At 41.8% G+C, this 57671-nt stretch carries 51 protein-coding genes (2 of these 51 cut by a window edge); 15 read left to right on the forward strand and 36 right to left on the reverse strand.

Annotation, left to right across the window (positions count from 1 at the left end; translation table 11 throughout):
- Positions 1–302 carry the final stretch of a nuclear transport factor 2 family protein gene (locus ACHUGF_RS14450; protein ID WP_394132264.1) on the forward strand. It extends 580 nt beyond the left edge of the window, so only the last 302 of its 882 coding nucleotides appear in the window; its start codon lies off the left edge, out of view; its stop codon occupies positions 300–302.
- A gap of 260 nt (positions 303–562) precedes the next feature.
- Here ACHUGF_RS14450 and glmS read toward each other — a convergent pair whose 3' ends face one another.
- The 18 genes from glmS to mioC form a co-directional block, all read right to left on the reverse strand.
- Positions 563–2392: a glutamine--fructose-6-phosphate transaminase (isomerizing) gene (gene glmS, locus ACHUGF_RS14455; protein WP_394132266.1), complete on the reverse strand. Its 1830-nt coding sequence runs from the start codon at positions 2390–2392 to the stop codon at positions 563–565.
- A 38-nt stretch (positions 2393–2430) separates the two neighbouring features.
- Positions 2431–3201: a DeoR/GlpR family DNA-binding transcription regulator gene (locus ACHUGF_RS14460; protein ID WP_394132267.1), complete on the reverse strand. Its 771-nt coding sequence runs from the start codon at positions 3199–3201 to the stop codon at positions 2431–2433.
- 196 nt (positions 3202–3397) lie between these two features.
- Positions 3398–5446 carry a TonB-dependent siderophore receptor gene (locus ACHUGF_RS14465; RefSeq protein WP_394132350.1) on the reverse strand — a complete coding sequence of 683 codons (2049 nt, stop codon included), beginning with the start codon at positions 5444–5446 and terminating at the stop codon, positions 3398–3400.
- A 213-nt stretch (positions 5447–5659) separates the two neighbouring features.
- Entirely contained in the window at positions 5660–7024 is a 1365-nt protein-coding gene (gene glmU / locus ACHUGF_RS14470) for a bifunctional UDP-N-acetylglucosamine diphosphorylase/glucosamine-1-phosphate N-acetyltransferase GlmU (RefSeq protein ID WP_394132268.1), read from the reverse strand.
- A gap of 173 nt (positions 7025–7197) precedes the next feature.
- The gene (locus ACHUGF_RS14475) at positions 7198–7626 is read right to left on the reverse strand and encodes a F0F1 ATP synthase subunit epsilon (protein ID WP_394132269.1); all 429 of its coding nucleotides are present in this window, start codon (positions 7624–7626) and stop codon (positions 7198–7200) included.
- A gap of 36 nt (positions 7627–7662) precedes the next feature.
- Positions 7663–9054, reverse strand: a complete 1392-nt coding sequence (gene atpD, locus ACHUGF_RS14480) for a F0F1 ATP synthase subunit beta (RefSeq protein WP_394132270.1) — start codon at positions 9052–9054, stop codon at positions 7663–7665.
- 34 nt (positions 9055–9088) lie between these two features.
- Positions 9089–9949, reverse strand: coding sequence for a F0F1 ATP synthase subunit gamma (gene atpG / locus ACHUGF_RS14485; RefSeq protein ID WP_394132272.1), 861 nt, complete (start codon positions 9947–9949; stop codon positions 9089–9091).
- Positions 9950–10000: 51 nt separating this feature from the next.
- The gene (gene atpA / locus ACHUGF_RS14490) at positions 10001–11542 is read right to left on the reverse strand and encodes a F0F1 ATP synthase subunit alpha (protein ID WP_394132273.1); all 1542 of its coding nucleotides are present in this window, start codon (positions 11540–11542) and stop codon (positions 10001–10003) included.
- 14 nt (positions 11543–11556) lie between these two features.
- Positions 11557–12090, reverse strand: coding sequence for a F0F1 ATP synthase subunit delta (atpH, locus tag ACHUGF_RS14495; RefSeq protein ID WP_394132275.1), 534 nt, complete (start codon positions 12088–12090; stop codon positions 11557–11559).
- 15 nt (positions 12091–12105) lie between these two features.
- Entirely contained in the window at positions 12106–12576 is a 471-nt protein-coding gene (atpF, locus tag ACHUGF_RS14500; protein WP_394132276.1) for a F0F1 ATP synthase subunit B, read from the reverse strand.
- A 27-nt stretch (positions 12577–12603) separates the two neighbouring features.
- Entirely contained in the window at positions 12604–12861 is a 258-nt protein-coding gene (gene atpE, locus ACHUGF_RS14505) for a F0F1 ATP synthase subunit C (protein WP_394132277.1), read from the reverse strand.
- A gap of 32 nt (positions 12862–12893) precedes the next feature.
- Positions 12894–13715 (reverse strand): F0F1 ATP synthase subunit A, encoded by an 822-nt coding sequence (gene atpB / locus ACHUGF_RS14510; RefSeq protein WP_394132278.1) that lies wholly within the window; start codon positions 13713–13715, stop codon positions 12894–12896.
- Positions 13716–13727: 12 nt separating this feature from the next.
- On the reverse strand, positions 13728–14111 hold the full coding sequence (locus ACHUGF_RS14515) for an ATP synthase subunit I (protein WP_394132279.1): 384 nt from the start codon (positions 14109–14111) through the stop codon (positions 13728–13730).
- A 226-nt stretch (positions 14112–14337) separates the two neighbouring features.
- Positions 14338–15219, reverse strand: coding sequence for a ParB/RepB/Spo0J family partition protein (locus ACHUGF_RS14520; protein ID WP_394132281.1), 882 nt, complete (start codon positions 15217–15219; stop codon positions 14338–14340).
- Between the two features lie 10 nt (positions 15220–15229).
- Positions 15230–16018, reverse strand: a complete 789-nt coding sequence (locus tag ACHUGF_RS14525) for a ParA family protein (RefSeq protein WP_394132282.1) — start codon at positions 16016–16018, stop codon at positions 15230–15232.
- Positions 16019–16063: 45 nt separating this feature from the next.
- On the reverse strand, positions 16064–16687 hold the full coding sequence (gene rsmG / locus ACHUGF_RS14530) for a 16S rRNA (guanine(527)-N(7))-methyltransferase RsmG (protein ID WP_394132284.1): 624 nt from the start codon (positions 16685–16687) through the stop codon (positions 16064–16066).
- A 107-nt stretch (positions 16688–16794) separates the two neighbouring features.
- Positions 16795–18684, reverse strand: a complete 1890-nt coding sequence (gene mnmG, locus ACHUGF_RS14535; protein WP_394132285.1) for a tRNA uridine-5-carboxymethylaminomethyl(34) synthesis enzyme MnmG — start codon at positions 18682–18684, stop codon at positions 16795–16797.
- A gap of 477 nt (positions 18685–19161) precedes the next feature.
- On the reverse strand, positions 19162–19602 hold the full coding sequence (mioC, locus tag ACHUGF_RS14540) for an FMN-binding protein MioC (protein ID WP_394132286.1): 441 nt from the start codon (positions 19600–19602) through the stop codon (positions 19162–19164).
- Between the two features lie 299 nt (positions 19603–19901).
- On the opposite strand from mioC, the gene ACHUGF_RS14545 reads away from it, so the two are divergent.
- Positions 19902–21263, forward strand: coding sequence for an alanine/glycine:cation symporter family protein (locus tag ACHUGF_RS14545; RefSeq protein WP_394132287.1), 1362 nt, complete (start codon positions 19902–19904; stop codon positions 21261–21263).
- A 133-nt stretch (positions 21264–21396) separates the two neighbouring features.
- Here ACHUGF_RS14545 and ACHUGF_RS14550 read toward each other — a convergent pair whose 3' ends face one another.
- Positions 21397–21888: a MarR family winged helix-turn-helix transcriptional regulator gene (locus ACHUGF_RS14550; RefSeq protein ID WP_394132289.1), complete on the reverse strand. Its 492-nt coding sequence runs from the start codon at positions 21886–21888 to the stop codon at positions 21397–21399.
- A gap of 99 nt (positions 21889–21987) precedes the next feature.
- Between ACHUGF_RS14550 and ACHUGF_RS14555 the strand changes: the two genes are divergently transcribed.
- Positions 21988–23190 (forward strand): multidrug effflux MFS transporter, encoded by a 1203-nt coding sequence (locus tag ACHUGF_RS14555; protein ID WP_394132290.1) that lies wholly within the window; start codon positions 21988–21990, stop codon positions 23188–23190.
- Positions 23191–23350: 160 nt separating this feature from the next.
- On the opposite strand, the gene fghA is transcribed toward ACHUGF_RS14555, so the two are convergent.
- Positions 23351–24187 carry an S-formylglutathione hydrolase gene (gene fghA, locus ACHUGF_RS14560; RefSeq protein WP_394132291.1) on the reverse strand — a complete coding sequence of 279 codons (837 nt, stop codon included), beginning with the start codon at positions 24185–24187 and terminating at the stop codon, positions 23351–23353.
- Between the two features lie 86 nt (positions 24188–24273).
- On the reverse strand, positions 24274–25404 hold the full coding sequence (locus tag ACHUGF_RS14565) for an S-(hydroxymethyl)glutathione dehydrogenase/class III alcohol dehydrogenase (RefSeq protein ID WP_394132293.1): 1131 nt from the start codon (positions 25402–25404) through the stop codon (positions 24274–24276).
- A gap of 118 nt (positions 25405–25522) precedes the next feature.
- Between ACHUGF_RS14565 and ACHUGF_RS14570 the strand changes: the two genes are divergently transcribed.
- Positions 25523–26401 carry a LysR substrate-binding domain-containing protein gene (locus ACHUGF_RS14570; protein WP_394132294.1) on the forward strand — a complete coding sequence of 293 codons (879 nt, stop codon included), beginning with the start codon at positions 25523–25525 and terminating at the stop codon, positions 26399–26401.
- 191 nt (positions 26402–26592) lie between these two features.
- A complete protein-coding gene (locus tag ACHUGF_RS14575) occupies positions 26593–27723 on the forward strand; it encodes a hypothetical protein (protein WP_394132296.1) in 1131 nt (376 codons plus the stop codon).
- Positions 27724–27842: 119 nt separating this feature from the next.
- Here the strand turns inward: ACHUGF_RS14575 and ACHUGF_RS14580 are convergent, their stop codons facing one another.
- The 6 genes from ACHUGF_RS14580 to rpmH form a co-directional block, all read right to left on the reverse strand.
- Positions 27843–28454, reverse strand: coding sequence for a 3'-5' exonuclease (locus tag ACHUGF_RS14580; protein ID WP_394132297.1), 612 nt, complete (start codon positions 28452–28454; stop codon positions 27843–27845).
- A gap of 119 nt (positions 28455–28573) precedes the next feature.
- Positions 28574–29935, reverse strand: a complete 1362-nt coding sequence (gene mnmE, locus ACHUGF_RS14585) for a tRNA uridine-5-carboxymethylaminomethyl(34) synthesis GTPase MnmE (protein ID WP_394132298.1) — start codon at positions 29933–29935, stop codon at positions 28574–28576.
- Positions 29936–30011: 76 nt separating this feature from the next.
- The gene (gene yidC / locus ACHUGF_RS14590; protein WP_394132299.1) at positions 30012–31637 is read right to left on the reverse strand and encodes a membrane protein insertase YidC; all 1626 of its coding nucleotides are present in this window, start codon (positions 31635–31637) and stop codon (positions 30012–30014) included.
- A 3-nt stretch (positions 31638–31640) separates the two neighbouring features.
- The gene (gene yidD / locus ACHUGF_RS14595) at positions 31641–31895 is read right to left on the reverse strand and encodes a membrane protein insertion efficiency factor YidD (RefSeq protein WP_394132300.1); all 255 of its coding nucleotides are present in this window, start codon (positions 31893–31895) and stop codon (positions 31641–31643) included.
- Complete coding sequence (gene rnpA / locus ACHUGF_RS14600; RefSeq protein WP_394132301.1) at positions 31862–32218, reverse strand: ribonuclease P protein component; 357 nt, start codon at positions 32216–32218, stop codon at positions 31862–31864. The genes yidD and rnpA overlap by 34 nt, the downstream gene beginning before the upstream one ends.
- Positions 32219–32233: 15 nt before the next feature.
- Complete coding sequence (rpmH, locus tag ACHUGF_RS14605) at positions 32234–32371, reverse strand: 50S ribosomal protein L34 (protein WP_006083827.1); 138 nt, start codon at positions 32369–32371, stop codon at positions 32234–32236.
- 448 nt (positions 32372–32819) lie between these two features.
- On the opposite strand from rpmH, the gene dnaA reads away from it, so the two are divergent.
- The 5 genes from dnaA (at position 32820) to ACHUGF_RS14630 (ending at position 40152) form a co-directional block, all read left to right on the forward strand.
- Positions 32820–34208, forward strand: coding sequence for a chromosomal replication initiator protein DnaA (gene dnaA / locus ACHUGF_RS14610; RefSeq protein WP_394132303.1), 1389 nt, complete (start codon positions 32820–32822; stop codon positions 34206–34208).
- Positions 34209–34227: 19 nt separating this feature from the next.
- Complete coding sequence (dnaN, locus tag ACHUGF_RS14615; RefSeq protein WP_394132304.1) at positions 34228–35328, forward strand: DNA polymerase III subunit beta; 1101 nt, start codon at positions 34228–34230, stop codon at positions 35326–35328.
- Positions 35329–35417: 89 nt separating this feature from the next.
- Positions 35418–36500: a DNA replication/repair protein RecF gene (gene recF, locus ACHUGF_RS14620; RefSeq protein WP_394132306.1), complete on the forward strand. Its 1083-nt coding sequence runs from the start codon at positions 35418–35420 to the stop codon at positions 36498–36500.
- Positions 36501–36515: 15 nt separating this feature from the next.
- On the forward strand, positions 36516–38936 hold the full coding sequence (gene gyrB, locus ACHUGF_RS14625; RefSeq protein ID WP_394132307.1) for a DNA topoisomerase (ATP-hydrolyzing) subunit B: 2421 nt from the start codon (positions 36516–36518) through the stop codon (positions 38934–38936).
- 160 nt (positions 38937–39096) lie between these two features.
- The gene (locus ACHUGF_RS14630; protein WP_394132308.1) at positions 39097–40152 is read left to right on the forward strand and encodes an HDOD domain-containing protein; all 1056 of its coding nucleotides are present in this window, start codon (positions 39097–39099) and stop codon (positions 40150–40152) included.
- 103 nt (positions 40153–40255) lie between these two features.
- On the opposite strand, the gene glyS is transcribed toward ACHUGF_RS14630, so the two are convergent.
- A complete protein-coding gene (glyS, locus tag ACHUGF_RS14635; RefSeq protein WP_394132310.1) occupies positions 40256–42325 on the reverse strand; it encodes a glycine--tRNA ligase subunit beta in 2070 nt (689 codons plus the stop codon).
- 21 nt (positions 42326–42346) lie between these two features.
- Positions 42347–43252 (reverse strand): glycine--tRNA ligase subunit alpha, encoded by a 906-nt coding sequence (gene glyQ, locus ACHUGF_RS14640; RefSeq protein WP_394132312.1) that lies wholly within the window; start codon positions 43250–43252, stop codon positions 42347–42349.
- 118 nt (positions 43253–43370) lie between these two features.
- Here glyQ and ACHUGF_RS14645 point away from each other — a divergent pair, with 118 nt between their 5' ends.
- A complete protein-coding gene (locus tag ACHUGF_RS14645) occupies positions 43371–43931 on the forward strand; it encodes a DNA-3-methyladenine glycosylase I (RefSeq protein WP_394132314.1) in 561 nt (186 codons plus the stop codon).
- A 93-nt stretch (positions 43932–44024) separates the two neighbouring features.
- Here the strand turns inward: ACHUGF_RS14645 and ACHUGF_RS14650 are convergent, their stop codons facing one another.
- From ACHUGF_RS14650 to fadB, 5 genes are all read right to left on the reverse strand, one after another.
- The gene (locus ACHUGF_RS14650; RefSeq protein WP_394132315.1) at positions 44025–47204 is read right to left on the reverse strand and encodes an amidohydrolase family protein; all 3180 of its coding nucleotides are present in this window, start codon (positions 47202–47204) and stop codon (positions 44025–44027) included.
- A gap of 286 nt (positions 47205–47490) precedes the next feature.
- Positions 47491–47937 (reverse strand): MOSC domain-containing protein, encoded by a 447-nt coding sequence (locus ACHUGF_RS14655; protein WP_394132317.1) that lies wholly within the window; start codon positions 47935–47937, stop codon positions 47491–47493.
- Positions 47938–47939: 2 nt separating this feature from the next.
- The gene (tusA, locus tag ACHUGF_RS14660) at positions 47940–48185 is read right to left on the reverse strand and encodes a sulfurtransferase TusA (RefSeq protein WP_394132319.1); all 246 of its coding nucleotides are present in this window, start codon (positions 48183–48185) and stop codon (positions 47940–47942) included.
- A gap of 249 nt (positions 48186–48434) precedes the next feature.
- Complete coding sequence (gene fadA, locus ACHUGF_RS14665; protein WP_394132320.1) at positions 48435–49604, reverse strand: acetyl-CoA C-acyltransferase FadA; 1170 nt, start codon at positions 49602–49604, stop codon at positions 48435–48437.
- 22 nt (positions 49605–49626) lie between these two features.
- Positions 49627–51777, reverse strand: a complete 2151-nt coding sequence (fadB, locus tag ACHUGF_RS14670; RefSeq protein WP_394132322.1) for a fatty acid oxidation complex subunit alpha FadB — start codon at positions 51775–51777, stop codon at positions 49627–49629.
- A gap of 229 nt (positions 51778–52006) precedes the next feature.
- Between fadB and pepQ the strand changes: the two genes are divergently transcribed.
- The 3 genes from pepQ to ACHUGF_RS14685 all read left to right on the forward strand — a co-directional run bounded on the left by pepQ (position 52007) and on the right by ACHUGF_RS14685 (position 55459).
- Positions 52007–53326 carry a Xaa-Pro dipeptidase gene (gene pepQ / locus ACHUGF_RS14675; RefSeq protein WP_394132324.1) on the forward strand — a complete coding sequence of 440 codons (1320 nt, stop codon included), beginning with the start codon at positions 52007–52009 and terminating at the stop codon, positions 53324–53326.
- Positions 53319–53933, forward strand: coding sequence for a YigZ family protein (locus ACHUGF_RS14680; RefSeq protein WP_394132325.1), 615 nt, complete (start codon positions 53319–53321; stop codon positions 53931–53933). The genes pepQ and ACHUGF_RS14680 overlap by 8 nt, the downstream gene beginning before the upstream one ends.
- Before the next feature lie 68 nt (positions 53934–54001).
- Positions 54002–55459 (forward strand): TrkH family potassium uptake protein, encoded by a 1458-nt coding sequence (locus tag ACHUGF_RS14685; RefSeq protein WP_394132326.1) that lies wholly within the window; start codon positions 54002–54004, stop codon positions 55457–55459.
- Positions 55460–55527: 68 nt separating this feature from the next.
- Here ACHUGF_RS14685 and ACHUGF_RS14690 read toward each other — a convergent pair whose 3' ends face one another.
- Positions 55528–55836, reverse strand: a complete 309-nt coding sequence (locus tag ACHUGF_RS14690) for an ArsR/SmtB family transcription factor (RefSeq protein ID WP_394132328.1) — start codon at positions 55834–55836, stop codon at positions 55528–55530.
- A 177-nt stretch (positions 55837–56013) separates the two neighbouring features.
- Between ACHUGF_RS14690 and hemG the strand changes: the two genes are divergently transcribed.
- Complete coding sequence (gene hemG / locus ACHUGF_RS14695; protein ID WP_394132330.1) at positions 56014–56547, forward strand: menaquinone-dependent protoporphyrinogen IX dehydrogenase; 534 nt, start codon at positions 56014–56016, stop codon at positions 56545–56547.
- A gap of 84 nt (positions 56548–56631) precedes the next feature.
- Here the strand turns inward: hemG and trkA are convergent, their stop codons facing one another.
- On the reverse strand, positions 56632–57671 hold the 3' portion of the coding sequence (trkA, locus tag ACHUGF_RS14700) for a Trk system potassium transporter TrkA (protein WP_394132331.1). The gene runs 370 nt beyond the window's last position; 1040 of the gene's 1410 nt are visible here — the last part of the coding sequence; its start codon lies beyond the right edge, outside the window; it ends in the stop codon at positions 56632–56634.

A 57671-nucleotide genomic window follows, 5' to 3' on the forward strand; every position in this document is an offset into this window, starting at 1 on the left:
GTGAAGACAGCGATTATATCCAACACAATCCTGCTATTACAGATGGGCTTAGCGGTTTAGGCAAAGCATTAGGCGAGTTAGCAGCTGCAGATATGCCTATGGTAGTCAGTAAAAATCACGCAATATTGGGTCAAGGTAACTTTGTATTATCAATTAATGAAGGTACCTTTATGAACCAACACGTTGCATTTTATGATCTGTTTCGCCTAAGGAACGGCAAAATTGTTGAACACTGGGATACGATTGAAACCATTCCAGCACCAAGCGAATGGCAAAACCCTAACGGTAAGTTTGGTTTTTAACCTTAGCATCTAAAAGCTTATACCAATCACGATAAGTAAGTGATCAGAAATAGCGTAGAAAAAATGCTTGAGAACAAGGCGGATTTTTTTATAAGTAGTTATTCTACAGTCAAAAAATCTAACGCCGATATCGAGTATTTTCACAAGCTAGGGTGAACAGTTATTTATTACGATCGGTATTATATATTCTTTCCAAAAAAGCCGCTTAATGAATCCATTAAGCGGCTTTTATCAAGCTAAATTATAATTAAATCAAGCGCTTACTCAACCGTTACGCTTTTGGCTAGATTGCGTGGTTGGTCCACATCCGTCCCTTTAATCAATGCCACATGGTATGACAATAATTGTAGTGGAATGGTATAAATCAATGGCGCCATGAACTCATCACAATGCGGTACTGGGATAACCTTCATAGTATCGTCTGACTCAAACTCTGCGTCTTTATCAGCAAATACATACATCAAGCCGCCACGAGCACGCACTTCTTCAACGTTTGACTTCAGCTTTTCAAGTAACTCGTTATTTGGCGCAACCACAATCACGGGCATATCGGCATCAATCAGTGCCAATGGGCCGTGTTTTAGCTCACCAGATGCATAAGCTTCAGCATGAATATACGAAATTTCTTTGAGCTTAAGTGCCCCTTCCATCGCGATTGGATATTGATCGCCGCGGCCTAAGAATAATGCGTGATGCTTATCAGCAAAGTCTTCTGCAAGTTCTGCAATGGCGTCATCTAGACCTAATGCTTGCTCAACTTTCGCTGGCATAGACTGCAGGCTTTGGGTAATCGCAGATTCCATGTCACAGCTCATGCCATTGTGACGACCAATGGCAGTTGTGAGCATTAACAAGCCTGCAAGCTGAACAGTAAAGGCTTTAGTTGACGCAACACCAATCTCTGCACCCGCTTTCATCATATACGCCATATCAGACTCGCGTACTAGCGATGAACCTGGTGAGTTACAAATAGTCAGCGTCGCTTTGTAACCCATTTCTTTGGCTAGACGCAGCGCCGCTAAGGTATCTGCGGTTTCACCTGATTGAGAAATCGTCACTAATAAGCTGTTAGGGAACAAGTGTGATTTGCGGTAACGGAACTCTGATGCAATCTCAACATTACACGATACACCCGCCCAGTCTTCTAACCAGTAGCGTGCTGCCATACCAGCATGATAACTGGTACCACAGGCAATAATCTGTACGTGTTTAATGTCTTTTAAGAATTCAGCGGCGTTTTCTCCAAAGGCGCTATCTAGTACTTTACCAGCCTCAACTCGGCCATTTAATGTGCTGGTAATGGCTGTTGGTTGCTCATAAATTTCTTTGAGCATGTAGTGACGGTATTCACCTTTATCACCCGCATCATGAGTCACTTCAGACTCTTTTACCTCACGCTCAACGGCATTACCATCTACATCAAAAATATTAACGTTCCGGCGAGTGACTTCAGCCACATCACCTTCTTCTAGAAAGGCAAATGAACGTGTTACGGGTAATAATGCTAGCTGATCAGAAGCAACAAAGTTTTCACCTAAACCAAAGCCGATTACTAATGGGCTACCACTACGAGCGACAATCATACGTTCGCTATCGCGACGGTCTATCACCACTGTACCGTAAGCACCTTCTAATTGCTCAACGGCAGCTTGAACTGAGGCTAATAAACTATCATGTGTTTTCAGCTCATGGTGAACAAGGTGACAAATCACCTCAGTGTCTGTGTCAGACTCAAATACGTAGCCTTGTGCTTTTAGCATGTCACGTAATTTATTGTGATTTTCAATAATACCGTTATGTACAACCGCAATATCACCTTGAGACTGATGCGGGTGTGCATTGCGCTCACTAGGTTCACCATGTGTTGCCCAGCGAGTGTGAGCAATACCTGTACCACCAATCAACGGTGCTTGCTCTAATGCACTTGATAATTCCTGCACCTTACCTAAACGGCGTGTACGGCTCAGCTCGCCATTGTTCAGCACAGCTACACCTGCGCTATCATAACCACGATATTCTAAACGCTTTAGTCCTTCGACTAAGATCTCTGCAACATCTCTTTGCGCTACAGCGCCAACAATTCCACACATAGCCACTACCTAAAATAAATGTATTTTTATAAAAAAGTTTAAGCAATATAAGGCGCGAGTATCACTTTTACGCCGTGCTGTTCAATGTTTTCAATGGCTGAGCGAGATAAATTATCATCTGTGACTAATACACTGATGTTATTCCACGGCAGCTCTAAATTTGGAATACGTCGTCCAAACTTTGCTGATTCAAGCATAACAATGACTTCCCTTGATACTTCAGCCATCACCTTACTTAAACCGGTTAATTCATTAAATGTGGTTGTACCACGAGTAAAGTCAACGCCATCTGCACCAATAAATAATTGGTCAAAGTTATATGAGCGTAGTACTTGCTCAGCGATTTGCCCCTGAAATGACTCCGAATGAGGATCCCATGTTCCACCGGTCATCAATAAAGTCGGTTCATTCTCGAGTTCATTAATCGAATTGGCTAACGATAGAGAGTTTGTCATCACCAGCAAACCACATTTTTGATTTAATTGGGCAATAAGCCCAGCCGTTGTGCTGCCGCTATCAATAATGATGCGATTATGATCTTTAATCAGTTGAGCAGCCGCTTTGGCAATGGATAATTTGTTAGGCGCAATCTTGGCACTAAATTGCAGGGTTACCTCTTCTGGCATAGCCACAGCACCGCCATATCGACGTAACAATAACCCTGCTTTTTCAAGCGTTGCCAGATCCTTTCGAATCGTGACTTCAGAAGTTTCGAAACGAAATGATAAATCATCAACACTGACTTCACCCTGCTGATTAATCAGACTAATAATGCTATGTCGGCGCTGTTGAGTGTTACGTTTATTCATAAAACCTTAATTAAGTTTCGTTTCGAAAGGTAATTATATATAAACGAAACTTAAAAGCAATTTGTTGAGCACAAACAGATGTCTAATGATTGAACGGTAATATTCTAAATTTATGCAGCTTTTATGAATTGATGTGTTGCGATTTGTTTAAATAAAAAGGCAGCCTAGTGGCTGCCTTAATGAAAAATTTTACGGATTAAAACTTAGCTTGAAGTGCTAGGCTGAAATGACGACCATCACCAATCGATACATCGTTGTAGTCACCACCTTCTAGGTAATCAACATCAAATAAGTTCTTAATGTTCATTCTTACACTGACATCACTGCCCATGATATCCATTTGATAAGCAGCACCTATATCAAAACGTACATAACTGTCTTTGGTAATAGTGTTGTCAGTACTGGCAAAGCGCTCGCCTACATAAATAGCACCAAAGTTAAATGCAAGATCTTCGGTCATCTCATAACGGGTCCATATGTTGGCAGACCATTCAGGTGCATCAATAGGTGTTTTACCGTTTAAGGCATCTTCTTCTGGACGAATATACTCTGCATTCAAGTACATCATAGAACCTGTCATGAACCACTTGTCACTTAGCTGACCTTGAGCACCCATTTCAAAACCTTTATGACGTTGTTCACCGGATTGAGTAGTGATAGTTTGACCATCTTCAATCGTTTCGGTAACCGTGACATTATCAACAGTAATATCGAATATTGCACCGGTTAACAGCAAACTGCCATTAAGTAGCTCCCACTTAGTACCAATTTCGTACTGAGTGCCATATTCAGGGTCAAGGTTCATACCGTTATTGATGTCATCATCATCATTGACAATGCCTTGTGGTGTGAAACTTTTAGAGTAGTTGACGTAAATACTACCGTAGTCTGTAGGTGAATAAATCACACCAAACTTTGGCGACACAGCATAACTGTTACCACCAGCTTCATCTTTTTTCTGCTCGTCATAACGCACACCAGCAAGCGCTTGCCATTGGTCGTTAATTGTCACTAAGTCTTGGATATAAAAGCCATAATGCTTGTATTCAGACTCAGACTTTGCATCATCATCTCTGTAATCAATATCAGGTCTATCAACTGGCACCCCCGGAGTGACTTCAATTGAGTCACCTTTTACCCGCAATTGGCCGTAGTAGTAATCCAGCATATTGGCACCAATCAACATTTGATGGCTAACACTACCCGTAGTGAATTCACCGGTGAAGTCAACATAGGCCGTTTTATGCTGCCAATCGTCATATCGATCAAAGGGATTAATGGTATAAGTGCCATCTTCAATCACATTGGCATTATAGGTAGGTGATGAATCGAGTCGCTGACGATTAAACTGTTGATCGTTAAAACCGGCTTTCACCTTCCAATCATTAGATATGTAATATGTTAAATCTGCGCCAAAATTAGAGATAGTGTTATCAGTAAAGGCCCAGTGTTGATCCCAGATGATATCTTTGCCACCAATTAACTCGCCATCGCTGTCTAACCAGCCACCACTATCAATACCGGTTTTGTCTTCTGTGTGGTCATATTTAACTGACAGTAACAAATCATCTGTTATATCAAACTCAAGATTTAAATACCCTAACCAGCGGTCACGCTCTTGGTTACTACCATCTTGATACTCACGCCAATATTGCGTGTCTTGCTTAACTAACACTGTACGGTAACGGATACTTTCTGACTCATTTAATGCGCCTCCCGCATCAATTTGATAACGAGTAGAACCATTTTCATCTGTATCAAAGCCAAATTCGAATAGCGACTCGTATGTAGGCTTTTTAGTCACCATGTTAATTAAGCCACCAGGACCTGACTGACCATACAACATGCTTGAAGGGCCTTTTAATACTTCAACTTGCTGTAAGGTTTCGATAGGCTGTACATAGTGAGACCACTGCTGGTGGCCGTTAATGAGATAGCCTGAACCAGACGATAATTCATAACCACGAATATTAAATACTTGGCGATTCCATTTTTCGCTACCACCTGTCACGCTTGAATCATTAACTAATACTTCAGATAAGTTAGTCGCTAACTGTTCATCGGTAACAAAGTCTGGAATGACCGTAACAGATTGTGGCGTATCCATTAGATCAATATCACCACGCATAGCACCTGATGATGAACCAATTTTATAGTCGTTAAAGCTACGACCTGTTACTTCAATTCGCTCAATATTAGTTGTATCTGGCGCTTCGATAACGGGTTGTTCAGCATAGGTTGCCATTGAGGCAATACTGCTAGCAATCGCGACTGATAAACAAGATATCTTTGTTGATAGTTTCATCTCAAACCACTCTCTTATAAATATTGCGGCTAATACTATTTGAGAATGATTATCATTAAAAGTGATTTATCTAAAATTTACCTTTGTAGACAAGGGGTAAACAAAAAGCGGCAAAACTGTAAATTTTTGCCGCTTTTTTATTTTAAAATCAGACTATTTAGATTGTTTAATCGGTCTTTTCCAACCTTGTATATGGCGTTGTTTAACGCGGGTAATCACTAACTCGCCGGCCAATACGTCCTTGGTAATAGTAGAACCAGCAGCTAATGTAGCCCCTTTACCTATCGTTACTGGTGCAACTAATTGAGTGTCACTCCCAACAAAAACATCATCTTCAATTTTGGTTAAATGTTTGTTAGCACCATCATAGTTACACGTAATTGTTCCGCAACCAATGTTAACACCCGCACCAACTTCAGCGTCGCCTAGATAAGCAAGGTGACCTGCTTTAGAGCCTTTGCCTAAACGGGCTTTTTTCATTTCAACAAAATTACCAATATGGCTATCTTCCACCAGCTCAGCACCCGGTCGCATACGTGCAAAAGGTCCAGCGCTACTTGCCGGGCCAACTTTGGCATTTTCGATAATAGTATAGGGTTTGATGGTTGCACCGTCAGCAATCTCTGAGTTTATGATGATGGCGCCTGCACCTATTGACACATTGTTGCCAAGTGTCACTTTCCCCTCGAGAACCACATTAACATCAATCATGACATCCATACCTACGCTAACCTCACCCCGTATATCAATACGTGTTGGATCACGAAGGTTTGCACCATTTATCATTAATTTTTCGGCTTCACGACGTTGATATGCGCGCTCTAGTTGCGCCAGTTGTACACGGTTATTGGCTCCCTCAACCTCGACAGCACTATCAGGTTGCGCCGTCGTAATATCAACACCATCAGCATTGGCCATAGCAATAATATCCGTTAGGTAATATTCACCTTGGGCATTGTTATTAGATAATCTAGCAAGCCAGTGTTTTAGTTGCTTACCAGGTACTGCCATTATTCCCGTATTAACCTCATTGATAAGTAGCTGCTCAGTATTGGCATCTTTTTGTTCAACTATACCGACAACTTTGCCAGATTCTCTGACAATACGACCATAACCTGTTGGGTTTGCTAGATTCACCGTCAAAATAGCTAAACCATTGTCACTACGGGCATTAAGTAATTTATTTAACGTGGATTGCTGAATGAGTGGCACATCACCGTAAAGAATGAGTACAGTATCGTCGTCATCAATATGAGGGCTAGCTTGAGCCACTGCATGTCCTGTGCCGAGTTGTTCTGATTGTAATACCCAGTTTAGTGGCTGTTCAGCTAACGCTGTTTGAAGCTTGTCTGCACCATAACCGTACACAAGTTGTATAGTTTGTGAGCCAAGCGAGTTAGCGGTATCAATCACGTGCTGAACCATGCATTTGTGAGCAATAGGATGAAGGACTTTAGGGAGATCTGAACGCATGCGCGTTCCTTTGCCTGCGGCTAAGATCACAACATTTATCGACATGGTTTTTCCTTTTAAACAACACGATTATCAAAGTGTGTAGTTTAACGGAATTAGGTAGGAAATGAAAAAATCATGCTATAAAGCAAAAAAGATGTCTGTAATTAACTAGAAAACAAGCAATAAAAAAGGCGATGCTTTTGCAAGCATCGCCTAGTATTCAGCAAATAATCAAATTATCTGGTGATGTTCTTTTTGATGGTTTCAACAACACGTAATTGAGCCAAAGACTTGGCTAATTCGATTGTTGCCGCTTCATAATTAAAGTCAGCACCTGCAGAAGCAATATTTTCTTCTGCAAGACGCTTAGCTTCTAGCGCAGCATCTTCATCAATATCATCAGCACGCATTGCAACATCAGCAAGAACAGAGATAGATGCAGGTTGTACTTCCAGGATTCCACCTGAAAGGTACATCACATCTTCACTACCGTCTTGCATGATCATGCGCGCCATGCCAGGTTTGATTTTTGTTAGCAAAGGAGCATGGTTAGGCATAATACCTAACTCACCTTCAACGCCGCTCACTTCAAAGAAGCTAACTTCGCCGTGGAACATGCTGTTTTCTGCACTAACAATATCAAGATTGACTGTCATAGCTGCCATCGAGTTCTCCTTAAAGAACTAAGCTTTACGGCCTAGTTATTTCTTTTTGTTAGCTTTCTCGACAGCTTCGTCGATAGAACCAACCATGTAGAACGCTTGCTCTGGTAGGTGATCGAATTCACCGTCCAAGATACCCTTGAAGCCACGGATGGTGTCTTTAAGAGATACGTACTTACCTGGAGAACCAGTGAATACCTCTGCTACGAAGAAAGGTTGAGATAAGTATTTCTCAATCTTACGTGCGCGGAATACAGTTGTTTTATCTTCATCAGATAATTCATCCATACCCAAGATAGCAATGATATCTTTCAGCTCTTTATAACGCTGTAATACAGTTTGTACACCACTTGCAACGTCATAATGCTCTTGACCAACTACTTGTGGATCCAACTGACGAGAAGTTGAATCCAGTGGGTCAACCGCTGGGTAAATACCTAGCGATGCAATATTACGTGAAAGTACAACTGTCGCATCTAAGTGAGCGAAGGTTGTTGCTGGTGACGGATCCGTTAAATCATCCGCAGGTACATATACCGCTTGTACAGATGTAATAGAACCAGACTTAGTTGAAGTAATACGTTCCTGTAGGACACCCATTTCTTCAGCTAGTGTAGGCTGGTAACCTACTGCAGATGGCATACGACCTAGCAGTGCTGATACTTCAGTACCCGCTAGCGTGTAACGATAGATGTTGTCAACGAACAATAGTACGTCACGACCTTCGTCACGGAACTTCTCTGCCATAGTCAAACCAGTTAACGCTACGCGTAAACGGTTTCCTGGAGGTTCGTTCATCTGACCATATACCATGGCTACTTTATCAAGTACGCCTGAATCTTCCATCTCGTAGTAGAAGTCGTTACCCTCACGAGTACGCTCACCTACACCAGCGAAAACAGAAAGACCCGAGTGAGCTTTAGCGATGTTGTTAATCAGTTCCATCATGTTAACTGTTTTACCAACACCAGCACCACCGAATAGACCAACTTTACCACCTTTAGCGAAAGGACATACAAGGTCGATAACCTTGATACCTGTCTCTAAAAGCTCTGTCGTGCTTGACTGATCTTCGTATGAAGGAGCTTCACGGTGAATTTCATAACGCTCTTCTTCACCAATTTCGCCAGCTTCATCGATAGGTTGACCTAATACGTTCATGATACGGCCAAGGGTCTTAACCCCAACCGGAACTGAAATAGGTGAACCTGAGTTTGCAACCTCTAGACCACGACGCAGACCATCAGAAGAACCCATAGCGATGGTACGTACAACACCACCACCTAGCTGTTGCTGAACTTCCAGCACCAAGCCATTACAGGCGCCTTCACCTGTGATCTTCAGAGCGTCATATACCTGAGGTACAGAATCTTGTGGAAACTCTACGTCCACAACCGCGCCAATTACTTGGACAACAGTACCTGTGCTCATGATTAATCCTCTAAACTTGAATTCGTTACCTAACCTAAACCGCTGCAGCGCCTGAAACAATTTCCGACAGTTCTTGCGTAATCGCAGCCTGACGGGCTTTGTTATAGACTAATTGCAAATCGTCGATCAGTTCGCCAGCGTTATCTGTTGCTGCTTTCATCGCTACCATACGGGCAGCTTGCTCAGATGCAACATTTTCAACAACGCCTTGATAAACTTGAGACTCAACATAACGAGTCAGTAATGTTTCCAAAATTGCTTTTGGATCTGGCTCGTAAATGTAATCCCAAGGATATTGAGCTACTTCTTCTTCCGATTTAGGCAAAGGTAGCAGCTGCTCGATCACAGGAGTCTGAGTCATCGTATTCACAAATCTGTTGTATACGATGAATAGACGATCCAATTTACCTTCGTTGTAAGCTTGCAACATAACTCTTACTGTACCAATGAGGTCAGCAAGTTTAGGCTCATCACCTAAACCAGAGGCATGGGCAGATATTTCACCACCAAAGCTTTTGAAAAATTGAACAGAACGAGCACCGATAGGACAAAACTCCACTTCAGTACCTTGGTCTTTCCAAGTTTTCATGTCTGAAACAACCTTTTTAAATAGGTTGATGTTCAAACCACCACAAAGGCCACGGTCGGTTGCCACAACAATGTAACCAACCCGCTTAGCATCTCGAACTTCCAAATAAGGATGTTTAAATTCAAGAGTACCTTGCGCGACGTGACCGATCACCTTACGCATATTTTCTGCATATGGACGGCTAGCTTCCATGCGATCTTGTGCTTTACGCATTTTACTCGCAGCTACCATTTCCATAGCGGAAGTGATCTTCTGAGTGTTTTTAACACTCGCGATCTTGGTTTTAATCTCTTTTGCGCCGGCCATCTCTACTCTCCAATCTGGGACCGAAGGTGCCTTAAGACACCTCGATAATTATTACCAGGTTTGGGTTTCAATGAACTTGTCCATGCCCGCTTTTAACTCACCTTCGATATCAGCGTTATAATCGCCAGTAGCGTTGATGTTGTTCATAAGCTCAGCATGTTCGCTGTTCATGTATGCAAGCAGAGCGGCTTCAAAGCGACCGATTTCATTTAAAGCAATACCTTTCAGGTAGCCTTTTTCAGCTGCGAAAATAGACACAGACTGGGCAGCAACGCTCATAGGAGCATATTGCTTTTGCTTCATTAATTCAGTTACTCGCTCACCATGCTCAAGCTGAGCACGTGTTGCATCATCTAAATCAGATGCAAACTGTGAGAACGCTGCAAGCTCACGATACTGTGCAAGTGCGGTACGGATACCACCAGACAGTTTCTTGATGATCTTAGTCTGCGCTGCACCACCTACACGAGAAACCGAAATACCAGGGTTAACAGCAGGACGTAAGCCTGAGTTAAATAGGTCAGTTTCAAGGAAGATCTGACCATCTGTAATCGAAATTACGTTAGTCGGTACGAACGCTGATACGTCACCAGCTTGGGTTTCAATAATAGGTAACGCAGTTAAAGAACCGGTTTTACCTTTTACTTCACCGTTAGTGAACTTCTCTACATATTCTTCGTTTACGCGTGAAGCACGCTCTAGTAGACGAGAGTGTAGATAGAATACATCACCTGGGTATGCTTCACGTCCTGGTGGACGCTTCAATAGCAATGAAATCTGACGGTAAGCAACTGCTTGCTTAGAAAGATCATCATATACGATTAAAGAATCTTCACCGCGGTCACGGAAGTATTCACCCATTGAACAACCAGAGTATGGTGCTAAGTATTGTAGTGCCGCAGCTTCAGAAGCTGATGCTACAACAACAATAGTGTTAGCTAATGCACCGTGCTCTTCTAGCTTGCGTACAACGTTAGCGATTGTTGATGCTTTTTGACCAACAGCTACGTATACACACTTAATGCCAGAATCTTTCTGGTTAATGATTGCATCGATAGCCATCGCTGTTTTACCAGTCTGACGGTCACCAATAACAAGCTCACGCTGACCACGACCAATAGGGATCATAGAGTCAACGGCTTTATAACCAGTTTGAATCGGTTGCGATACAGACTTACGTTCAATTACACCTGGAGCAATAACTTCAACAGGAGAGAAACCATCGTTATCGATTGGTCCTTTACCGTCGATTGGCTCACCAAGTGTATTAACAACGCGGCCTAATAAACCATTACCTACTGGTACTTCAAGAATACGACCAGTGGTTTTTACTTTTGCGCCTTCTGCTAGATAAGCATAAGGGCCCATTACTACGGCACCGACAGAATCACGTTCTAAGTTCAACGCGATTGCAAAACGGCCACCAGGCAGTTCGATCATTTCACCTTGCATTACATCGGCAAGGCCGTTAATGCGAATGATGCCGTCACTTACTGCAACGATAGTACCTTCGTTGCGAGCTTCACTAACGACGTCGAACTGCTCGATCCGCTGCTTAATCAGATCGCTGATTTCAGTGGAATTCAGTTGCATGCTCAAACTCCCAATTACGACTGTAACGATTCAGAAAGGCGCGATAACTTACCGCTTACCGAGCCATCAATGACTAGGTCGCCTGACTTGATTACCACACCACCAATCAGTGATGGGTCAATGCTACAGTTCAGCTTAACTTTGCGTGCGAGACGTTTCTCTAAAGAAACACTAATTTGCTGCTGTTGTTCAGCGCTAAGCTCAGAGGCAGAAACGACAGTCGCTTCAACTTCTTTTGCCCACTCATTACGATATTCAACAAACAATTGCGATACTGAAGGTAGTAACGCTAAACGACCATTTTCAGCCATAAGCTTAATCAAGTTATGACCATGTTCGTTTACTTGTTCGCCGCATACTTTAATAAAAAGTGACGCCAATTCTGCACTCGCTAAAGTGCCGTTTAGCAGAGGTTGCATTGATTCGTTTTCACTTACCAATGCAGCAAAAGCTAACATTTCTGTCCAGCTTTCTACTGCTTCTTTTTCAACAGCAAAATCAAAAGCTGCCTTTGCGTAAGGGCGAGCGATGGTGCTTAATTCAGCCATAACTCAAATCCCCTATCAAATTTCAGCAACAAGTTTATTAACAATGTCACTGTGCGCTTCTGGATCAATCGAACGCTCAAGAATTTTCTCTGCGCCTACTACGGCAAGAGTGGCAACTTGCTTACGCAAGTCATCTTTAACACGATTACGTTCGCTTTCTATTTCTGCTTGACCTTGAGCGATAATTTTAGCGCGCTCAGCATCAGCTTCGGCCTTTGCTTCTTCAACGATTTGAGCTTTACGCTTATTAGCTTGCTCAATAATTTCGTTAGCAGTTGCCTTTGCTTCTTTAAGCTGCTCAGTTGCTTTCGCTTGAGCTAGCTCTAGATCTTTTGCAGCACGGCCGGCATCGGCCAGACCATCAGCAATTTTCTTCTGGCGCTCTTCGATAGCATTCATCAGCGGCGGCCATACAAACTTCATGCAGAACCACACAAAGATCGCAAAAGATATCGCTTGGCCTAGCAGGGTAGCGTTAATACTCATAACGACAACTCCTTATAGGGTGCTAAATTAGCCAGCTAGTTGAGCTACGAATGGGTTCGCGAATACGAAGAATAATGCAACACCAACTGCAATCATTGAGATCGCATCAAGTAGACCAGCTACGATGAACATCTTAGTTTGTAATGCTGAAGCAAGTTCTGGTTGACGAGCAGAAGCTTCTAAGAACTTACCACCTAAGATTGCGAAGCCAATACCAGTACCTAGCGCTGCTAAGCCAATCATGATCGCAACAGCTATTGCTGTAAAGCTAATTACAGTTTCCATTTTATCTCCGATAAATAACTAATTTTATTAAATTAATGTTCTTCATGAGCCATGCTTAGATAAACAATCGTAAGCATCATGAAGATAAACGCCTGAAGTACAATTACCAAAATATGGAAAATTGCCCAAGGCACTGATAATGCGAACTGTGCCCACCAAGGCATCAGTGCAATCAGAATAAAGATCAACTCACCTGCATACAGGTTACCAAACAGACGAAGCGCCAATGAAATAGGCTTCGCAATCAAGGTGACTGTTTCCAATACAAGGTTAACTGGAATCAATGCCCAATGATTGAATGGGTTTAAGGTCATTTCTTTAGTGAAACCACCAATTCCTTTCACCTTAATGCTGTAAAATACAATCAGCACAAACACACTAAGAGACAAGCCCAGAGTGACGTTTAAATCTGTTGTAGGAACAATTTTAAGGTAAGGAACACCTAATAATCTGTTTGCGGCTTCAGGTACAAAGTCAACAGGTACCAAGTCCATTAAGTTCATCAGGAAAATCCAGACGAAAATAGTCAGACCAAGCGGAGCGATAAGTGCGTTACGTCCATTGAACGAATCTTTCGCAATTTTATCGACACCTTCCACACACATTTCAACAAAACATTGAAATTTGCCTGGAACACCCGTAGTTGCTTTACGCCCTGCTTTGAGGAATAACCACAAAAACAAGACCCCAAGGCCTACTGAAAACAAAAGTGAGTCAACGTGCCAAGTCCAAAACCCGGCGTCTTGACATGCATAGTTAAAGGCAATTCCGCCGTCGGCAGAACACATTTTAGCATTGGTCAAGTGATGCTGGATGTATCCGGTAGCAGTTAATGCTTCACCAGTTGTCGCCATGATTAATCTCACTTAATTTTGCTTGAAGTATAAAGGGGCTGTCCACGGCACTACTAAGCTCAGAGCATAGGTGAAAAATAAGGGAAGAAATTCCAATTTTAACAACCCAAACGCCAACGCAAATAATACGATGGTTAACAGCAACTTTACCGCTTCCCCAAAAAAGAACGCTAATACGACTTTTTTTGAAGCACTTGCGCCTGCGTGGGCAAATGCAAGGGTAGCGAATACAAAATTGGGTAGAACCGCAATGAATCCACCGGCTAAGGCCGCCCATCCATACGATGCTCCCCACAGAACGAAGAATAAAACTGATGTTCCCCCTGCAACCGCCGCCTGTAACCACACCAATTTATAGGCTGAAAACCGGCCACGCCGCGCTAAAACATTGCTCAATTAAATTCTCCGCATTTACGCTTTTTTACGCCGTGTAGTCTAACTAAAAAATATTAACTTAGACTTAACTAGCAAAAAGCCTGCAAAGTATACCTGCTCGCGCTTTGTTTGCAACTTTGTTCATAGCAAAACAGCGTTTATCAGCGTGATTTGCCTCTAAATTAGTAAAAACAATTTTTTATCAATTGTCACAAAGTTACTAATCAACGGTTGTTGAGTAGAGTTTTTAGTGAATTTTACCTAAAATACCGTCTAATTCAGCTAGATTCTGGTAATTAATTACAATTTTACCTTTACCTTTACTGCCATGATTAATTGTCACTTTGGCACCTAATTTTTCAATTAATTGCTGCTCTAAACGACCGACTTCATGATCTTTTTCGGGTTTTTCAGGGGTTTTAGGAGGGTTTAAGGTCTTATTGACTAATCGTTCAGTTTCCCGAACAGTCATTTCTTTTGAAGCGACGATTTTTGCTAGCTCAGTTTGAACATCACCTTCAATGGCAAGCAATGCTCGCGCATGACCCATATCGATATCACCATGCTCAAGTAATTTTTTAACTGGGTCATTCAAATTATTGAGTCTAAGTAAGTTTGAGACTGTCACTCGAGACTTACCCACCGCTTCAGCAACCTGTTGATGAGTTAATTCAAACTCATTTTGTAATCGCTGAAGCGCAATGGCTTCTTCCATTGCGTTAAGATCTTCACGTTGGATATTTTCAATTAGTGCTATCGCAACAGCCGCTTCATCAGCCACTTGTTTAACAATGCAAGGTACCGAAGCTAATCGGGCTAACTGGGATGCACGCCAGCGACGTTCACCAGCGATAATTTCATATTTAGAATCAGATACTTCACGTACAACAATCGGCTGAATAACCCCTTGTGAACGGATTGAATCGGCTAGCTCTTCCAAAGCTTCTGGTGACATGTCTTTACGTGGTTGATATTTTCCAGGCTGCAACAGTTCTATATCGAGCTCGATTAAATCATGACGCAGATCAACTACATCCGCTTGCTCTAACTGTGTTTTTTTACTAGCCGCATTGCTGTTACTTAATAAGGCATCCAAGCCTTTACCTAAACCACGTTTTTTTAATGACATTTATCTGTTCCTAGGCTTGCTCAGCTTCAGTTTGTTGCTCTGCTCGACGAATAATTTCGCCAGCGAGGGCTAAATAGGCTTTGGCCCCTGCGCTAGTTTTATCATAATACATGGCAGGTGCACCAAAACTAGGGGCTTCAGCAAGACGAATATTTCTTGGGATAACAGTACGGTACACTTTTTCGCCAAAATGCTGTTTCAATTGATCTGATACATCATTTGAAAGCCTGTTACGTGGATCATACATAGTACGTAAAATGCCTTCAATGCTCAGTTCTTTATTCACCATCGCACTCAACTTGGAAATGGTATCGATCAACGCCGTTAATCCTTCAAGAGCATAATACTCACATTGCATTGGCACTAACACTGAATCAGCGGCACTCATGGCATTAACCGTTAGCATATTTAATGAAGGCGGGCAGTCGATAAAAATGAAGTCATAATCATTTTTGACTGACTCTAATGCATTTTTTAACCGAATTTCTCGAGCAAAAAATTCCATTAATTTTATTTCAGCAGCAGTCACATCTCCGTTACCGGCGATCAGGTCATACTTACCAACCGTATCCTTGATAACGACATCTGAAAATGGCTTTTCTTCTACCAATAATTCATATGCCGTATTATCAACGTCATACTTATCGACCCCACTTCCCATTGTGGCATTACCTTGGGGATCTAAATCAATCAACAACACTTTACGTTTAGTGGCCGCCAATGATGCTGCCAAATTAACACATGTAGTTGTTTTTCCTACGCCACCTTTCTGGTTAGCTACGGCAATAATTTTTCCCACAATATCGTCCTGTTTTAAATTATTGATGTCCGGTAATATTTATCGCTATGCTTGTTTGATTATTTTCAATAGATGACGCTGTTCATCTAATGTTGGTATCTGCAAAGCGATGGTTTGCAGCAAACTAAAACCTGCAGGCATATTATCCAGTTCTTGCTCAGATAATTGGCCTTTTAGTGCATAAAATTGCCCATTTTGAGCAGGCAAGTGATGGCACCAAGTTAACATATCTTCGATTGATGCAAAGGCACGACTTAACACAGCATCAAAACCTTGCTCAGGAGTATAGGCTTCAACACGGCTTTCAACTGATTGAATATTGTCAATCTTCAGCTCAAATTTCACCTGTTTTTGAAAGCGAATACGCTTACCTAAACTATCCAATAAAACAAACTCTTTATCTGGGTTCATAATAGCTAATGGAATACCAGGTAAACCAGGTCCAGTCCCTACATCAATAAAGCGTTTACCTTCTAAAAAAGGTGACACAGCTAAACTATCCATCACATGACGAACCAACATTTGTTTTGGATCTCGCACTGAAGTGAGGTTATAAGCTTTATTCCATTTGTTGAGCATTTCAACAAAACCGACAAGTTGTGATTGTTGTTGCTCTGTCGCAGAAATATTCATTTCAGCCAAATAGCCACGCAGAAGTTCAGATAACACAAGTGCCTCACAGATGAAGTTGGATCGAATGGTATTATGATGCGGTAAAAGCATGAAAGGAAGCCTTTAGGCTCCCTTTCGACTTTAACAAGTAAAAAACTTAGATTTTATGCAGTTTTTCTCAACAATCCGCGTTTTTTGAGGTGAACAAGCAAGATAGAAATAGCGGCCGGTGTGATCCCTGAAATCCTTGACGCCTGACCAACAGTTTCAGGTTTATGATTATTCAGCTTTGCGATCACTTCATTTGATAGACCTGGTACTTCTTGATAATCCAGATCCAACGGCAATAATGAGCTTTCATGACGAATAGCTTTATCAATTTCATCTTGCTGACGTTGAATATACCCCGAGTATTTCACTTGAATTTGCACTTGCTCTGCCGCGCGTTGATCTTCAAGAGCAGGACCAAAGCCTTCTAATGACATCAGTTTAGGGTAATCCATTTCAGGACGGCGCAGTAACTCTTCAAATGACGCTTCTCTTGAAATCGGCGTATTTAATTCAGGATTTAACACATCAACTAAAGGCGAGTTAGGGTGAACCCATTGGCTACGTAATCGCTGTAATTCTTGCTCAATTGATTCTTTCTTATCGCAGTACTTTTGCCAACGATCGTCATCAACTAAACCAAGCTCGCGGCCTTTTTCTGTTAAGCGCAAATCAGCGTTATCTTCACGCAATAATAAACGGTATTCAGCACGAGACGTGAACATTCGATAAGGTTCTTTAGTGCCTAAAGTCGATAGATCGTCAACTAACACGCCTAAATAAGCTTGATCGCGGCGAGGACACCATGTTTCTTTACCTTGAACCTGCAAGGATGCATTCATTCCAGCCAATAAACCTTGTGCACCAGCTTCTTCATAACCTGTGGTGCCATTAATCTGGCCAGCAAAAAATAAGCCACTAATAGCTTTCGTTTCTAAAGAGTTCTTTAAATCACGCGGATCAAAATAGTCATATTCAATAGCATAACCAGGACGAATGATCTCAGCGTTTTCTAAACCTTTGATTGAGCGTACTAAATTTAGCTGAACATCAAAAGGTAAGCTGGTTGAAATGCCATTAGGGTAAATTTCATTGGTGGTTAATCCCTCTGGCTCAATGAAGATTTGATGCGAATTTTTGTCTGCAAAACGCATAATTTTATCTTCAATAGAAGGGCAATATCTTGGTCCAACCCCTTCGATCACGCCAGAATACATTGGACTGCGATCTAACCCACTACGAATGATGTCGTGAGTTTGCTCATTGGTATGAGTGATATGACATGAAATTTGTTCTGGATGTTGATCAACTTCACCAATGAATGACATGACAGGCAAAGGTTTATCTCCTTTTTGCTCTGTCATTTGGCTAAAATCAAGCGTGTTGGCGTCTAATCTTGGTGGTGTACCAGTTTTAAGTCGGCCTACTCGAATAGGTAATTCACGTAATCGATGTGCTAAGGCAATTGCTGGCGGATCACCAGCTCGGCCACCACTGTAATTTTCTAACCCTATATGGATTTGGCCACCTAAAAAAGTCCCAGCAGTCAGTACGACACTTGGTGCTTCAAACGCTAATCCCATTTGGGTAACAACACCAATGACTTTTTCATTTTCAACAATGAGATCATCTACACCTTGTTGAAAAATGCGTAAATTAGGTTGGCTTTGTAAAATCTGTTGGATCTTTTGACGGTAAAGTGCGCGATCAGCTTGTGCACGAGTTGCGCGAACTGCTGGCCCTTTACTGGAATTGAGGGTTCTAAATTGTATTCCTGCAAAATCGGTGGCAATAGCCATTGCACCGCCTAATGCATCAATTTCTTTCACTAAATGGCCTTTGCCAATACCGCCAATTGCTGGATTACAAGACATTTGCCCTAATGTATCAATGTTATGAGTCAGCAATAAAGTTTTTGATCCCATACGCGCAGCAGCAAGTGCGGCTTCTGTGCCGGCATGACCTCCGCCGACAACAATGACATCAAACCGTTCGTGAAAATGCATTAGATGACCTTCAATAAAAAAATGAAATTTTGATCGCTTGGATAATTTGAGCAGAGCATTTTACCACTGACTGTACACAAGGTGAAAGATCATTTTTAGGGGTTTGATCTAAGGGGGGTGGACTAATAGATCTTAAGATCTTTTTAAAGAGATCTTTATTATTACTTACTATTAAGATCGCCTTTTCCTGTGGGTAACGCTATAAATTATTTATTATCAAGGGTTTATAAGATAAACAACTTGTGATCTTTAGTTGATCAAACTCAATATAAGTTGGGGATAGATCGCATACTTATCCACAAGGTGGATCATTAACCGGATCGAGGTGTGAATAGTACAAAGTTATGATCGGTTAAAATAATAGTTTATCCACACATTTATCATTTTAGATCATAATATGTGGATAAATAATTCAACCTTGTGGGTAAAAGATCGTGTTATCACAAAATAATGACGATCTTTATATTGAAATTGATCTTATATTTGAGATTGCCATGTTGAAAGCCATGACAAAGCGGTTTCTTCTGGAATTGGAGTATCTTGTACGTCAATTTCGATCTTATCCACACAAGCTTTGGATCCTGCCTGTGTAAATAATTTTTCCAATTTTTTTGGACCTTCACAGAAAGTGTCGTAACTCGAATCGCCGATTGCACATGTGGCAAATTTTACGGCACTAAGATCGGGTTGAAATAGCATTATTTGTTTAAAAAATGGCTGAATATTGTCAGGTAAATCTCCTGCACCGTGAGTTGAACACACTAAAATCCACAGTGAAAACTGGCTTATTTCATCCAGTTTTGGATCGATAAAAACGGCTGCTTCATGTCCTAGTTCAGTTAATTGTGTTGCCATATCGTCGGCAACATACTCTGTACCACCTAATGTGGTTCCTACTAACAATGCAACTTTTGTCATCTTTATTTCCTAAATTTACGTCATTATGGCTAGTTTACTTGGTTTTCAGTTTATCTACCTAGGGTCTGTTAATTTTTCAAGATTGTTTTTGCTGCCTGCAAGGTTCGTTTAAAAGCACCTATGCCCTTAGCAAATAGTTCAGTTTGTTGTGAGCGAATTTGTTTAGATAGCTTACGCCTCGATTAAATTGCTTTTAATTCGAACCAATTCTGATCAACAAAGATCAACAGGCCCTAGCTATTGCACATTGATAAATTAATCAGTAGCTTGAGTTAATTATTAACAAATACGTAACTTATATGACTCTTGAACAAATAACCCTAAAAGCTGCTGACATAGCTTGGGGCCCACATATGCTGCTACTCGTGGGTGGCGGTGTGTTTTTTCTACTTTATTCTCGATTTGTACCGTTTCGTTATTTACGTCATGCAATAGAAATTGTTGCTGGCAAGCACCCTGATAAGGGAGCAAAAGGGCATATTAGTCATGCAGGGGCACTTTCCAGTGCGATGGCTGGCACAGTCGGCATGGGTAATATAGGCAGTGTGGCTGTTGCTATTATGGTGGGCGGCCCCGGCGCGATATTTTGGATGTGGATCAGCGCAATCGTTGGCATTGCCACTAAGTTTTTTACTTGTACTTTAGCCATTATGTATCGTGGGACTGATGAAAATGGCCAAGTGCAAGGTGGGCCGATGTACATTATTACTCAGGGCTTAGACAAGAAGTGGCATTTTTTAGCGGTGTTTTTCTGTGTTGTTGGTTTAGTGGGTAATTTCCCGTTATTTAACGCTAATCAATTGGTACAAATCGTGCGAGAGTGGTTGATCGTTAAACCAGGTTTAATCGATTCAGCAGAGGGTACCTTTTGGATTGATCTTAGCTTAGGTGTGGTAGTGATGTGCGTGGTTGCTAGTGTGATCTTAGGTGGGATCAAACGTATAGCAGCAGTTGCGCTTAGGGTCGTGCCATTGATGATTTTGCTGTATCTCAGTTGTGCATTTTTTGTGATTGCGACCAATATTGCTAATGTACCAGGCTACTTTAAGCTAATCATTACTGAAGCTTTTTCTTTAAATTCAGTGGGTGGTGGTATTCTTGGTACCATGTTAATTGGTATTCGCCGCGCAGCTTTTTCAAATGAAGCAGGTATTGGTACTGAGGTGATGGCTCATGGTAGTGCCAAAACATCTGAACCAGTGAAAGAAGGGTTAGTTGCCATGCTTGGTCCTGCAATTGATACATTGATTGTGTGCACAGCAACAGCGATGATCATCTTAATTTCGGGTGTCTGGCAAGGTACTGAGGCTCAAGGTGTGAATTTATCTGCTCAGGCATTCAATGTAACCATTCCTGGAATTGGTCCCTATTTACTGATTATTTGTGTCATCTTTTTTAGTATTAGTACTATTTTTACTCAAGCATTTTATGGTGGTCAGTGCTTTGCATTTTTATTTGGTCGCAAGCACTTACGTTACTATCGCTATGTGTTCTTGTTAGCAATTTTGTTTGCCGCAACGGCAACAATTCAGGAAGTAGTTAACTTAATTGATGCTGCTTATGCGCTGATGGCTATTCCTACTATGACGTCTGCTATTTTGCTTGCACCAAAGGTGAGGGCAGAAGCTAAGCGCTACTTTGCCAAGCTTGAAAGTAAATAATCAATGATAAATCATTGTGGTTGCATGGATGCTAGCTAACATTCACTTTGCTGGCATCCATCATTTTATACTCGCTATGATTACCATAAAAGGTTGCTATAAATAAAAGTTAAAAAAGCGCTATAAATGCCTGTTATTTCCAACTAGACAGTAACTTATTTAATAGAGTATCTAATTGTTGTATTTCATTTTTTGATAAAACAGACAATTTTTTCTTTTCATTTTTATGAAGCTCAATAATAACGGCATCAACAAGTTCTTTACCCTTTTGTGTTAACTGAACCAGTTTGCTGCGTTTGTCATCTGGGTTATCAATTCTTTCGATTAATCCAGCTTGTCCCATTCGATTAATGACTTTTGTTAACCCACCTGAACTGAATAAAAGGGAGTGATAAAGAGCCGTAGGTGATAAACAATAAGGTGCTCCGTTTCGTCTCAGGGTCGCTAAAATACCAAAATCTGCACCTTGTAATTGATAATTGCTTAGTAAGTTTTCAAGATCTGATCTAATGAAATGATGAGCCCTTACCAACCTTAATATAGATGGTGAAATACCGTCATATGCTTCAGACCAGTTTATTTTTGTTGTTTGTAAGATACTGTCTACACTTTCTAGTTTTGCCAAAGTCAGCTCATTTTGTTATTGAGTGTTATCGCTAATATATCTTGCTAGAAAGGTAAATTCTAGCTAGTATCTTTCTAGAAAGATAGTTTAGAGGTGTTAATGCAACAATCCATATCAAAAAGCTTAATACTGTTACTTGCCGCAGTTTATGCCATGACCCCTTACGCAATTGATAGTTATTTGCCTGCCATTCCCATAATTGCGACAGATTTTAATGTGGATACTTCGATGATTGCGATCACCGTTAGTATGTATATTTTGGGCATGGCAATTGGCCAGTTAATTGGTGGGCCGTTATCAGATAGGCTCGGCCGTCAGCCAGTGATGACACTCGGGTTATTGATTTTTGGCGTGTGTAGTTTGATGCTCGCATTAGTTGAATCTTTAGAAGCATTTTGGTTTTGGCGCAGTTTACAGGCTATTGGTGGTGGCATTGCCGTTGTCGTTGTCCCTGCTACTATCCGTGATAATGCGGAAGGCAAAGAAGCGGCTAAGTTATTCTCGCTCGTCATGTTAATCATGATGATAGCGCCTTCAATTGCGCCTGCAATTGGTACTTTTATTATGATGAATTCTAGCTGGCATTGGATTTTCAATTCTTCAGCAGTGCTGGCGATAGTGGTGGCAATCAGTGCATTTTTTATCATGCCAAAACAGGTTAAGGCCGCTGGTGTTAAATCTAATGCTAGTTTTAAAAGTGTGCTTAAATTTGCTCCCGCAAGAGGGTATTTAGTTGCCCAAGTATTTTCTTATGCAGTGATAATTACTTTTATTACTAATGCGCCATTTGCATATTTGGTTAAGTTTGGCATCAGTGAAACCCTTTTTTCAGGCTTATTTATTGCCAATGTTGTCGGCGTGGTGATTATCAATCGTTTAAATACTTTCTGGCTGAACCGTTTTGATGCAGAACAGTTATTGCTGGCATTTTTAGGATTAAAAGTAATTGGCGGATTAATTTTAGTTATCTCAGTCTTGATCATGCCACATAACTTATGGCTGACTGCTAGCGGGTTTGTTATTTGTATGGCTGCGACTGGCGGCACTATGTCTAATGCCAGTGTTAGCTTTTTAAAACATTTTGGAAAAAGTGCTGGTACTGCATCAGCGTTAATGGGGGCGATGCAGTTCTTCTTTGGTGCGATGATTAGTGGCATAACAGCATTAATGTTGAAAGATTCATTATGGCCAATGGTGTTGGTTATGCTTGGATGTTCGCTGATTGCGCTTATCGCAACGTTTAAAGCAAATAACCTAAATAAAAATACGAGCGAGATAGGAACTAAACAATGTTTTAGCTAATAACCTTTCTACCTTTAAATATATAAAGCCCCAATGCCATTTACACACTAATCTGCATTTTTACATTGGGGGGTCTTATATATTATTTCGATTGCCTTAGAAAATGTTCCACATGAAACAGCTTTATTTATATATTTATCATCGCAATTTAAACAATTTGCTAAAGGTACTTTGCATGAAACCTTAAGTGGTCTTCAATAAAACTACTGATAAAGAAATAACTATGATCATATCCCTGCTGCATGCGTAATGTCAGTGGGAAGTTCTTCATTTTTGCAGCTTCAACTAATGTTTCTGGCTTTAGTTGCTGATTTAAGAAGTTATCGTCACTACCTTGATCCACCAGCATAGGTACAGATGATTCAGCAACTTTCATTAACTCAACACTGTCGTACTCTAGCCAGTCTTGCTGGTTTTCTCCCAAATAGCCATTAAATGCTTTTTGACCCCAAGGGCAATCAATGGGGTGACATATTGGACTAAAAGCAGACACGCTGGTGTAGCGCGATAAGTTTTTGAACGCAATGGATAACGCACCATGGCCGCCCATAGAGTGGCCGCTTATTGCACGTTGACTGGTTACCGGGAAATGCTGCTCAATTAACTCTGGCAGTTCATTAACTACGTAATTATACATATGATAATGCTGGGAAAAGGGGGGTTGAGTTGCATTGATATAAAAGCCTGCGCCTAATCCAAAGTCATAAGCCCCATCAGCATCATCTGCAACTCCATCACCGCGCGGGCTCGTGTCTGGTGCAACAATTGCCAAGCCTAACTCGGCTGCAATACGAAGTGCGCCGGCTTTCTGCATAAAGTTTTCATCGGTGCAAGTTAAGCCTGATAACCAATAAAGCACAGGTACATTTTGTTTTTCAGCCTGTGGTGGTAGGTATATAGCAAAGCGCATATCACAATGATTGCTTGATGATGGGTGGGTAAATTGTTTGTGCCAGCCGCCAAATGCTTTAGCTGCGCTTATTTGGGTTAAACTCATTGTCTGTACCTTGTTATGGCTGTAAACAGAGTAAAGCTTTTGTTCGCTGAGTTATTTATACTTCAGCGAACGAAGGCTTGTTTAGGTTACTTATCGAAATGAATCACACTGCGGATACTTTCGCCTTTATGCATTAGATCGAATGCTTCATTAATATCACCTAGCCCCATTGTGTGAGTGATGAACTGGTTAAGTTCAAACTCACCATTTAAATATTGCTCTACAATGCCAGGTAGTTCGCTACGACCTTTAACGCCACCAAATGCGCTGCCTTTCCAGACTCGACCAGTGACAAGTTGAAATGGACGGGTTGAGATTTCTTGCCCTGCGCCAGCAACACCAATGATGACAGATTCTCCCCAACCTTTGTGACAACACTCTAATGCGCTGCGCATTACATTGACGTTACCAATACACTCAAATGAGTAATCCACGCCGCCGTCGGTCATTTCAACAATGACTTCTTGAATCGGTTTATCAAAATCACTGGGATTAATACAATCTGTTGCGCCAAGCTTTTTAGCGAGTTCAAATTTTGACTCATTAATATCAACACCAATTATGCGTGATGCACCTGCCATTGTTGCACCAATAATGGCAGATAAACCAATGCCGCCTAAACCAAAGATAGCAACGGTATCACCTTGCTCCACTTTAGCTGTATTGAGCACCGCTCCCATACCTGTTGTTACGCCGCAACCAAGCAAACATACTTCTTCGAGTGGTGCAGATTTGTTAACTTTTGCCAGTGAAATTTCAGGTAAAACAGTATATTCAGAAAAGGTAGAGCAGCCCATGTAATGGAAAATTGGCTCACCCTCTTTGTAAAAGCGGGTCGTACCATCTGGCATTAAGCCTTTTCCTTGGGTTTCACGAACTGCACTGCATAAGTTAGTTTTACCAGACTTACAGAATTTACATTCACCACATTCAGCAGTGTATAAAGGAATAACATGATCGCCGACTTGTACGCTGGTAACACCTTCACCGACCATTTCTACAATACCGCCACCTTCATGGCCTAAAATAGCTGGGAATACACCTTCGGGATCATCACCTGAAAGGGTAAAGGCATCGGTATGGCATACCCCTGATGCAATGACTTTTACCATCACTTCCCCTTTTTTAGGGTACATCACATCCACTTCTTCAACTTTTAGTGGTTGACCCGGACCCCAAGCGATAGCCGCTTTTGATTTAATAAATTGTGCAGACATGTGGTGATTCCTTTAGGAGTAATATTCAGATTAAGTGTAGAAGATTAAAAGATTGTAATTGTTTTCATATAAATGATAATTACCCAAATATGTAAATCACTTTTACGAGATAGTAATAATGAATCCATGGGAAGGTGTTATAGAATTTGTGGCAGTGGCAAAGTCCGACAGTTTTACTGCTGCGGGTAAACGGCTCAATATTTCAACTGCGCAAGTGAGCCGTCAAGTGAGCCAATTAGAAAACCGTCTACAAACAAAATTACTCTATCGCACCACACGTAAAGTATCGCTCACCGAAGAAGGAGCGGTATATTTAAGGCATTGTCAGCAAGTATTAGAAGGCCTTGATGAAGCTGAGCGTGCAATATCTAGTTTGCAACATACGCCTCATGGCCTGATTAGAATGACAGCCCCTGTCACTTATGGTGAGCGGTTTGTTATGCCTGTTGTGACAGACTTTATGCAACAATTTCCATCGGTTGAGGTAATTTGTGAATTAACCAATAGGCAACTTGATTTAGTTGAAGGTGGTTATGATCTCGCCATTCGGTTAGGGCGATTATCTGATTCAAGTATGATGGCTAAAAGGTTATCTAGCCGGCAGCAATATGTGTGTGCTTCACCTGAGTATATTGCTCGCTATGGTGAGCCAAATACGTTAGCTGAACTGTCGGAACATAATTGTCTGTTGGGTTCGCAGCCTCATTGGTATTTTGTTGAATCGGATAAAACTCGCAGCATAAAAGTGCAGGGAAGTTTACAGTGCAGTAGTGGTATGAGTTTATTGGATGCAGCAATCAAAGGGGTTGGGATGGTGCAATTGCCTGGATATTATGTGCAGCAAGCAATAACAGAAGGAAAGTTACAAACCTTATTAACCTCTTACCAGCAGCCTAAGGAAGGAATCTGGGCTTTATATCCACAAAATAGGCATCTTTCATCCAAAGTACGCTTGTTGGTTGATAAGCTCGCGGTGGTTTTAGGGAAAATGGAATAAATAATAATCGCGCCACTTCACTTTTTTAAACATCTATCCTACTAAATACTAACAAAACGGCTATGGTTTAGGCTTACTTCACTATCTAGCCCTTTTATAGCTGCACAGCAGTGCCTGTTGCTCTGATTATGTTAACCATCTGCAAGGCTGCAATCGCTATAGATACCCTATTATCTAAATCAATTGAGCCCATGATGAATATTTTAACCTTGTTCTTATTTGTAATTATTTTTTCTTGTCTTTGTGTTTCGCAGGCTTACGCTGCAGATGACTCACCTGATGGTATTGATGTGTCGGGTACCTTAAGGGTCAATTATGCTTATATCGATTATAACCAAGCCTCTAAAGACAAATTAGGTGATTTCACTTTTGATATGGCGGCTATTAAGTTTGATGGCAAATTAGGTCAATGGGGGCTAGCGACTGAGTATCGTTTTTATGATGGTTGGCAAACATTGCGATATGGATATGGTTTTTACGATGTGAATCCGCAGTGGCAGCTACAGTTTGGCGTGACACAAAAACCGTTTGGTAACCCGGGATTTATTTCAAATAGTTTTTGGTTTGGTGTGCCTTATTATTTGGGTTTTGAAGATGATTATGATTTGGGTGTTAAAGGTGTGTATCAACAAGGTGCTTGGGGCACTGAAATCGCCGTATTTAAAAATGGAGAGTTTTCCGCCAGTAACAATGACCGCTATTCACCGGACTTATACACTGGAACAGTCAATGGCACTGAATATTATAATGAGGAAATTAACCAGTTTAATCTCAGACAAACTTACAAAATCAGTTATGAAGGTGGCCAAACCTTGTTTGGCGGCTCTGTGGAAGTTGGACAAATATATAACAGCAACACAGGTAATACGGGGAGTCGCTACGGTGTCGCTTTGCATATGGATAGTAGTTACCAAAATTGGAACTTACAACTACAAATCATGCAATATGAACATGATGCGGCAGATGCCATTGATGGCAATAAAATTGCCGTAGCGGCCTATAACTGGCAATACGAAATAGCCTCTAAAGCACAAGCTTACAGTGTTAATCTTGCTCGAACTTTCAGTACTGATTGGGGCAGTGTAAAGGTCTATAACGATTTTGGTTTAGTGACGCCAGATGTTGCTGATAACTATTATGATGATAGCTATCAAAATGTCACTGGCGCGGCTATTTCAGCAGGACCGACGTACACTATGATTGATTTTATTATCGGTAAGAATATGTATGCATCTACTGGTGATAATAACCATGTAGGCTTACCTGGAAACAGTGATGATTGGGATAAGCGGGTTAACATTAATTTCGGTTATTATTTCTAGAGGCCATTTTCAGATACCCGATTGCTGATCTATATAGGCTTTAATAAATCGATGACCCACAAAAATGCCAACTTCTAGGTTGGCATTTTGCTATATGGTTAACTTTCCATTTCTAATCATTATAAATTAGCGAGATAACTGGCTACTTTAGCTTTTGGCATGGCTGTAATCGTTAATATCTGCTCAAAACTCAATGGGGCTTTTTTGCTGAGTTGTTCAATGGTTTCAAGTTGATGTTGCCATAAATAGCCAGTCATGGTGGCATCGGCCAAAGCTCTGTGAAAAACACCATCAGTAGGCAGCTGATGATAATCCACTAATGTGCCGAGCTTATGGTTTGGGGCATCTTGATGAATACGTCTTGAAAGCAATAAAGAACAAGCAAATTTACCATTATAACAATGGTTTATACGTTGAAACTCAGCATCTAAAAACTTTTTATCAAAGCTAGCGTTATGAGCCACAAGATTGAAGTCACCGATAAAATCTGCAAAATCAGCCATTACAGTTTCGCAGTTGTCGGCATTAAGTAGCATTTGGTTACTGATACCAGTGTAGTTTTCAATAAAGCTGTTCACACGACGGCCAGGGTTCATTAGTTGTTGAAATGAGTCAACGATTTTACCGTCAACCATTTTTACCGCACCAATCTCGATAGCTCGGTCGCCGTTATCCGGTGATAATCCTGTGGTTTCGAAGTCGAGTATCACGACGTGATTAGCTGGTGTCATGGTTTATCAATTACCTTTTGTAGACATTATATTATGTGGAATGTTGGTATGAGTGAAAGTAAAACGCTGCAGAGTGTTTGCAGCGTTACCGTTTGCAGCGTTAGCACAGTACTTTTCAGCTATTTACCGATGCAAAATGAACTGAAAATTTTACCGAGTAGATCATCAGAAGTGAACTTACCGGTAATTTCAGACAGTGCCATTTGGCACATACGTAGCTCTTCTGCGAGTAATTCGCCAGCTTGAAATACTTCAAGTTGCTCTTTGCCTAGCTGCAGATGGCTTGATGCTAAATCTAATGCTTCAAGATGACGTCGACGAGCAATAAAGCCACCTTCGAGATTACTTTGGTAACCCATTAATGATTTTAAATGTTGTTTTAACTCATCAACACCTAAGCTTGTTTTTGCTGAAATACGGTAAACTTCATTACCTTGTTCAGTGGTGTGATCCAGTGCTTCGCCAGTTAAATCGGCTTTGTTGCGTACAACGGTTACACCCAGGTTTTTAGGTAGGCGGTCAATGAAGTCTGGCCAAATATCGTGAGGGTCTATGGCATCGGTTGTTGTACCATCCACCATAAATAGCACTCTATCTGCTGTTGCTATTTCATCCCAAGCACGTTCAATACCTATTTGTTCTACTGTATCTGTGGTATCGCGAAGACCAGCTGTGTCAATGATGTGTAATGGCATGCCATCAAGATGAATATGCTCGCGTAACACGTCTCGAGTGGTACCCGCTATTTCTGTCACAATAGCTGACTCTTTGCCTGCTAATGCATTTAATAGACTCGATTTGCCAGCATTCGGGCGGCCAGCAATAACCACTTTCATACCTTCACGAATAATTGCGCCTTGCTTTGCGCTGGCTTGTACTTTACTGAGTTTATCAATGATGTTGTACAAGGCATTGGCAATTTTACCATCGGATAAAAAGTCGACTTCTTCATCAGGAAAATCAATGGCGGCTTCGACATATAAACGCAGGTTAGTTACTTGCTCAACAAGTTCGTGCACCTCACTGGAGAACTCACCTTGCAGTGAGTGCAAAGCACTTTTGGCTGCTTGTTCACTGGTGGCATCAATTAAGTCTGCAATTGCTTCAGCCTGAGTTAAATCAAGCTTATCGTTCATAAAAGCTTGCTCACTGAACTCACCAGGCTTGGCAATACGTACACCTTCAACTTCCATAACTCGCTTGATCAACATATCTAAAACAACTTGGCCGCCATGACCTTGCAGTTCTAAAACATCTTCACCTGTAAAAGAGTTGGGTCCTTGAAAGAATAGGGCGATGCCTTGGTCAATGACTTGGTTCTGTGCATCTTTAAAATCACAGTAATCGGCATAGCGCGTTTTAGGCATTTTACCGAGTACGGCTTGTGCTACTGTTGATGCCAGTTCGCCAGATACGCGAATAATACCAACACCGCCACGCCCAGGTGCGGTTGCTTGTGCCACGATAGTGTCTGTCTTCACGTTAATACCTGTTTGTTGATAAAGATAAAGGCGACTAAAAGCCGCCTTTATTTTATAGCTAAAATCAGCTTATTGACTATTTAATGCCACTTTTCTCAAGGTTAGCATAAATCACTTTTTGCTGAATAATTGCCACTAAGTTACCCACTAACCAGTATAGAACTAGACCTGCTGGGAACCATAGGAAGAATACAGTGAAGATCACTGGCATCCACTGCATCATCTTTATTTGCATAGGATCCATGGTTGGCGACATAGGTTGCATCTTTTGCATGAACCACATAGATGCACCCATTAGTAGCGGTAGCACGTAGTAAGGATCTTGCACTGACAAGTCATCAATCCACAGCATGAATGGCGCATGACGCAATTCATAGCTTTCTAGTAATACCCAGTAAAGCGCGATGAAGATTGGCATTTGTAGGAAGATAGGTAAACAACCACCCATAGGGTTTACTTTTTCTTTCTTATAAAGCTCCATCATTGCTTGACCCATCTTCTGACGATCTTCGCCATAGCGGTCTTTTAGCTCAGCAAGCTTAGGCTGTAAGTTACGCATCTTAGCCATAGAAGTGTATTGCGACTTCGTTAATGGGTACATGATGAAACGTACAGTTAGGGTAATTAAGATAATTGCAGCACCCCAGTTACCAACAAATGATTGGAACATCATCAATAGCCAGTGAATTGGAATCGCTAACCACCACAAGAAGCCGTAATCTACAACGAGGTTAAGTGATTCTGAAAGTGCAGAAAGCGCTTTCTGATCTTTAGGACCTACATAGAAGTGCGAGCTAATAGTTTGTTGTGCACCAGGAGCGATGTCATGTACTGAACCGCGGAAACCAATGTTTGCTAAACCACCAGCACTCATACTTGAGAAAATGGTGTTTGAATCATTTGCAGGTGGTACCCAAGCCGATACAAAGTAGTGCTGTAGCATTGCCGCCCAACCACCTAGCGTAGTTTGGTTGAGGTTGCTTTTTGCTATGTCACTGAAGTCATACTTTTCGTAACGAGTATCTTGAGTTGAGAATGCAGAACCACGATAGGTTGGCATCATCATACTGCTTTCAGATGGGCGTACAGTTTGTTTAATTTGACCATACATCTGCAATTGCAAAGCTTCTGCTGTGTTATTGCTGATGTTGTAATCTACTTTTACGTCATATTGACCACGGGTAAAGGTAAAGTTCTTAACATACACAGCACCGTTTGCATCGGTGAAGGTCAGTGGCACAACTAAGCTATCTTGACCATCAGCTAAGGTAAATGACTCACTTGGTGCAGAGAAATAAGCACGCCCTTGTGCAGTGTCGATACCATTGCGGCCAATCAAACCACTTTGAGCAATGTAGGTAAAGTCATTGGTTTGTTCAAGAATAACAAAAGGGTCATTCTGGTCGATTTCAACTTTATGCTTAACTAATGCTGCATAAACAATATCACCACCCACAGGGTTGATTTTAATGTCTAATGTGTCAGTTTTAACCGTGATAATTTCAGTGTTAGCGGGTAGCTGAACTGGAACACCGACATTATCAGCTTCAGGAACATCTGCGCTGTAATTTGTTGCTGGCGTCGTTTGTGCGGCTACTTGTGATTGAGCCGGTTGTGGCGCTTTATCTGATTGCCATTGTTGCCAGAGTAGAAAACTGACAAAAAGCAGACCAATAAGCAATATATTGCGTTGAGATTCCATAATCTATTTATTACACCTGTCATTTTTGGGTGGGACGGGATCAATTCCGCCGGGATGTAAAGGATTACATTTTAATATGCGTTTCGCTGCAAACCAACACCCTTTTAACGCTCCATGCGTATTTATTGCCTCAATTGCATAATGAGAACAAGTTGGGTGAAAACGACATCGTTGCCCTATCAGAGGGCTGATAAAGAGTTGGTAGCCTCTGACTGCCTTAATGGCTAGCCATTGTAACGGCGATTGAGTTTGCGCCATAACTTCTCTATCAATCGATGTAGTTGGTCATTTTCCATATCTACAACGCCATTTCTAACCAACACCACTATATCGAGATTAGGGAGATCATGTTGATGTAATCGAAAACTGGTCCTTATCACTCTTTTTATACGGTTGCGATCACTTGCGTTTTTGACAAAACGTTTAGCTACAGTTAATCCAATCCGAGGATGTTGCTCTGAGTTAGGAATTGCAAGCAGAGTAATTTCAGCAGAAGATGCTTTGATGGGGTTGTTAAATACAGATTTAAATTGCGCGGGAGTTAATAGTCTTAACTCCCGCGTAAAGGTATAGCTAGTCACCTAGTTCACTACTTATTAAGCAGATAAACGTGCGCGACCTTTTGCACGACGACGTGCAAGCACCTTACGACCACCTACAGTGGCCATACGAGCGCGGAAGCCGTGAGAACGCTTGCGCTTCAGGTTGCTAGGTTGAAAAGTACGTTTACTCATGATGGCAATCCGTCTTTGTTAGTTAATAATCCTGCACTCTAATAAAACTATCAGAGGTAAGGGCAAAAAAGAGGCCGAATTGTAATCACTTTAGTCGCTAGCGTCAACAACGAAAGTACTTATGTGGTTAAATTCTGCCAATCTTTATTTGATACTTTACCGTTTGTAGCACCAGAAGATGTGGATAAGTCTGTTAACTAACACTATATCTTGTGGATCTTGGCGGCTTAAATTAGATCAAAGGCGCTTATTATAGATCAAAGTCGATCTGTTTATAAAGCGGGTAGCACATCAAATTATCGAGAAATGGATCGAAATTGATCTTTAATGATCCAAGATATCCACATACAATGATCGCTCTGGGGATAATTCTTCGATAAAGCATAGCGATCATTGAAGTCTCGCTATAGAATACACCTCCTTTAACAAGATATTTGGGGATAAATAAGTGGCGGTTTCACTTTGGCAACAATGTATCGGCAGATTACAAGACGAGCTACCTGCTCAACAGTTTAGTATGTGGATCCGTCCGTTACAGGCTGAAATGGAAGGCGATACCCTCGTGCTTTATGCACCCAATCGTTTTGTATTGGATTGGGTCCGCGACAAATATATCAATATCATCAATCAGTTTTTTACTGAGCACATGGGTGGCGATGCCCCAAAGTTACGTTTTGATATCGGTAGTCGGCCGTCTGCGCCGAAAGCAAAGGCGGGCGTAACCGCTATGCCTAAAAAAGCCAGCACGGGCCAACCCAAAGCTGCGCAAGGTACGACGTTTAATGCTAAGGCTGAGCCTGTCATTGATGCCAATCACCGCAGTAATATCAATCCAACTTATCAATTTGATAACTTTGTTGAAGGTAAATCTAACCAACTGGGTAAAGCCGCTGCATTACAAGTCGCTGAAAATCCAGGTGGTGCATATAACCCACTATTTTTATATGGCGGTACGGGTTTAGGTAAAACCCACTTATTACATGCTGTGGGCAATGGCATTATTAACAACAACCCGAATGCCAAAGTGGTTTACATGCATTCTGAGCGTTTTGTGCAAGACATGGTTAAAGCCTTACAAAATAATGCCATTGAAGACTTTAAGCGTTATTACCGCAGTGTTGATGCATTATTCATTGATGATATTCAGTTCTTTGCGAACAAAGACCGCTCACAAGAAGAGTTTTTCCATACCTTTAACGCACTGTTGGAAGGTAATCACCAAATTATTTTAACCTCTGACCGTTACCCAAAAGAAATTGATGGTGTAGAAGACCGCCTTAAATCGCGTTTTGGTTGGGGATTAACAGTGGCCATTGAGCCACCTGAATTAGAAACCCGTGTTGCGATTTTGATGCGTAAGGCACAAGAAAGTGGCATTAACCTCCCTGATGAAGTGGCATTCTTTATTGCTAAGCGTTTACGTTCAAATGTACGTGAGCTGGAAGGGGCATTAAATCGTGTCATTGCCAATGCTAACTTCACTGGCCGACCAATTACTATTGACTTTGTTCGAGAAGCGCTAAGAGACCTCTTGGCACTGCAGGAAAAATTAGTCACTATAGACAATATTCAGAAAACCGTAGCTGAATATTACAAAATTAAAATGGCTGATATGCTATCAAAACGCCGCTCGCGCAGTGTGGCTAGACCTCGACAAGTGGCAATGGCACTATCTAAAGAGCTCACTAACCAAAGCTTGCCTGAAATTGGTGATGCATTTGGTGGTCGTGACCATACGACAGTGTTACATGCTTGTCGTAAAATCGCGCAGTTACGCGAAGAGAGTCATGATATAAAAGAAGACTACGCCAATTTAATTCGAACACTATCGTCTTAATTCAGGGAATGTGGACTCAATGAAATTTTCAATCGATAGGGATGCCCTATTAAAACCGTTACAACTGGTGTGTGGCGCGGTTGAGCGTCGTCATAACCTACCTATTCTAGCCAACTTACTTGTTGAAGTTAGTGAACATTCACTTCAGCTCACAGGTACTGATTTAGAAGTTGAACTCGTTGGGCAAGCGCCAATATATGGTGATATTGAGCTTGGGCGCACAACGGTACCAGCTAAAAAATTGCTGGATATTGTTAAATCATTACCAGACAACTCAGAATTAAAAATTGAGCAGCAAGATAACCGTTGGTTATTACGTTGTGGCCGCAGTCGTTTTACCTTAGCCACTTTGCCTGCTGAAGATTACCCAAATGTTGAAGCATTCAGCGCTGATATTGAATTTAGCCTAAAGCAGGGTGTGCTTAAGTCAATTATTGACTCGACCCAATTCTCTATGGCTAACCAAGATGTGCGCTACTATCTCAACGGATTATTATTTGAAACCGAAGGCAATGTGTTGCGTTCAATTGCTACAGATGGCCATCGGTTGGCGCTAAGTCATCGTATGGTTGAGCAGTCATTACCTGAAAAGCAGGTCATTGTGCCCCGTAAAGGGGTGGTTGAAATGTCTCGCTTGCTGGATAGTGAAGACCAAGACATTACCATTGCTATCGGTGACAGTGCGATTAGAGCAATCACTAGCTCAGCAGTATTTACCAGTAAGTTAGTAGATGGGCGTTTCCCTGATTACCGTCGTGTGTTACCTAAAGGTGGTAATAAGGTCGTGATTGCGAGTCGTAACCACCTAAAGCAGGCACTTACTCGTGCGTCTATCTTATCTAACGAGAAATTCCGCGGTGTACGCATTCAGCTTGAAACAGGCTTATTAAAAATTACAGCTAATAACCCTGAACAGGAAGAAGCGGAAGAGATCATTGATGTAGAATATGACTCTGGTGACTTAGAAATTGGCTTTAATGTGAGCTATTTGCTTGATGTGTTAAACAATCTAGCCAGTGATGATGTACGCATTACCTTGATTGATGGTAACTCCAGCGCATTGATTGAAAATCACAAAGAAGAAGATTCTATGTACGTTGTGATGCCAATGCGTTTATAAAACAACGCCATACTCGTGTAAAGGTGCTTTTTACTGTGTAACAAGCGCCTTTTTTGTCTTTAGTCGGTTTGATTGTATCTTAGGGTTTCATGAGTTTATCCCGTCTTAATATCAGCGGTTTTCGCAATATCACTGAAGCTAAATTGGCTTTAAGTGATGGTTTAAACCTGATTTATGGAGAAAATGGCAGCGGCAAGACGAGTATTCTTGAGGCTATTTTCTTTTTGGGGATGGGGCGTTCATTTCGTAGTCACTTGTCGCAACGCGTGATAAATACCGAACAAGATAACTTAACGTTATTTGCTGAAAAACAAGATGACGTACTTCCTTGCAAAATTGGTTTGCGCAGATTTCGTAATGGCGATATTGACGTCAAAATTAACGGCGACAATATTAAGCGCTTATCCACGTTAGCCGAAACATTACCCATCCAAGTTATCACGCCAGAGAGCTTTTCTTTATTGTTTGAAGGACCAAAATCACGTCGGCAATTCATTGATTGGGGGGCGTTTCATTGCGATAGTACTTTCCATCAAGCGTGGGCGAATACTCGCAGAATATTAAAACAAAGAAATCAGTTACTTAGAAATCAGTCTAGCTATTCCAATATTCTATTTTGGGATAAGGAGTTGGTGCGGTATGCTGAGCAAGTAACCGATATACGAAATCAATATGTAGACTCGTTAAATGCGCTACTAAAGGGTATAATCGGAGAGTTTTTACCTCAGGTTGATATCAAGGTTTCTTTTACCCGAGGATGGGACAGCAAAACGGAATATTTGCAGCTACTTGAAAATCAATATCCGCGAGATTTAGCATCAGGATATACAAGCAGCGGCCCCCATAAAGCGGATTTACGTTTACGTGTGGGCAACCTTCCCGTTCAAGATGCACTGTCCCGTGGACAATTAAAATTATTAGTCTGTGCACTGCGTATTGCACAGGGAATGTTGCTCAAACAACAACTGAATAAGCACAGTATTTATTTAGTCGACGATTTACCGTCGGAGTTGGATGCAAAGCATAGGCAACTATTGCTGAAACAGTTAACGGCTACAGGGGCACAAATATTTGTCACCGCCATTGACCCATCGGCAATAGTCGATTCGTTATCTAGCCCACCCAATAGGACGTTTCACGTGGAGCAGGGCAAGATAACGGTTATTGAATAACAACGAGAGAGAAATATGTCAGAGAATAGTTACGATTCTTCCAGTATTAAGGTATTAAAAGGCCTTGATGCTGTACGTAAGAGACCTGGTATGTACATTGGTGATACTGATGACGGTACCGGTTTACATCACATGGTATTCGAAGTCGTCGATAACTCAATCGATGAAGCGTTAGCAGGACACTGTAACGAAATTACCATCACTATTCATGCTGATGGCTCTGTATCTGTACAAGATGATGGCCGTGGTATTCCAGTTGAAGTCCACCCAGAAGAAGGCGTGTCAGCAGCAGAAGTTATTATGACAGTACTGCATGCTGGTGGTAAGTTTGATGACAACTCATATAAAGTTTCTGGCGGTTTACACGGTGTAGGTGTATCGGTAGTGAATGCACTATCGGAAAAACTGCAAATGACTATCCGTCGTGAAGGCAAAGTGTATGAGCAATTTTACACTATGGGTGTACCTGAAGCACCAATTGCACCAGTAGGCGATACCGATAAGACCGGAACAGCAATTCGCTTTTGGCCGAGTAAAGAAACTTTCTCAGATACGCTATTCCACTTCGACATTCTAGCTAAGCGTGTGCGTGAGTTATCTTTCTTGAACTCTGGTGTGGGTATTCGCTTGGTCGATGAGCGCGAAGAAGACCGTAACGAGTTCTTTAAATACGATGGTGGTATTAGCGCATTTGTTGATTACTTAAATCGCAATAAAACACCGGTTAACAAAGATATCTTTCATTTCCAGCATGAGCGTGAGGACGGCATTACCGTTGAAGTGGCGATGCAGTGGAATGATGGTTATCAAGAAAACATTTTCTGTTTTACCAATAACATCCCACAGCGTGATGGTGGTACTCACTTAGCCGGCTTCCGTGGTGCGCTGACTCGTAACCTTAATAATTATATGGAGCGTGAAGGCTTCAATAAAAAAGGTAAAACAAACGCTAGTGGTGATGACGCGCGTGAAGGTCTAACTGCTGTTATTTCGGTTAAAGTGCCCGATCCAAAATTCAGCTCGCAAACTAAAGATAAATTAGTTTCAAGCGAAGTGAAAAGCGCTGTTGAACAAACCATGGGTGAGAAGTTAAACGACTACTTACTTGAAAACCCAGTGGACGCAAAGCTGATTGTTGGCAAGATTGTTGATGCAGCACGTGCTCGTGAAGCGGCACGAAAAGCCCGTGAAATGACGCGTCGTAAAGGTGCATTAGATTTAGGTGGTTTACCCGGCAAACTTGCTGACTGCCAAGAGAAAGATCCTGGTCTTTCTGAAATATACATAGTGGAGGGTGACTCTGCTGGTGGTAGTGCTAAGCAGGGACGAAACCGTAAGAACCAAGCTATTTTGCCACTTAAGGGTAAAATCCTTAACGTAGAAAAAGCACGCTTTGACAAGATGTTATCTTCGCAAGAAGTTGCCACCCTTATCACCGCTCTTGGTTGTGGTATTGGTCGTGATGAATACGACCCAGAAAAAACGCGTTATCACAACATCATCATCATGACCGATGCTGACGTCGATGGTTCGCACATTCGTACCTTGCTGTTGACTTTCTTCTTCCGTCAAATGCCTGAACTGATTGAGCGTGGTTTTGTTTATATTGCACAGCCACCGCTATTTAAAGTGAAAAAAGGTAAGCAAGAGCAGTATCTGAAAGATGAGCCAGCATTAACAGAGTACCTGACAACACAAGCGTTAGATAACACGCACATCTATCCAAGCCAAGGCGCACCAGGTATGTCTGGTGAGCCACTTGAGCGTTTGGTTCATCAGTATCGTGACGTAGAAGCCATTGTGCAGCGTTTAGAGAAACGTTACCCAACAAATCTTACGGACAGAATGTTATATCATCCAGCTGTTACTGCTGACATGCTGACTGATGAAGCCGCTATGAAAGCTTGGGGGGACACGTTCGTTGCTGATTTAGTTGAGCGTGAAAGTGATGGTGTCATTTACTCTGTGATAGTAACTCATGATCCAGAGCGTCAAGTTTATACACCAACACTGACCATCCGTAAGCATGGTATCGATACCAACTATTTATTTGGTTATGATTTCTTCAACTCAGCTGATTACCAGCAAATTGCTAAGATGGGTGATGCTATCAATGGCATGGTTGAAGAGGGGGGCTATGTGAAGCGTGGTGAGCGTATGAAAGAAGTCAGTAGCTTTGTTGAAGCACTTGATTGGACCATGAGTGAAGCTAAACGTGGCTTGTACATTCAACGCTACAAAGGATTGGGCGAAATGAATCCTGAGCAGCTATGGGAAACGACAATGGATCCAGAAACTCGTCGTATGTTGCGCGTAACCATTGAAGATGCAGTTGCTGCAGATCAATTATTCACAACACTGATGGGTGACCAAGTTGAACCACGTCGTGACTTTATTGAAACCAATGCATTGAATGTGGCAAACCTCGACGTGTAATGTTGATGAAGTCATTGTTATACATTCTTCTGATCTAGGCGAATGACAAAAGGCACTTTTAAAGTGCCTTTTTTATACTTGTGTGATTACCGAGACAAATAACAGTCGTTTTTAGGTCTAAAATAACTCTTACTAATAGTCATTTCTAAGGCGCATGCTGGTGGTTGGAAAACTTTTTAAAAAGCTATTCAATATTCGCGATACTAAACCTCAAGCAAAGTTTACAGGTACTCCCGCGGCCGTAAAGCGTCAGCAGCATGCCCAAGCAACATCTTCAATCGTGCTAACATCTAATGAAACTGGTACTTCACCTTCAGTCGACGTAGATTTATCAGCTTTATTTTATGGCTTATTGTTTCCTCAGCAGCCCCATGGAACTGTGGCAGGAACCAATAAATTAGAGAAAAAAGTCATGGCCGAAATAGAGCAAGCATTAACAGCAGTCGATGTAATTGCAGAATCCACACTAAAACTCCCAAGTAAAATTGTTGAATTAGATAGACAATTGGCTGATGACAGTATTGATACTGATGCTTTGATTGCGTTAATTGAGCAAGATCCTCTACTGAGCGTTGAGGTCTTAAAACTATGTAATTCACCGGCTTTTCGGCGCAGCGATAAAGACATCACTAGTTTGCAACAGGCGTTAGTACAGTTAGGTCGAAGCCAATTAAGGCGCTTTGTTAGCAGCTGTTTAGCTCGTGAAATGATAGACATTAAGCCTATTTATTTTAGACGGTTTGGTGCCAAAGTTTGGCGTCATTCCATGCAGGTAGCCTTTCTTGCCAGTGAGTTAGCTAATGAGAATACTGAGTCAGTTTTCCTGCTGGGCCTGTTACATGATGTGGGGAAAATTGCCATTTTTAAGCTGTTAATTGATGCATTTTATCAAGCTGAGCCAGGTGAACAACCGCGTTCATTATTGTTCAGTCAGGTGATGACATCAAAGTCATTGACGTTAAGTGCATTGTTAGCGAAAGAGTGGCAACTACCTCCGACATTTTCAGATAATTTGGCATTATTAGCAAATAGTGACAATGTGCCGCAACCTGAGTTGGCACTTGCGATTTGGCAAGCCAATATTATCAGTGAGTGTTCTATGTTAAAGCAGGAAAATAAGCTTTCTGATGCTGCTTTAGTCACGCTAACCGCTAAGGTAGGAATATCTATCGAACAGTTTGAAACCTTACATGAAAAGCTTATTCAGTTTAATTAGTTTCTATCTTAATTAACCTGTAAGTCGTTTGAAACTCTGTATATCGGTCATAAAAAAAGCGCCATTAGGCGCTTTTTAAATTTCACATCACGGTTATTAATCGTTACTGCAATAGTGAGATATCAGCGGCATGCAAGAATTGCTCTCGCAGGCTGTTCAATAATGCTAAGCGGTTATGCTTAAGAGCTTCATCATCAGCCATCACCATCACATCTTCAAAGAAGGTATCTACACTTTCACGCAGGCTTGCTAGTAGCTCAAGAGCTTGTTGATAATTAGCTTCAGCAAATAGTGGTGCAAGCTGAGGTTGAAGTTCTGCTAATTTCTCTGCAAGTGCTTTCTCAGCATTTTCCACTAACAAGTCATTATTGATACTTGAGGCAATGCTACCGTCAACCTTTGCTAGGATGTTTGATACACGCTTATTTGCTGCTGCAAGTGCAGAAGCTTGCTCTAGTGTTCTAAAGTGCGCCACAGCTTTAATACGGCTTTCAAAGTCAGCAGGTGAAGTAGGGCGACGGGCCAATACAGCTAAGATAACGTCAACACTTACACCTTGATCTTGGTACCAAGCACGGAAGCGACCCATGAAGAACTCAAGAACTTGTTCAGCCACACTCTCATTACTTAAGTTATCACCGTGAAGTGACTGTGCTTTAGCAATTAAGTCGACTAGATCCAGTGGTAAGTTGTTCTCTAAACAAATACGTAAGATACCAATTGCCGCACGACGTAGTGCAAATGGATCAGCGGCGCCTTTAGGAGCTTGGCCGATACCAAAAATACCCACTAAAGTATCAAGTTTTTCTGCCAGTGCAACACAGACTGAGATCTCTGCAGTTGGTACGGTATCACCTGAGAATTTAGGCTTGTATTGCTCTGCAAGTGCTACCGCTACCGCTTCCGTCTCACCATCAAGACGTGCATAGTGCATGCCCATTGTGCCTTGTAAGTCTGTAAATTCCATTACCATATTGGTCATGAGATCAGACTTTGATAGTAAGCCTGCGCGTGATGCTTGTTCAGCATCTGCGCCAATTGCGGTTGCTATATAGCCTGACAATTCTGCAATACGGCTAACTCGGTCTTTAATAGTACCCAGTTGCTTTTGGAACACGACAGTTTCTAAGCTTGTTAAGCGAGACTCTAGCGTGTGCTTTTTGTCGGTATCGAAGAAGAACTCGGCATCAGCAAGGCGAGGACGAACGACTTTTTCATTACCAGAAATAATTTGCTGTGGATCTTTAGATTCAATATTGGTCACGAAAATAAAGTTAGGTAATAGCTTGCCGTTATTATCAAATACTGGGAAGTATTTTTGGTCACCTTTCATGGTGTAAACCAATGCTTCAGATGGCACGGCTAAGAATTTATCTTCAAAGCTAGCTGTTAAAACCACAGGCCATTCTACGAGCGATGCGACTTCTTCAAGTAGGTCATTTTCTAACTCTGCTACACCACCAATCCTTTGGGCAGCAGCTTCAGCATCAGCTTTAATTAACGCTTTACGGCGTTGATAGTCGGCTATTACTTTACCTTGCTGCTCAAGTTCAGTTAGGTAATTGTCTGCATGATCTAATTCAAAAGTATCTACGCCCATGAAACGGTGGCCGCGAATAGTGCGCGCTGATTTAATTCCTAGAATTTCGCCATCAATTAGTTCATCACCAAGTAACATAGTAATGGTGTGTACCGGGCGAATAAATTGTGTCTTGTTTGCTCCCCAGCGCATTGGCTTAGGAATAGGTAATTTATCTAAGGCTTTTTGCGCCATGCTTGCGACAAGGCTAGTCGTTTGTGCACCAACAACACTGGCCTTATGTAATAGCCACTCACCTTTGTCTGTTTTCAGACGCTCAGCTTGCTCTACACTAATACCATTACCACGAGCCCAGCCCATAGCAGCTTTAGTTGGGTTACCTTCAGCATCAAAAGCTTGTGCAACAGCTGGGCCACGCTTTTCAACGATTTTGTCAGCCTGAGCGACAGCAAGTTGTTCAATATAGATTGCTAAACGACGAGGTGCAGCATACCAAGTGGCTTTTTCAAAGCTAAGTTCAGCTTTGGTTAGCTCTTCACTAAAGTTTGCGACAAATGACTCAGCTAATTTACGTAATACCTTTGGTGGTAATTCTTCAGTACCCACTTCAATGAGTAAGTTTTCAAATTTCATTTTCAATACCTCTACTTACTCTTATTTACACATTGGGAAACCAAGCGCTTCACGTGCTTGGTAATATGCTTCAGCTACACCTTTTGCCATGGTACGAACGCGGAGAATATAACGTTGGCGCTCGGTAACAGAAATGGCGTGGCGTGCATCGAGAAGGTTGAATGCGTGAGAGGCTTTCATTACTTGCTCGTAAGCAGGTAAAGGTAGTGGTTTCTCTAAGCCTAAAAGATGCTGACAAGCCTTTTCACAATCTTCAAATTGTTTGAATAATACCTCTACATTGGCGTGTTCAAAGTTATATGTTGATTGTTCAACTTCGTTTTGATGGAAGATGTCACCATACATAACTTTACCCATAGGGCCGTCAGTCCAAACAAGATCGTATACGCTGTCAACTTCTTGAATATACATAGCTAAGCGTTCTAGACCATAGGTGATTTCACCTGTGACAGGGTTACACTCTAATCCGCCAACCTGCTGGAAGTAAGTAAACTGTGACACTTCCATGCCGTTTAACCATACTTCCCAACCGAGACCCCAAGCGCCTAACGTTGGTGATTCCCAGTTATCTTCTACAAAACGAACATCATGCACGTTCATATCGATACCTAACGCTTCCAAAGAACCCAGGTATAGTTCCTGAATGTTATCTGGAGATGGCTTAAGCACCACTTGGAATTGGTAGTAGTGCTGTAGACGGTTAGGATTGTCACCATAACGGCCATCAGTTGGACGACGTGAAGGCTGAACATAAGCACTGCTCATTGGCTCTGGGCCTAATGAACGCAAGAATGTCATTGGGTGAAATGTACCGGCACCAACTTCCATATCTAATGGTTGTACGATTGCGCAACCTTGCTGCGCCCAGTACTCTTGCAGGGTCATAATAAAACCCTGGAATGTTTTTACGTCGTGTTTCGTCGTCATATCCGCTTGTCTACTGGTTTAGGCTGAATAGAAAATGGTGTTGATTATACCTTGTAGATCCACGCTTATGTAGGTTATTTTTTACCGTACTGAGCAATTTTAATAATGAGTGAGCAATATGGACGTTAAACGTTGCCAATGGTGTGGTTCAGACCCTATTTATCAGGATTATCATGACCATGTATGGGGGAGGCCTGTGTATGATTCACAAGAACTGTTTGCAAAGTTGTGTTTGGATGGCCAGCAGGCGGGACTTTCATGGATTACTATTTTGAAGAAGCAACAAAACTACGAGCGTTTATTTGCTAACTTTGATGCAAAAATTATTGCCACTTTTGATGAGGCTAAAGTTGAACAGCTTTTACAAGATGCAGGCATTGTTCGAAATCGCCTAAAAGTAAACTCGATTATTAGAAATGCAAAGGCCAAGATAGCGTTTGAAGAGCAAGGTAATGATTTTAGTCAGTTTTTATGGTCGTTTGTTGGTGGTAAGCCAGTAATTAATCACTTTGCATCTATGTCTGAGTTACCTGCACAAACACCCGAGTCAGAGGCAATGTCAAAAGCGTTAAAAAAGCTTGGGTTTAACTTTGTAGGCCCCACTATTTGTTATGCATTTATGCAAGCGGTGGGAATGGTTAATGATCATACAACGGACTGTTTTCGTTACGGAAAGTGATACTCCATTAGCTTTGTTTATAGCTATAGAAAAGGGTGTTCCACGTGGAACACCCTTTTTGATTCATCAATTACTCTTAATTAATAGTGATAGCTACTTAGTCTCGAAAAAGAATGGCTGACGTTCTCGCTTATCACCATTCAACTCGTTCATGGTTTCTGCATTGTATAGCTTGCCATTTACCATCGTGTACGTGACTTTATCTGAACTGCGAATATCCTCTAAAGGATTGCCATCAATGACGATTAAGTCAGCAAGTTTTCCTGGTTTAATTGAACCTAACTGATGATCCATGCCAAAAGTTTTAGCTGGGTTAATAGTGGCTGTTTTCAATACTTCCATATTGCTCATTCCACCTTGAGCGAACATCCACATTTCCCAGTGTGCGCCTAAACCTTCACGCTGACCATGTGCACCAATATTGGCTTTGATGCCAACCTCATTGAGTTCATTGGCAACACGTACCACATTGAAGTGATTGTAATGCTCATCTGGTGCTGTCGTGCGACGCATAGAACGGGCATTCAGTAGATCACTTGGCACATATTGACTTAGGCGAGGGTGAGCCCAAACATCCGTTTTATCATACCAATAATGCTCACCAGAAATACCACCATATGCCACCACTAAAGTTGGTGTATAAGCGACTTCCGTTTGGCTCCAGAATTGTTTGATATCACTGTAGACAGATGCCGTCGGTAATGAGTGCTCAATCGTAGTGTGACCATCTGCAATCATCGTTAGGTTATGTTGTAATAAACTACCGCCTTCAGGTACAACCATCATTTCTAGCTCTCGCGCAGCTTGAATAACTTGTTGACGCTGATTACGGCGTGGCTGGTTGTAACTCTTAACACTAAACGCGCCAACTTTCTTTAAACGTTCTAGGTGGAATTTGGCATCATCCAGCGAATCCACATGGGATGTATAACCCGGTAAATTCGCACCGTACAATATTGTACCCGTTGAGAAAATACGTGGGCCGACAATGTTACCTGCTTTTTGTTGCTCAGAAGCGGCAAAGATTTCTGTCGTATCATTAGATGGATCATGTATTGATGTGACCCCTAACGCAAGACCAGCGTAAAGAGACCAGTTTTGTTGTGGGATGATTTCATCTTCACCTTGTGCACCATGAGCATGCGCATCAAATAACCCAGGCATGATTGACTTGCCTTTGATATCAATCACTTTAGCGTCACTTGGAATGTCAGTATTCGCATCGCCAACAGATAAGATTTTGTTATCCTTAACGATAACGACACCGTTATTAATAACTTGCTCATTTTCCATTGTGATTACTTGGCCACCGACAAATGCTACTGTTCCACGTGGAACATCAGCATCATGTTTAAATCCAATATCATGAACTGTAGGTGCTGGCTTAGCTTCTTTATCATTGTATTGAGTATTGACTGCAGCTTGATAAAGCTCGGGGCCGAGCGTCCAGTAAAGCGAATCACTTTTGCTATTCCAACTAATACTTTCACCAGCACGTGCACTTAATTGGGTGACAGGGAGGTTGTTAGCTTTAGGCCCAATATTGATCGTTTCTCCATGCTTAGCAAATGGTGTGACATAAACGCGGAAGCGCTCTGCAAATGCTAAGTGTTCACCATCAGGCGATACTCTGAATTCGGTAGCATGTTTACTTGTATAGTGAGTGCGTTTCTCATGACCATTTAAATCGATTGAAGCAAACTCTGGTGACTCACCGTAACCCATAAAATATACACGGTCATTTTCACTACCGAATTGTGGTTGATGCCCTGAAGCCGTGATAAATTGATTACGCTTACCTTTTGCATCAACTTGATAAAGGCCAGGTTCTTGTGACCAAGTTCGTGGTGTTATGTAGCCACCTTTAGCTTTTCGGTAAACCACTGTTTTACCGTCTGGGGAGAAGGTAGGTTCTACATATTTACCTGGCTCTTTGGTTAGCTTTTTACTTTTACCACCACGAGCACTGACAATGCGTACTGAGCCTTGGTCTTGATCATTCCATGTCGTAAACACAATTTGTTTGCCATCACGAGACCAAGTAGGGAAAAGCTCATTTACATTGTCATTTAAACGAGTTAAACGTTTTTGCTTACCGTCTTCAATGTCTCTGATCCAAATTTTACCCAGAGCTTCAAAAACGACTTTCTTACCGTTAGGTGACACTTGCGCCATACGGAGCATTTTCACGTCAAATTCGTCTTGGTCTAGATTTTGTGTAAAGCGTACAGATGGTTGCACATCCAGCTTAGTATCGACTTTAAATGGAATGTCTTTGACTTGCTTATTTTCAACGTTTAGACGGTTAATCTTACCGTTAGCCCAAAATACAATATCTTTATTATCATTTGTCCAAGACATTGTTGGATAAACACCATGAATAGCCCAAGTTTCTTGCATGTCTCGATCAAGCTTGTCATACAACTTGGTTTGCTCGCCAGACTTTAAATCAAGTAGGTATAGTGTTGATTGGAAACCATCGCGTTTAATGTAGGCGAGTTTACTACCATCAGGACTAGGTGTTGGGCGAATTGCACCACCTGTGCCTTGAATTAGAACTTTAATATCACCCGTTTGGGTGTCATAACGTTTAATTTTGTAGATGCCTTTCACCGAGTCTTTTGAGTAGTGGAAGGTTTTTCCTGGCGTTGCATCTTGGCTAAAGTAAATGTACCGACCGTCTGGTGAGTAGGCTGGTTCACCCAGATCTTTCTGATCATTAGGGCGCTCTGTTAGTTTTACACCTTCGCCACCAGCGACATGATACATCCAAACTTCACCGGCACCGAGTGAGCGGCTTGCGGTAAAGTGCTTACGCGCAACAAGGTATTGTGAGTCAGGACTCCAAGCTGGGCTGTTTAATAATCTAAATGTTTCTTTTGTTACTGGTCGTGGGTTTGCACCATCGGCATCCATTACCCAAATATTATCGCCGCCATCTTCATCTGATGTAAATGCAATTGATTTGCCATCTGGGCTATATACAGGCTGCATTTGCCATGCGATACCAGTTGCAAGCGCTTTCGCTTCGCCGCCAGAGATTGGCATTTGATATATATCACCGAGTAAATCAAAAACAACGTGTTTACCATCTGGCGAAACACTGACATTCATCCATGTACCTTCAGAGACATTGATGTCGACTTTCTCTAGTGGTGCTTGTGCTGGGGCATTGACTTGCCAGCCTGTTGCTTCATCTGCAACGCTGTTGGTGGTGACACCTAATGTTAACGCGATGGCAGTATAAATCGGCGTGAGTTTATGTGAAAACATGCAGTATCCATTCAGTTTGTAATTATTAGAATTTGAGCACGCAAACCATTGCAGCCCAATGAAGTCAGGCTAATTTATCTCATATATTGGTTTGAAGTAATAGTGCTTTTCTGTTTCTATTTATGACAGCCAGCCTTAATAGTGAATAAGCTTGATTGTATGAGTTAGAAACTAGTTTTGTGCGTAGAGAGGCTTGTGAAAGAATGGATAGCTTTTGAATGATTGATCATTTCTATTGGAGATTGCCGGTAATTTTAAGGCTTGGGTTGGGTTCGCGTTAAAGTGCCTATTCGTTTAATGAAACCTGATCTGTCAAAGTGATTTTGCCAGACTTAATGACTCTTGCTGTCACACCTCCGCGCCAGTCTGGAGATAATGCTGCCTCTAAGCCTTTAACGGCTTGTTCCATTTTTCCACATGGGTCGGTTTCGCCCGTGATTTCGAGTATGCAATCATTACCTATTCGAATTGATTTACCGACATCATTTGCTGAAAAAATATAACCCTCAATTAATAGATTAGCGCGTCGAGTTAACCAATCTAAAGGCTGTTGTAACTCATTACAGGCTTGCTGCCATTGTTGTGCAGAGAGCAAGGTTACTTGTCGCTTTCCTGGCCGGCCAAAAATATCATTATTAACCCCTTTCTCAACGGTCACATCGGCACTATCAACTGGCAGCATTTGGCCTAGTTTAGCCTTTTTGAAAGCAATGCCTGTTAACGTGATTGACATGATTACAGTCCTTTTTTAATTAAGTAGCGATAGGGAGTAGCACTAGTATCACTGGAAATTAAAGTATGATCCATAAATTCGCAAAAGCTAGGAATGTCACGTGTTGTAGCAGGATCATCTGCAATGATGAGTAGGGTTTCACCTTCTATCATTTTTCGTACTGCTTTACGGATCATCATGACAGGTTCAGGACAACGTAAACCAAGCGCATCTAATTGGTGGTTTGCTTGTTGAAAATTTTCAGACATACAACTTTATCGATAATTTGAATTGGCTTAATTTTACTCTTAGGTTCAATGGATGCCAAGTTTAGTCTTGGCTAATGTGAAGTGAAACCGGAAGGTAATGTTCCACAAAGAAACTGTCTTAAGTGAGTGTTTCACGTGGAACATGAGTGTAGCACATAGAAAAATGGGCCTAATCATATGATTAAGCCCATTGGAAACATTACTCTGATTTATTCAGTTAAGAATGTTTGTGCAAGTGAATACCAAAGATTAGCTATCTACACGCTCAAATATGGTCGCGATACCTTGACCTAAACCGATACACATAGTGGCTAGACCTAACTTAGCATCTTTCGCTTCCATTAGATTGATAAGCGTGGTTGAAATACGCGTACCTGAACAGCCTAGTGGGTGACCAAGTGCTATCGCACCACCATTCAAGTTTACCTTCTCGTCAACAACATCCATTAAGCCAAGATCTTTTACGCAAGGTAGAGATTGTGCCGCAAATGCCTCGTTCAGCTCAATTACATCCATATCGTCGATGCTGAGACCGGCACGAGCAAGTGCTTTTTGGGTGGCTGGCACAGGACCATAGCCCATGATGGCGGCATCACAACCGGCAACAGCCATTGAGCGAATGCGCGCGCGAATAGGTAAACCTAGTTCACGGGCTTTTTCTTCTTCCATAACTAACATGGCAGAAGCACCGTCTGATAGTGCTGAAGATGTGCCCGCGGTTACGGTACCATTTGCTGGGTCAAATACTGGGCGCAAACCTGATAAGGAATCCATTGAGGTTTCTGGGCGAATAACTTCATCATGTTCAACTTTAACTAGCACGCCGTTTTCATCATGGCCTTCAATTGCTACGATCTCGTTAGCAAAGCGACCTTCAACGGTTGCAGCATGTGCGCGTTGATGAGAGCGAACAGCAAACTCATCTTGTTGCAAACGAGTGATACCATGCATTTTACCGAGCATTTCAGCCGTTAATCCCATCATTCCTGATGCTTTAGCGACATTGTTTGCAAGACCTGGATGGAAGTCGACACCGTGGTTCATTGGAACGTGCCCCATGTGCTCAACACCACCAACGATGAAGGTATCACCTTGACCCGTCATAATCGCACGAGCAGCTTGATGAAGTGCATCCATTGATGAACCACATAGGCGGTTAACGGTCACTGCGCCAGCTGTTTTTGGTATACCGGCTAAAAGAGCAGCGTTACGTGCAATATTAAAGCCTTGCTCTAGTGTTTGTTGCACACAACCCCAAATCACATCTTCAATGGATTTAGGATCAAGTTGTGGGTTACGTGATAAAAGTGACTTCATCAATTCTGCAGATAAAGTTTCTGCACGTACATTTCTAAATACTCCAGCCTTAGAACGGCCCATTGGAGTACGAATACAATCTACAATTACAGCGTGTTTCATGATGTTATTCCTTAACCGCTAATTAGGCTGGGTAGTAGCTACCGTTATTGGCAGCAAGTTCGCGCATGGTATCAGTGACCTGATATAAGCCACCAAGGTGAGCGTACTTATCTGCAAGTGCAACAAAGTTGGCAACACCCATAGTGTCAATGAAACGGAATACGCCGCCTCTGAAAGGAGGGAAGCCAATACCGTAAACCAAGCCCATGTCACCTTCAGCAGGAGAAGCAATGATGCCTTCTTCTAAGCAGCGTACCGTTTCAATCACCATTGGGATCATACAGCGTGCGATAATTTCATCGGCATCAAAGTCTTTTAAGTCACCAAACTCTTGTTGCAGTAAACCGTAGCTAGTTGGGTCTAAATCTTTCTTTGGCTTGCCGCGGCGATCGACAGAATATTGGTAAAAACCAATTTTATTTTTCTGACCAAAACGCTCATTTTCAAACATGATGTCAATTGCGTCTTTTCCACTTTTACCCATTCGGTCTGGGAAGCCTTCAGCCATAACGGCTTGTGCATGATGGCCTGTATCTAAACCGACTACATCGAGCAGATAGGCAGGGCCCATTGGCCAGCCAAATTGTTTTTCCATGATTTTATCGACTTTGGCAAAATCTGCGCCGTCAGCCAGTAATCCGCTGAAACCTGCAAAGTAAGGGAATAAAACACGGTTAACAAAGAAACCTGGGCAGTCGTTAACAACGATAGGCGTTTTACCCATTTTGCTTGCATAAGCCACAACTGAAGCAATTGTTTCTTCAGATGTATTTTCACCTCGAATAACCTCAACCAATGGCATTTTATGTACTGGGTTAAAGAAGTGCATACCACAAAAACGCTCAGGTTTTTGTAGGCTCTTCGCCAGTAAGTTGATTGAAATAGTCGAAGTGTTTGACGTGATGATGGCATCTTCAGCAACTTGTTGTTCAACCTCAGCCAGCACTGATGCTTTCACTTTTGGATGCTCAACAACAGCTTCTACAACAACATCAGCATCTTTTACAGGTGCATAATCGAGAGCGGGTGTGATGTTGTTCAGCACTTTCGCCATTTTGGCTGGTGTTGAACGACCACGCTTTACTTGTGTTTCAAGCAACTTCGCAGCTTCACCTAAACCTAAATCAAGAGCAGGTTGGGCAATGTCTTTCATGACAATCGGTGTGCCTTTACTGGCGCTTTGGTAAGCAATGCCGCCACCCATAATGCCAGCACCAAGCACAGCAGCGCTATTAACGGGTTTAGCCTGTTTAGCTGCTTTCTTCGCTTTGCCTTTAACAACTTGGTCATTCAAGAAAATGCCAATTAATGCGGTAGCAGCTTCTGTTTTAGCCAGTTTGATGAAAGCTTTATTTTCAATTTTCAGTGCTTCTGCACGTGGTAAAGCTGCCGCTTTTTCAATGACATCAACAGCCATCATAGGCGCAGGGTAGTGTTTACCTGCCACTTTAAATACCATGCCTTTTGCTGTTGCAAATGACATCATAGCTTCAAGCTTTGGTAGTGTTAGTGGTGATAGTTTACGTTGACGACGTGCTTGCCAATCAAGTTTTTCAGCTAGTGCATCTTTTAGCATTTGAATAGCTGCTGCTTCGAGTGCTTCTGGTGCAACAACGGCATCAATGGCACCAACTGCGAGAGCGGCTTGTGGTTTTTGTGGCTTACCAGTTGTAATCCACTCTAAAGCATTATCAGCACCAATCACGCGAGGTAAGCGAACCGTACCACCAAAACCAGGGATTAAACCTAATTTGGTTTCTGGTAAACCGATACTGGCTGATGTATCCGCAACACGAAAGTCAGTCGCAAGGATCGTTTCGCAACCGCCGCCCAGCGCAAAACCGTTTACTGCAGATACAGTTGGAAACGGTAGATCTTCAAGCTTGTCAAAAACCGCACTAGCTTCTTCAACCCACTTTAATAGTGTGGTGTCGTCTTGTTGGAATAAACCTAAGAATTCTGTAATGTCTGCGCCAACAATGAATGTACTTTTGGCAGATGTTAATACAAGAGCTTTAACATCTGATTGTTGGTTTAAGCTGTCTAATGCAGCATCTAATGAGGCGAGAGTTTCCCTATCGAACTTGTTGACCGAGCCCGGTGCATCAAAGCACAGCTTGGCAATATTATCTTCTAGTAACTCAACCTTAATGGTAGGGCTTTGGTAGATCATTGCTTGCTTCCTTATTGCTTAAGCGATTTCCACATCATTGTCCGTGTAGTTATCAAGCTTATTTTTACAGCATGTAGGTCATCTGTTGACCAGTTGCAGAACAGTGTGCGTGGAAATGAGATAAATTACAACACCCAATTTAAACGATCGTTTAATAATTTGTCTTTGATGTGCATTTTTAAGATTGTGATAGACTGTCGAAGGAAAATTATTGTCACAAGGATTGAACATGGATCTGCTTGCAAACCTATATCATAACCACATTGCAGAGTTAAATAGACGTGTCGCGCTCGTGACCGAAAGAGAAGGAATTGATGGATTAGTTATCCATTCTGGCCAATTACATAGACAGTTCCTAGATGATATGGATTATCCCTTTAAAGTGAATCCTCACTTTAAAGCTTGGTTGCCGCTACTTGATAATCCAAATTCTTGGATTATTGCTAACGGTAAAGATAAGCCGACGTTAATTTACTATCGGCCTGAAGACTTTTGGCACAAGGTGAACGATGTACCAAATACCTTTTGGGTTGAGCACTTTGATATAAAACTGCTAACTAAAGCCGATCGCGTTGCTGAATTATTGCCAAAAAACGTTAAAAGCTGGGCGTATATAGGTGAACACCTAGATGTAGCTGAAGTATTGGGTTTTACGTCGCGTAACCCCGATGCTGTATTAAATTTTCTGCATTTCCATCGCGCAGATAAAACCCAGTATGAGCTTGAATGCTTAAGACGTGCAAATCAAATAGCAGTGAAAGGGCATGTTGCGGCCAAACAGGCTTTTTATAACGGCGCAAGTGAGTTTGAGATACAGCAGCAATACTTATCGGCAATAGGTCAATCTGAAAATGAAGCCCCATACAGCAGTATTATTGCGCTTAACCAAAACGCCGCCATATTGCATTACATGACATTAGAGCACCAAGTACCAGCTCAACGACATTCATTTTTAATTGATGCTGGTGCCAATTATCATGGATACGCAGCGGATATATCACGGACGTATGCTTTTGAAAAAAGTCGGTTTTATGAGTTAATTGTGGCAATGAATCAATTGCAGCTTGAGATTGTTGATTTAATGAAGCCGGGTGTGAAATACCCTGATTTACACATTGAAACTCACGCCAAGCTGGCAAAAGTATTAAATGACTTTGGCTTAGCATCAGGTGATGTACAGCAGTTAATTGAATTAGGTGTGACACGGGCATTTTTCCCACACGGGCTAGGGCACATGTTAGGTCTACAAGTACATGATGTTGGCGGCTTTGCCCATGATGAACGTGGTACCCATATTCCAGCACCTGAAGCACATCCTTTTTTACGCTGTACTAGAACGTTAGCCGCAAACCAAGTTTTTACCATCGAACCAGGCTTATACATTATTGATAGCTTGTTGAGTAAGCTTGATAATCAGGCCAAAGCAACGGTCAACTGGCAACAAGTTGATGACCTTAGACCCTTTGGTGGCATTCGTATTGAAGATAACATCATTGTGCATCAAGACCGCAATGAGAACATGACGAGAGAGCAAGGTTTAGTTGACTGAAGAATATCTGATCCCGACGGCTGAGTTGGTATTTGAAGAAGAGATTAAGCGCAGTCGTTTTATCTCTTTTCTGTTTCATTGTGATAATCCACAACAGTTGAAGTTAGTACTTACTCGCGTTAAAGAGCTTTATCCTGGGGCGAGTCATTATTGTTATGCTTTTGTTTGTGGTGATCCATCGGATCAAGTAAACATGGGATCTTCTGATGATGGTGAGCCATCAGGCAGTGCTGGTCGGCCTATGCTAGCTTGCCTGCAAGGTTCGGATGTTGGTGAAATCGGTGCGGTTGTCGTACGCTATTTTGGTGGAACCAAATTGGGTGTCGGTGGACTGGTTAGAGCCTACTCTTCCGGAATAAAACAGGCTTTACCACAACTACAAACTACACTTAAAACACGGATGTATCCGGCCACAATCAACTGCAACTATAATCAGTTGGCAGATGTTGAATATGTCATTAATCAATGCCAAGGTGTGGTGCTAGATAAACAATTTACCGAAATGGTCCGCGTGACATTTGAAGTATCTAAGGCGCAACAATTACAATTTAATCAATTGTTAGCGACACAAACCCAAGGAGAGCTACAAGTTAAGTTTACAGCTTGAAGCGATAGTGCCAAAATGTCATTTACTTGTTAATTCCCTCTAAACTCTAGTGGTCTGCGGCGCGCTAAATGCAATATAAAACAATTATAAGAATCACAGGTTTATTGATGGGGTTGTTCTCAATCACCATGTTACCACCAGCTTTAGTGGCTGTGATCTATAAAGACGGTGGTGGTACCGCATTTATACAAGCTTTTTGTTTGAGTTTGTTCCTCGGTTTTTTACTTTGGTATCCCAACCGCAGACAAAAGGGTGACTTACGTACCCGTGAAGGTTTTTTGATTGTCGTATTATTTTGGACGGTACTGGGTTCTATCGGTGCTTTACCCTTCATCTTCACTACTGAGCCTAACCTTAGTTGGACTGACAGCTTCTTTGAATCATTTTCTGCCCTTACAACAACAGGGGCGACAGTCATCACTGGATTAGACCATTTACCTAAAGCCATTTTGTTTTATCGCCATTTACTACAGTGGATGGGTGGTATGGGTATCATTGTACTGGCCGTCGCTATTTTACCGTTGTTAGGTATTGGTGGTATGCAGTTGTACAAGGCTGAGGTGCCGGGGCCGGTTAAAGACAGTAAAATGACCCCTAGAATCGCCGAAACTGCAAAAGCGTTATGGTATATCTACCTAATGCTAACTGTGGCGTGTGCATCAGCATTCTACTTTGCTGGAATGGATGTGTTTGATGCGATTTGTCACTCGTTCTCAACCATTGCAATTGGTGGTTTCTCTACTCACGATGCCAGCCTTGGCTATTTTAATAGCCCGCTTATTAATGTTATTTGTGCTGTGTTTTTATTGATTGCAGCGGTTAATTTTAGTTTGCACTTTGCAGCATTTAGTCGCCGCGGGATTAATTTAAAGGTTTACTTTAAAGATGCAGAGTTCAAGGCGCTTATTGCTATTCAGTTAACGCTCACTGCTATCTGCTTCTTCACGCTTTATCAATCTGGTGTATATGACAGCGCAGAAGAAACATTGGATTATGCATTTTTCCAAGTTGTTTCTATTTCAACCACCGCTGGGTTTGGAACAGAAAGCTTCCATTCTTGGCCGCTGTTTTTACCCGTACTGTTGATTTTTTCAAGCTTTATTGGTGGCTGTGCTGGGTCCACTGGTGGCGGTATGAAAGTCATCAGATTGATTTTACTCTTCTTACAAGGTTCACGTGAGTTAAAGCGATTAATTCATCCTAAAGCCATGTACTCAATTAAGATTGGTTCAACAGCACTGCCTGATAGAATTATTGATGCGGTGTGGGGGTTTTTCTCTGCTTACGCATTGGTATTTGTGATTTGCATGATGATATTGATGGCGATGGATATGGATGCCATTACTGCGTTTAGTGCAACTGCAGCCAGTATCAATAACCTTGGCCCCGGTTTAGGTGACGTTGCCAGCAACTATGCCTCTATTAGTGATGGTGCAAAATGGGTACTGGTCGTGGCAATGTTGTTTGGTCGATTAGAAGTGTTTACCTTGTTGGTGTTATTTACACCGACATTTTGGAAAAATTAGTCAAATGCTTTAGATAACGCTAAACGGATCACGCTTACGGAAATCCGTTTGCTTTCCGCCATTGCAGCCTATTGGGCGCAATATTGGCGATGTAATATTGAAATGATCTCAGTTACTTGCTCATTTTTAAGTGTGTAATACACAATTTGTGAACTTTTTCTTGTCGCCACTAAATCTTGTTTACGTAGCACTGCCAGGTGTTGAGATAAGGCCGATTGGCTTAATGGTACGGTTTCATTTAACTCGGTAACGCTTAACTCTCTGTCTAATAAAAGACACAGAATCATTAAGCGATATGGGTTAGCAATGGCTTTCAACCACTTCGCAGCGGTATCTGCATTGTTGAGCATGGTACTAACGTCAATTTCTTGCTGCATTTAAGTTACCTACGACCAATCTACATCTGAAGTGTTTATCATACTGAGACAGTAAATTTAACACAATTGAATTAGTTAAATTATATGAGCTATTTCTAATTTGTGATCCTGAGTGGGGTATCGTCAGTGTTTTTTTGCCACACTACAGCCAATGTGAATTATTAGGTTTAATTATTTATGGCAAATATTTTGGTGGCTTACTACTCTCGCGGTGGGCACACGGCTAAAATCAGTCAGGCTATTGCTCAGCAGATTATTGCGCAGGGAGATCAAGCTGAGGTTGTTAATATTAATGACACAAATGAAATCCAATGGGATAAATTCGATGCCGTAGCGCTGGGGGCTTGTGTGCTTTATGGCTCATACCATAAGTCAGTATTTGAGTTTACTCGCCAACATCAGCATGAACTAGCCAGCCGACCTCACAGCTTTTTTTGTGTGAATGTGGTGGCAAGAAAGCCTGAAAAACGCATTCCTGAAAATAATAAATATTTGCAAAAGTTTCTTGAGTTATCAGAGTGGAAACCACAAGACGTCAAAATAATAGCCGGTAAAGTGGATTACCCTTCTTGGACTTGGTATGACAGCTTAGCCATTAAGCTAATCATGAAAATGACCGATGGCCCCACAGGCTCAAAAGATGTCATCGATTACACTGATTGGGATGATGTTAATCAGTATGCTGAGCATGTCGTGCACTTAGCTAAATAACGGTATGTTGAGATGCAAATAAAAAAGCTGAGATTTATCTCAGCTTTTTTTGTGGAAACAGTGACTAACCAGTAGAAATAGCGACTAAAAGAAAAATGCACTCGGCTGGAATAACTTTTCAACTGCGCCAACGTATTTCTTATGCACCAGGAATAAGATAACGTGGTCACCTTGCTCAATTACCGTTTTATCATGTCCCATTAGTACCTCATCATTTCTCACCACAGCACCAATCGTTGTGCCCGGCGGCAGTTTAATTTCGCTGATTTTTCGGCCGACCACTTTCGAAGTGTTTTTATCACCATGAGCAATCGCTTCAATGGCCTCCGCTGCACCGCGGCGCAGTGAGTAAACATTGCAAATATCACCCTGACGAATATGGGTTAACAATGCCGAAATCGTAGCTTGTTGTGGCGAAATAGCGATATCAATATTCGCTTCCTGAACAATATCAACATAGGCCTCACGCTGGATAAGTACCATGACTTTCTTAGCGCCGTTTTGCTTGGCGAGCAGGGCTGACATGATATTGGCTTCATCATCGTTGGTTACAGCAATAAACACGTCAGTTTGTTTGATGTGTTCTTCGAGCAATAACTCTTGATCTGATGCATCCCCGCAAAAAACGGTGGTGTGTGTTAGTTTTTCAGATAGTAATTCAGCACGTTCTTGATTACGTTCAATCAGCTTGACTGAGTGCTGGCGTTGTAGTTTTTCTGCTAAACCAAAGCCAATATTACCGCCACCTGCAATCATTATGCTGCGGTAAGAGTTATCCAACTTTTGCATTTCACTCATCACTGCGCGAATATGGCGGCTGTCGGCAAGGAAGAAGACTTCATCATCAGCCTCGATGATGGTGGTGCCTCGCGGCATAATGGCTTTTTTCTGTCTGAAAATGGCCGCCACTCGGGTATCAATATTCGGCATGTGCTCACGCAACGTGGCAAGCGCATTCCCAACAAGTGGACCACCATAGTAGGCCTTTACTGCAACAAGGCTTAATTTTCCTTCTGCAAACTCCAATACTTGAAGTGCGCCAGGATACTCCACTAAGCGTTTAATGTATGACGTTACTAGCTGTTCAGGCGCAATTAATTCATCAATAACAAAGCCACCACGCA

Origin of the sequence: Shewanella maritima (assembly GCF_043643735.1) — a bacterium.
GTDB lineage: Bacteria > Pseudomonadota > Gammaproteobacteria > Enterobacterales > Shewanellaceae > Shewanella > Shewanella maritima_A.

What these genes read in the sequence shown, in the direction of transcription:
- glmU (WP_394132268.1), bottom strand. Translation starts at nt 7,024, where the DNA reads ATGTCGATAAATGTTGTGATCTTAGCCGCAGGCAAAGGAACGCGCATG.
- atpF (WP_394132276.1), bottom strand. Translation starts at nt 12,576, where the DNA reads ATGAGTATTAACGCTACCCTGCTAGGCCAAGCGATATCTTTTGCGATC.
- gyrB (WP_394132307.1), top strand. Translation starts at nt 36,516, where the DNA reads ATGTCAGAGAATAGTTACGATTCTTCCAGTATTAAGGTATTAAAAGGC.
- ACHUGF_RS14655 (WP_394132317.1), bottom strand. Translation starts at nt 47,937, where the DNA reads ATGTCAATCACGTTAACAGGCATTGCTTTCAAAAAGGCTAAACTAGGC.
- ACHUGF_RS14690 (WP_394132328.1), bottom strand. Translation starts at nt 55,836, where the DNA reads ATGCAGCAAGAAATTGACGTTAGTACCATGCTCAACAATGCAGATACC.
- yidD (WP_394132300.1), bottom strand. Translation starts at nt 31,895, where the DNA reads ATGGCGCAAACTCAATCGCCGTTACAATGGCTAGCCATTAAGGCAGTC.
- ACHUGF_RS14555 (WP_394132290.1), top strand. Translation starts at nt 21,988, where the DNA reads ATGCAACAATCCATATCAAAAAGCTTAATACTGTTACTTGCCGCAGTT.
- mnmG (WP_394132285.1), bottom strand. Translation starts at nt 18,684, where the DNA reads ATGCATTTTCACGAACGGTTTGATGTCATTGTTGTCGGCGGAGGTCAT.
- ACHUGF_RS14685 (WP_394132326.1), top strand. Translation starts at nt 54,002, where the DNA reads ATGCAATATAAAACAATTATAAGAATCACAGGTTTATTGATGGGGTTG.
- dnaN (WP_394132304.1), top strand. Translation starts at nt 34,228, where the DNA reads ATGAAATTTTCAATCGATAGGGATGCCCTATTAAAACCGTTACAACTG.
- ACHUGF_RS14460 (WP_394132267.1), bottom strand. Translation starts at nt 3,201, where the DNA reads ATGAATAAACGTAACACTCAACAGCGCCGACATAGCATTATTAGTCTG.
- ACHUGF_RS14570 (WP_394132294.1), top strand. Translation starts at nt 25,523, where the DNA reads ATGAATCCATGGGAAGGTGTTATAGAATTTGTGGCAGTGGCAAAGTCC.
- glyS (WP_394132310.1), bottom strand. Translation starts at nt 42,325, where the DNA reads ATGAAATTTGAAAACTTACTCATTGAAGTGGGTACTGAAGAATTACCA.
- rpmH (WP_006083827.1), bottom strand. Translation starts at nt 32,371, where the DNA reads ATGAGTAAACGTACTTTTCAACCTAGCAACCTGAAGCGCAAGCGTTCT.
- yidC (WP_394132299.1), bottom strand. Translation starts at nt 31,637, where the DNA reads ATGGAATCTCAACGCAATATATTGCTTATTGGTCTGCTTTTTGTCAGT.
- tusA (WP_394132319.1), bottom strand. Translation starts at nt 48,185, where the DNA reads ATGTCTGAAAATTTTCAACAAGCAAACCACCAATTAGATGCGCTTGGT.
- ACHUGF_RS14580 (WP_394132297.1), bottom strand. Translation starts at nt 28,454, where the DNA reads ATGACACCAGCTAATCACGTCGTGATACTCGACTTCGAAACCACAGGA.
- atpG (WP_394132272.1), bottom strand. Translation starts at nt 9,949, where the DNA reads ATGGCCGGCGCAAAAGAGATTAAAACCAAGATCGCGAGTGTTAAAAAC.
- fadA (WP_394132320.1), bottom strand. Translation starts at nt 49,604, where the DNA reads ATGAAACACGCTGTAATTGTAGATTGTATTCGTACTCCAATGGGCCGT.
- ACHUGF_RS14475 (WP_394132269.1), bottom strand. Translation starts at nt 7,626, where the DNA reads ATGGCAGCTATGACAGTCAATCTTGATATTGTTAGTGCAGAAAACAGC.
- pepQ (WP_394132324.1), top strand. Translation starts at nt 52,007, where the DNA reads ATGGATCTGCTTGCAAACCTATATCATAACCACATTGCAGAGTTAAAT.
- ACHUGF_RS14465 (WP_394132350.1), bottom strand. Translation starts at nt 5,446, where the DNA reads ATGGCAACCTATGCTGAACAACCCGTTATCGAAGCGCCAGATACAACT.
- atpE (WP_394132277.1), bottom strand. Translation starts at nt 12,861, where the DNA reads ATGGAAACTGTAATTAGCTTTACAGCAATAGCTGTTGCGATCATGATT.
- ACHUGF_RS14520 (WP_394132281.1), bottom strand. Translation starts at nt 15,219, where the DNA reads ATGTCATTAAAAAAACGTGGTTTAGGTAAAGGCTTGGATGCCTTATTA.
- atpD (WP_394132270.1), bottom strand. Translation starts at nt 9,054, where the DNA reads ATGAGCACAGGTACTGTTGTCCAAGTAATTGGCGCGGTTGTGGACGTA.
- glmS (WP_394132266.1), bottom strand. Translation starts at nt 2,392, where the DNA reads ATGTGTGGAATTGTTGGCGCTGTAGCGCAAAGAGATGTTGCAGAGATC.
- fadB (WP_394132322.1), bottom strand. Translation starts at nt 51,777, where the DNA reads ATGATCTACCAAAGCCCTACCATTAAGGTTGAGTTACTAGAAGATAAT.
- recF (WP_394132306.1), top strand. Translation starts at nt 35,418, where the DNA reads ATGAGTTTATCCCGTCTTAATATCAGCGGTTTTCGCAATATCACTGAA.
- ACHUGF_RS14575 (WP_394132296.1), top strand. Translation starts at nt 26,593, where the DNA reads ATGATGAATATTTTAACCTTGTTCTTATTTGTAATTATTTTTTCTTGT.
- atpB (WP_394132278.1), bottom strand. Translation starts at nt 13,715, where the DNA reads ATGGCGACAACTGGTGAAGCATTAACTGCTACCGGATACATCCAGCAT.
- ACHUGF_RS14650 (WP_394132315.1), bottom strand. Translation starts at nt 47,204, where the DNA reads ATGTTTTCACATAAACTCACGCCGATTTATACTGCCATCGCGTTAACA.
- hemG (WP_394132330.1), top strand. Translation starts at nt 56,014, where the DNA reads ATGGCAAATATTTTGGTGGCTTACTACTCTCGCGGTGGGCACACGGCT.
- glyQ (WP_394132312.1), bottom strand. Translation starts at nt 43,252, where the DNA reads ATGACGACGAAACACGACGTAAAAACATTCCAGGGTTTTATTATGACC.
- fghA (WP_394132291.1), bottom strand. Translation starts at nt 24,187, where the DNA reads ATGAGTTTAACCCAAATAAGCGCAGCTAAAGCATTTGGCGGCTGGCAC.
- atpH (WP_394132275.1), bottom strand. Translation starts at nt 12,090, where the DNA reads ATGGCTGAATTAAGCACCATCGCTCGCCCTTACGCAAAGGCAGCTTTT.
- ACHUGF_RS14565 (WP_394132293.1), bottom strand. Translation starts at nt 25,404, where the DNA reads ATGTCTGCACAATTTATTAAATCAAAAGCGGCTATCGCTTGGGGTCCG.
- ACHUGF_RS14645 (WP_394132314.1), top strand. Translation starts at nt 43,371, where the DNA reads ATGGACGTTAAACGTTGCCAATGGTGTGGTTCAGACCCTATTTATCAG.
- mioC (WP_394132286.1), bottom strand. Translation starts at nt 19,602, where the DNA reads ATGACAAAAGTTGCATTGTTAGTAGGAACCACATTAGGTGGTACAGAG.
- atpA (WP_394132273.1), bottom strand. Translation starts at nt 11,542, where the DNA reads ATGCAACTGAATTCCACTGAAATCAGCGATCTGATTAAGCAGCGGATC.
- ACHUGF_RS14545 (WP_394132287.1), top strand. Translation starts at nt 19,902, where the DNA reads ATGACTCTTGAACAAATAACCCTAAAAGCTGCTGACATAGCTTGGGGC.